Origin of the sequence: Priestia sp. YIM B13486 (assembly GCF_042787865.1) — a bacterium.
Lineage (GTDB): Bacteria > Bacillota > Bacilli > Bacillales > Bacillaceae_H > Priestia > Priestia megaterium.
This window is the reverse complement of record NZ_JBHZOZ010000011.1, coordinates 1-57,671: the sequence shown is the minus strand read 5'-3', so window position 1 is coordinate 57,671 and position 57,671 is coordinate 1. Positions and strand designations below refer to the sequence as shown.

Genomic DNA, 57,671 nt, shown 5'->3' with positions numbered 1-57,671 from the left:
ATGGTCTATTATAACGGAGAGTATCACCTTTTTTATCAGTATTATCCTTACGGTATCACTTGGGGACCTATGCACTGGGGGCATGCAGTTAGTACAGATTTAGTGAAATGGAAACACCTGCCGATTGCTCTTTCTCCAGATGAGAACGGAGAGATTTTTTCCGGAAGTGCCGTTATCGATTGGAATAATACCGCAGGGTTTGGAAAAGAAGCAATGGTAGCTATCTTTACACACTCAGGCAGAAAAGGACAAGTGCAAAGTCTAGCATACAGCAAGGACAGCGGAAGAACGTGGACCAAGTATGAAGGAAATCCTGTTATGCCCAATCCCCGAGTTCCAGACTGGCGCGACCCAAAAGTGTTTTGGCATGACCAAACCAAGCAGTGGGTGATGTCTTTAGCTGCTAAAGATAAAATTATGTTTTATACATCACCTGATTTAAAAAATTGGAAATACGCAAGTGAGTTTGGACCTGATGGAGGCATCCAAGCAAACGGTCAAAGTGGTGCCTACACATATACTTTATCCGAACAAAAAGGTCAATCCTTTACTTTGGAGGGAGAAATTACGCTTGTAGAAAAGAATGGACGCGCAGGCGCAGGCGGTCTTGTTTTTCGTTCTAATAAAGACGCAACAAACGCATATACCGTCAATTTAGATGCAGAAAAGAACCTCTTAACACTTAACAAAGTAGAGAAAGGAAACGTAACGACCGTTGTTTCAAAGTCGATGAGGCTTGATACATCACAAGCATATCATGTAAAAGTAGAAGCAAACAGTCACTACTTTAAGGTACTGTTAAATGGAAAACAAGTTCTAGAAGGCAGTGATGCATCTTTTGAAAATGGTCAGTTTGGATTAACAGCATGGAATTCCACAGCTGTCTTTCGTCATGTTAAATTTACGAATCAATCTAATTTTATAACCAATCTATCTAACTGGAAACCTGTTACGGGAACGTGGAATGATACTGCTGATGGAAAAATCGGTAAATCTGATAGCGACGGATATACCATGAGTGAAGAACAGGGAGATCAGTTCATTTTTAAGTCAAATATGACATTTTTAGATGAAAACCCTGGTTCAGGTGCACTACTCTTTCGGGCAGACGCGGAAGCCAAAAACGGATATATAGCTAGCGTGGATGCTTCTAAGGATACAATCAAACTAGTAAAGCTTCAAAATGGCATTTCAACTGTCCTTGCCGAAACAAACGAAAAAATTGATACGAGCAAATCACATCAAGTAAAAGTAACTGCATCGGGAAATAAACTTGATTTGTATATAGACGATAACTTTACCCTTACTGCAAAAGATGAAACTTTTTCAAAAGGATTGTTTGGATTACATGTTCATCAATCTTCAGTCCGGTTTCAAGATGTTAACATGACCAAGTTTATTGATACTGATGAAAAGGAAATTAAAAATAAAAGTTTTGAAACAGGCGATCTCACCGGCTGGAAAACGATAAAAGGAAATGCATTCACAAACGATCATGTAACGGATGCAACCGCAAATTGGAGCGGTCTCTTTGAACAAAAAGGAAAGTATCATTTATGGGGGTTTTCCGATAAGCAAGATGGGGATAATGCCACTGGAGAATTACATTCATCTTATTTTAAATTGAGCGGCTCAGGTGAAATCAATTTGTTAATGGGAGGCGGAAACGACCCCACAAACCGCTATGTCTCCTTAGTCAGGGCCTCTGACGATAAAGAATTGATTCGTCAAGCGAATACAAAGTTTGCAGATGAAAAGTATCAGCGCTACGTATGGGATGCTTCTAAGTATATAGGAGAAGTATTGTATATTAAAGCCGTTGATCAAGCTGTAGGCGGATGGGGGCATATTAATCTAGATGATGTTAATGTATTTAATACAGAAAAAATGCCGGATAAAGTAGACAGTGTAGCAAAAGAACCGGAGGAAGTTAAACAAAGGGAAAGCGGAGAGCTTTCAGATTGGAATACTGTGTCAGGAGAATGGGTGAAATCAACTCATGGAAGCAACGGAGGGATTTGGGAGTGTCCTACTTTACTCGAACTGCCGGTTGATGGAGACAGCACAAAGAAAAAATGGGTGCTGCAGGTAAGCATCAATGATGGAGCGGCAGCTGGAGGTTCAGGTATGCAGTACTTTGTTGGTGATTTTGACGGAAAAACATTTAAAAATGAAAACCCGCCAGAGGAAGTGCTTTGGACAGATTATGGTGCCGACTTTTATGCTGCTGTAGATTGGAGCGGAGTTGAAGGAGATAACGGAGAAAAGTATTGGCTAGGCTGGATGAGCAACTGGCAATATGCAAACAATACCCCAACTACTACTTGGAGAAGCTCTATGTCGATTCCAAGAAAAATAGAACTCACTAACACAGCAAAAGGACTTCGTTTAAAACAAATACCTGTTTCAATTGATTCAATTCGCAATAAGCAAGAAAAAAAGGTGTTGAAGAATCTGATGGTCGTTGAAAATAAAAATCTTCTTTCGGGCATACAGGAAAACAAATATGAAATTATGGCAGAATTCGATGTTTCTAATACAGATGCACAAGAATTTGGTTTTCAAATTCAAAAAGAAGGCAGTGAAAATACAAAAGTCAGCTATAACGTAAACAAGCAGCGATTATTTGTTGACCGAACAAACTCTGGAAATTTTGATTTTGGTGAAAATGTGAAAGGCAAGCACTCTGCTTCCATGCTTCCAAGAGACGGAAAGGTTAAGCTTCATATGTTTGTAGACCAGTCATCTGTAGAAGTATTTGGTAATAACGGCACGGAAGTAATAACAGATCAGCTCTTTCCAACGCTTTCAAGCAATAAAATAAGGCTTTATAGCAAAGGAGGAGCTGTGAAATTGAATTCCCTGAAGATGTATCCATTAAAATCTATTTGGAATAAAAGTCCTGTTGAGACAAACTTATCAGGGTGGAAAAGCATTAGCGGACTATGGGCCGATACGATTAATGGAAAACAAGGACGAAGCAAAGAAGATGCCTTTGCTTTATCATCAGAAAAAGCAAAGAATTTTATATATGAGGCAAAGATAAAGGTGTTAGACGATCCTGTTTCAAATTCTACAGGAGCAGGAGCGCTAGTATTCCGTTCGGATGAACAGGCAAATAACGCTTACGCTGCGAATGTAGATGTGCTTAATAATCAAGTAAAACTCATTGCGTTTAGAGACGGAATAGGCAAGGATCTCATTATTTACGATGATGGGGGAAAGCTGGATTTAAAGACAAATACGGATTATCGCTTGAAAGTAACGGCTGAAGGAGAACACATTCAAGTTTATCTCGATGATAAGCTTGTGATTGATGCAGTGGACCATACCTTTTCAGAAGGCTATGCGGGGTTGAATGTATGGAATTCTACTAGTTTGTTTAATGAAGTGAAGTTTGAAACAGTGGATTAAGGGATTGTGAAAGCTTCTGCTTGTTTGAGGGAGCTTTTATATAACATAAAAAAGCATGCTGCGGTAAAGTAGCATGCTTTTTTGAATTTCATAGGTTAATGAAGAGGATTTTGACATATGATAAATATCTTACTAGTCTAATTAATCGTACATTTTAGTTCTTAAAAGGTCTTTTGAAAAATCCTCATAAAAATATGATAAAATCGGATAGGATATATATTTCGAGGAAGGAAAGTGTTTTTTATGATTATTGGTAACGAACAAGATTTAGAAAGTTTACGCAAAATTGGACGCATCGTTGCACTTGCGCGCGAAGAGATGAAAAACCAAGCAAAAGCAGGCATGACAACAAAAGAGCTTGATATGATCGGTAAAAAAATATTGGATGAACACGGTGCTATTTCTGCACCTGAAAAAGAATATAATTTCCCAGGTGTAACGTGCATTAGTGTAAACGAAGAAGTGGCTCACGGTATTCCGGGAGATCGAGTATTAAAAGATGGCGATTTAGTAAATGTGGATGTATCTGCCGTACTTGACGGCTATTATTCAGATACCGGTATTTCATTTGTTATTGGGCAAGACGAAGAAAAAGAAAAGCTGTGCCAAGCTGCAGTAGATGCATTTTGGGCAGCCATGAAAAAAGTAAAAGCTGGTTCAAAACAAAACCAAATTGGTCGTGCTGTCTCTAACTTTGCACATCAAAACGGATATGCTGTTATTGAAAACTTGACGGGTCACGGTGTGGGCCGCAGCTTGCATGACGCTCCTAACCATATTTTAAACTATTATGATCCAATGGATAAAGCACTTTTGAAAAAAGGCCTTGTTATTGCTGTAGAGCCGTTTATCTCTATGAAAGCTGATCATATCATTGAACGCGGAGACGACGGCTGGACGTTTGTTACACCTGATAATAGTCTTGTAGCACAATGTGAGCATACAATTGTTGTAACAAACGGTGAACCGATTATTTTAACTGAACTATAATCAAGTTTCGCACGTCTTCTTATTTTTATAGATTCCATTAATTAATAAAAAGCTACTTCACTTAGCAATGTTTTTTTATTGTGTTATAGTGAGGTGGCTTTTTTGATTTATTATGCAATCAATGATGATCATATTGATTTGCTTTGTTCAGATAACGTTTGAAAGATAGTGTAATTGAATATGCTCAAGGGAATGCTAAACATAAATCAAAATGAAAAGGGGTATAAAATGTGGAATATGTAAAAAGAGAAACGGCTATAAGTGAACTGACGCATCATATGGATGACATTTTAAACAAATATAACCTTCAAGGCGTCTCCGTATATGAAGAAGAAGGAGAAGGTAATCACTATTATCTTGGCTACACAGTAAAAAAGAATGATCAGGTGTTTATGCTAAACAGACCTTATCTAAAAGATAAAGACGGGAAACTAGCAGTAGAAAAGCAAGAATGGACTGTTCAAGGTAACGAAGGAGAAACAAATGGACATGCTTCACTTGAAGATGCATTTCAAAAAATTGATGAAATCATACATTAAATAAATTTGATGAATTTCACTGCGGATACTTTTCTTTGAACGCTTGAGTACGAGCAGTAGAAGCGCAAATAGGTGACGGGTGTCTTTTATCTATACTATCTAAATTTTCTTTGCTTTAAAATCTAGAAAATTATATAATAAAAAATTGTTTTTTTAGGTTTTACTATATAAATACGGGGTACACATATAGTACAGCAGCTATCATGCAAATGGTTGTTGTCAAAGGTTAAATACTTAGCGTATGAAGGGACTGATTAGTTTTGAAAGGCTTAACAGCGACTTCAGCAAATGTATTACCGCAAATTGAAAGCAGATATTCGTATCTGACACAAGGCACTTTGGTTATGAACCGATATACGTAACGAAAGGGCCTGAATAGGCAAACAAAGGAAAGACTGAATCAACGAGAAGAAGCCTGCATCTAAAAATGTAGGCTTTTTCTTTTTTACAGATGAAACTAAGATGACGAATGAGTACATAGCGGGTATGAATTCAAAAGATTCACATTCAATCAATTTTCCATGCACGTTTTTCTTGAAAAAAGGTCATAAGTTGAAGATACTGTATATAACTATGTAAAAGAATTTTTGAAGACAAAATAGTAAATCTGCTTGAGGTGAAAATGATGAGAAAAGCAAATAAAAGTGAATTTCTGTGGAATACGTTAGACGGCTGGCTTTTTATCCCTAGGAACATTCCTTTACTATTTCTTTTTGTATTTCTCTTAAGGGTTTCTTACCTAGGTTGGGTTAAGCTGTTTCATAAATTCGTTTAGATACACCAACAAGCTGAAACAAAAACTGTTTCAGCTTGTTGGCGTGCTGATTGATTTATTTTATGGATAGCTGTACCGTAATTTACCTAAATTATTCATTCCACCCTTTGCATACATCAACCCACTTTAAGCATTTCGAAAATTCTTCTAGTTCGGGTATTGTTAATTCGATTGCACTATTTCCACTTCCACAGGCAGGGAAAACGGTGACAAAACGTTTCAGAGATTCATCTAGATACACGTGAACACCTTCATTAACGGCAAACGGGCATACTCCGCCTACAGCATGACCAATCAGCGTTTCTACTTCACTTGCTCCAAGCATTTTTGCTTTGGTTCCGAACTCTTCTTTATATTTTCGGTTATCAATTTTCGCATCTCCTGCTGCCACAATCAATAGAACAGTTCCTTCGGCGTTAAAAGAAAGACTTTTTGCGATCCGTTTCGGCTCGCATTTTAAAGCTTGCGCTGCTAGTTCTACAGTAGCACTGGACTCATCCATTTCGATAATTCGATTCTCCATACCGTATTGTTTAAAATATGCTTTTACTTTTTCAATCGCCATTTTTTATATCCATTCCTTTCGTTAACTCTTGCAAATATGTATGATTGCCTTACAGAGAATGTGCAGTTGTTCTTTACAGTGAAAAAATCTTATTATTTTAATATACAGAAATTATACACAACTTTGAAGTTAAAAGCACATATTCGTTTTAATTAAAAAAGTTACGTAGGTAAAGTATTTTTAACTGATTAAAGCAGGATTACGGAACCCTTTGACGAATGTAACTATGTCGGCTGCGAAAACATAGGCATTAGAACGAAAGATAAATGATGAAATTGAAAAGGCGCAAACGTTCTAGTGAAATGAGGAGAAGTAATGCCAAATTTACACACTGTCGTCAGTTTTTTTAGCAGTACATGTATGACAACGATGAGTATGATTTATTTGTTTTCCCTTGTGCCGCGTGCATGGTCTTTTAAATTTCGATTTGGAGCCATGATTATAGGAATCCCAGTCGGCATTATAATGGGACAGGTTGCTATGCTGATCGGCTGGCACCATCATTAAAACTTTGAACTTTTTAACAAAAAAGGAGACGTGTAAAATGAATATTGTTACATTAAACAACGGTTTAAAAATGCCTCAGCTTGGATTTGGCGTATGGCAAGTAGAAGATAACCAAGCAGCAGCTGCAGTGTCAAAAGCAATTGAGGTTGGGTATACCTCTATTGACACAGCCATGATTTATAAAAATGAAGAAGGAGTAGGTCAGGCGATTAAAGAATCTTCTGTTCCTCGAGAACAGCTGTTTATTACAACAAAAGTTTGGAACAGCGACCAAGGCTATGAAAATGCATTACGTGCATTTGATGAAAGCTTAGAACGATTAGGACTTGATTATGTCGATTTATATTTAATTCACTGGCCTACGCCTCAATATGATGAGTATGTGGAGACGTATAAAGCATTAGAAAAGCTTTATCACGATGGAAAAGTAAAAGCAATTGGCGTCTGCAACTTTGAGATTGAGCATTTAGAGCGCTTGTTAAACGAATGTGATGTAACACCGGTTTTAAACCAAATTGAGTGCCATCCGTATCTTGCTCAAAACGAATTAAAAGAGTTTTGCGCCAAACATAATATTTTTGTGGAAGCATGGAGCCCTCTTGATCAAGGAGGAGAAGTGTTACAAGACGAGGTCATTCAAAAAATTGCTGAAGTACATAGCAAAACTCCGGCTCAAGTTGTATTGCGCTGGCACTTACAAAACAACACAATTGTCATCCCTAAATCAGTTACACCGTCTAGAATAGAAGAAAACTTTAACGTGTTTGATTTTGAACTCACTGCCGATGATATGGCAGAGATTAATGGGTTAAACAGCAACCGCCGCAAAGGTCCGCACCCAAGTGACATGAACGTCCGATAACGTTTAAAGAAATAAGAATGTGCAGCTATGAACCATTGCTGCTATAAGAAATAATGAGTTTATTTCAGATTATTTAAAATTTTCTTAAATAATAATTGACAAATGATTAATTCAGCGTAATACTTAGTGTAGGTACTCTAGTTGCTTTAAGTTGTACAGCTTAAAGTGTATAGTGATTTAGTCATTTAGCGATTGTTTGTATGTATAAGTTGAAATGCCGATTATTAATAAAAGCCCATAGTGTAAGTAGGTTAGTTTATAGGGGGCTATATCAAAAGGAGCTTGTTTCCTCTTTGATATAGCCCCTTTTTGTGTTCAAAAAAAAGGTAGTCCAAGGGAGCGGGTATGATGTTTATTCAAATCGACGGAAATTCACTGACGTTCGACCAAATCTACAAAGTTATTTACCAAGGATACTCCGTAAAAATTAGCGATCAAGCAGTTGAACATATACAAAAAAGCAGAACGTTAGTTGAAGAAAGTATTACGAACAACAACGTAATTTACGGAGTAAATACTGGATTCGGAAAGTTTAGCGATACGGTTATTTCAAAAACGGACTTAGCTGATCTGCAGATTAACTTGATTCGCAGTCATGCCTGTGGACTAGGAGAACCATTCTCTTTAGAGGTAAGCAGAGTGATGCTGCTGTTACGAGCAAATGCATTAGCTAAAGGGTATTCAGGCATACGACTGGAAACCTTGCAGCTGCTTATCGATTGCTTAAACCAAAATGTAGTGCCGGTTATCCCAAGTCAAGGTTCACTTGGAGCTAGCGGTGACTTAGCTCCATTATCACATCTAGCGCTGCTGTTAGTTGGAGAAGGGGAAGCTGTATATAATGGTCAGCGAATGCAGGGAGAAGAAGCTTTAAAGCTAGCGGGGCTTGAGCCTATCCAATTACAAGCAAAAGAAGGGCTAGCTTTAATCAACGGCACTCAGGCAATGACAGCTGTAGGAGTAGTTTCGTACCTTGAAGCTCAAAAACTAGCTGATCTTGCTGACGGGATTGCAGCACTGACGTTAGAAGGTCTGCAAGGCATTTTAGATGCATTTATGCCCGAGTCTCATGCGGTAAGACCTTATCCGGAACAACAGCAGGTAGCTGCCCGAATTCTTTCGTATTTAGAAGGCAGTCAATTAACTACTTCTCAAGGTCAAATAAGAGTGCAAGATGCTTATTCACTGCGCTGCATTCCTCAAGTTCATGGTGCTATTTATCAAGTTTTAAATTATGTAAAAGAAAAGATATTAATTGAAATTAATTCAGCAACCGATAACCCGCTCATCTTTGCCGACAGCGGCAAAGTAATTTCTGGAGGGAACTTTCACGGGCAGCCCATTGCGTTTGCTATGGATTTTCTAGGAATTGCACTGGCGGAGCTTGGGAATATTTCTGAACGGCGCATTGAACGAATAGTAAACCCTCAGCTTAGCGGGCTTCCAGCATTTTTAAGTGCAGATCCTGGTTTAGAGTCTGGACTCATGATTACTCAATACGCTGCTGCTTCATTAGTTTCCGAAAATAAAGTATTGGCGCATCCATCAAGTGTCGATTCTATCCCATCTTCAGCGAATCAAGAAGATCATGTCAGCATGGGAACGACTGCTGCACGTCATGCTTATCAAATTATCCAAAATACACGAAGAGTTCTATCGATTGAAGCAATTTGTGCGGCTCAAACAGCCGATATTCAAGGAGTCGATAAACTTGCTTCGGAAACAAGAAAAATTTATTCAAGAATTAGAAAAACCGTACCAACCATTACTAAAGATCGAATTTTCTCACGTGATATTGAAGCGTTAGCAGCAGATTTCAAAACCTTTGTGCAAGATACTAATTATGAACTAGCGCTGTAATAAAAATGTTCGTTTAACAGTTTTTCATTTTTATAGAGGAGGAAAACAAAATGGAGACAAAACAAAGTGGGATGAAAGCACCTCGTGGGACGGAACTAACGACAAAAGGCTGGGTACAAGAAGCTGCTCTTCGCATGCTTCTAAACAATTTAGATTCTGAAGTAGCGGAGCATCCGGAAAAGTTAGTCGTATACGGAGGAATCGGAAAAGCAGCCCGTAACTGGGAGGCGTTCGATCGTATTGTCGCAGCGTTAAAAGAGTTAGAAGAAGATGAAACGCTTCTCATACAGTCCGGTAAGCCTGTTGCGGTTTTTAAAACCCACAGTGATGCACCGCGTGTTTTATTAGCGAATTCGAATCTTGTTCCTGCTTTTGCAAATTGGGAGACGTTCCATGAGCTTGATAAAAAAGGGTTAATGATGTACGGACAAATGACTGCAGGAAGCTGGATTTATATCGGAAGCCAAGGCATTGTTCAAGGAACGTATGAAACATTTGCTGAGTGTGCCAACCAGCATTTTAACGGAACTTTGAAAGGAACGATTACGGTAACAGCCGGATTAGGAGGAATGGGAGGTGCACAGCCGCTAGCCGTTACGATGGCAGGCGGCGTTGTAATTGGAATTGATGTTGATCGCACGCGTATTGAAAAACGTATCGAAACAAAATATTGCGATACGGTAGTCGAAAGTGTAGCTGATGCAATCACGTTAGCTGAAGATGCAAAAAGATTGGGCAAAGCGCTTTCCATTGGATTAGTTGGAAATGCAGCCGAGATTCTTCCTGAAATGATAGAGCGAGGATTTATCCCAGATATTGTGACGGATCAAACATCGGCACATGATCCACTTAACGGATATTTGCCGATTGGAGTCAGCTTAGCAGAAGGAGAAAGATTGCGGAATACAAATCCAAATGAATATATAAAACAATCAAAAGCAAGTATGGCTATCCACGTTCAAGCCATGTTAGAGATGCAAAGAAAAGGCGCGGTTGCTTTTGACTATGGCAATAATATTCGCCAAGTGGCGCTTGATGAAGGCATCAAGAATGCATTTGATTTCCCAGGATTTGTCCCAGCGTATATCCGTCCGCAGTTCTGTGAAGGAAAAGGACCATTTCGATGGGTTGCTTTGTCAGGAAACCCAGAGGATATTTATAAAACAGATGAAGTCATTTTACGTGAGTTTTCGGATAATACGCATCTTTGCAACTGGATTAAAATGGCGAGAGAAAAAATTGAGTTTCAAGGATTGCCGGCTCGCATTTGCTGGCTAGGATACGGAGAAAGGGCGCGCTTTGGAAAAATTATTAATGATATGGTAGCAAACGGAGAACTGTCAGCACCTATCGTTATTGGCAGAGATCATCTAGATGCCGGTTCTGTGGCGTCGCCAAATCGTGAAACTGAAGCAATGAAAGACGGCAGTGATGCAGTAGCAGACTGGCCGATTTTAAATGCATTAGTTAATACGGCAGCAGGCGCAAGCTGGGTATCTGTTCACCACGGAGGAGGAGTAGGCATGGGGTATTCTCTTCACGCTGGAATGGTTGTAGTAGCAGACGGGACGGAAGAAGCCGCCAAACGTCTAGAACGTGTTTTAACAACAGATCCAGGCATGGGTGTAGTTCGTCATGTAGACGCCGGCTATGATAAGGCCATTCAAACTGCAAAAGAAAAAGGAATACAAATTCCGGGGTTAAATGAATAAAAAAGGAGGGATACGTATGACTATTACGTATATCAAATGCGCTGCACAAGTCATTACGGTTAAAGGAGGAAGTCAGCCTAGGCGATCGGAGGAAATGTCAGATCTAGGAATCATTGAAAATGGCAGCGTACTCGTGAAAAATGGAAGAATTGTATTTGTTGGGCCTGACGTCAAAGCGCAGGAATACCTTGAGCATATTCATGAACCTATTAATATAATTGATGCCGAAGGAAAAATCGTAACGCCTGGGTTAATTGATCCACACACTCACCTTGTGTTTGGCGGCAGTCGTGAAAAAGAATTAGAAATGCGCTTAAACGGGGCAAAGTATATTGATATTTTAAAAGCGGGAGGAGGAATTTTACAAACAACCGTTAGTACACGACAAGCAACAGAAGAGGAGCTAATCAAGCAATCTACAAAACGTTTAAATAAATTTCTGCAGTACGGAGTTACAACTGTCGAAGCCAAAAGCGGGTACGGTTTAAATCTTAAAGATGAAATCAAACAATTAAAAGTAGCGAAGAAACTGAATGAACAGCATCCGGTAGATGTTGTTTCAACCTTTATGGGAGCTCATGCGGTGCCAGTTGAGTACAAAGGAAATGAAGATGAGTTTGTTCGTTTCGTTATCGAAGAAATGATACCAATCGTTGCAAAAGAAGAGCTAGCGGAGTTTTGTGATGTATTTTGTGAAGAAGGCGTGTTTACAGTTGAACAGTCAGATCGTATTTTACAAGCTGGAAAAGCATACGGACTAAAACCTAAAATCCACGCCGATGAAATTGTGTCTTTTGGAGGGGCAGAATTAGCGGCTAAAGTGAGAGCTGTGTCAGCGGATCATTTGTTAAAGGCATCGGATCAAGGAATTAAGCAAATGGCTGAAAGCGGAGTTATAGCCGTCCTATTGCCGGGTACTGCATTCTTTTTAATGGAAGAGCCGGCGCGTGCTAGAAAAATGATCGAAGCAGGAGTGCCTGTTGCTTTGTCTACAGATCGAAACCCAGGGTCTTCTCCTACGGAATCGCTGCCGTTTATTATGAATTTAGCTTGTTTAACGATGAAGATGACGCCAGCAGAAGTTTTAACCGCCTGTACGATTAACGCGGCTCATGCCATTTGCAAAGGGGATCAAATCGGAAGTATCGAAGTAGATAAAAAAGCCGATTTAGTGCTATTTGACGCTCCCAATTACCAAACGCTGCAGTATAACTATGCCGTAAATCTTGTAGACACGGTATTAAAAGATGGAAAAGTTGTGGTTGAAGGCGGTGTTTTACATGAACTATCCGTACCCACAGCTTGATCGACCGCCTTTTTGCTGGCAGCGTCAAAGTACTTCTGACCCAAAAGTAAGTGATTGGATTCAGACAGTTGAAGATGGGAGCAACGTCGACTTTACATCGATAGATATTACGGTTTTAGGCGTGCCTCTTTCAAGATCTTCCATTAGCGCTTCTGGAGCCAGTGAAACGCCAATGGCCATGAGGAAGCTCTGGAAATCCTTTAACCCGTATCATATTGAGTATGATACGGATTTGACTTCCTTGTCAGTGCTGGATTTAGGAGACGTCAAGCAGCACGTCACGGATATAGGGAAGTCTCATCAGTATATAAAAGAAGCGATGATGTCTATGCGGAAATGCCATCCGCATGCGCTTCCTATTATGCTTGGAGGAGATCATTCTATTACAGCTATGTTAGTAAAAGGGTGGAAAGAGTCATATCCCGAACAGAAAATAGGGATTTTACAGTTTGATACGCACTTTGACTTACGCAGCTTAGAAGATAACGGTCCTTCTAACGGAACCCCTATACGTAATTTAATCGAAAGCAACACGATTGATGCAGCTCATGTATGGAATATCGGACTTCACGGGTTTTATAATTCAAAATCGTTAAAGGAATATGCAGATAGCAAAGGCGTCCATTATGTAACATTACTGCAAGCAAGAAAAGCAGGAATAACTCATACGGTGAAAGAAGCATTAAAACAGCTGAGCAAAGAGGTAGACATGATCTATTTAACAGTTGATATGGACGTGTTAGATATCGCTTACGCACCGGGAGTTCCAGCAGGAACGACAGGCGGAATGAGGACAGATGAGTTGTTTGAAGCAGTATACACCGCCGGGAGTCATCCGCTTGTTCAAGCAATGGACATTGTATGTCTAGATCCGCTGCGTGATGTAGGAGAAATTACCGTGAAAGCAGGCGTACACGTGTTTTTGAATTTTTTAACGGGCGTTGCAAACAGAAAGTAAGGAAGTGTGCTTCCTTACTTTTTTTATGGCTCTTTTTATAAGATTAAGAAACGATTGTTGAGATTGGGATAAAATAACTTTAGAAGTATGTATGGATTTTAGTAAATATATTTTTACTAAAATAAACTATTTTTATTGTTTTTATTCAAATTTAGTAATAATATATTTACTAAAGAAGGTGGATATCTCATGAAGGAAAAGCTGGCTAAGGAATATATCGCTTTAATACCGGTTTTATTTGAAAATTTCAAGAACTTAAATAAAAATGAAGTGAAATTAACACATTTACAAAATCACGTAGTTGAATTTATGTATATGCAGAAAAAAGATTTGAATATTAAGGGAATTAGCCAAGGGTTAAATATTGCCAAACAACAGTTAACGAATGTTATCAGTGAATTAGAAAATGAAGGATATTTAACCAAAATGCCTGATCCGCGAGATAAGCGTGCGGTTTTAGTCTCATTAACGTCTAAAGGAAAAAGTATTCAAGAGGAAAAATGGAGAGGGATTTATAGTAACTTTCATGCAAATCTTGCGAAGTTAAATGAAGAAGAGCAATTAGACCTGCACTTCGCTCTTCATAAATTAAATGTTTTATTAAAAAAGATGGAGGGATAAATCATGAATCAAAGAGAGCGAATTTCACTTATTAGTGTAGGCGTTATAGGCGGGACAGTAATGGGAGTAATTTATAAAGATATATCAAACTGTTTAATTACAGGTGTTATTGTTGCTTCAATCATTACTGTAATGCTCAATCAAAAAGCGAAAAAAACAGCTAGATAGTATGAATAAAAGTAAGTCAGCACCAGCAAGTTGCGAACTCGACGTTCTGGTGCTGATCTTATAAAACCTATCTTCTAGATGAACATTACGAAGCCGAATATGTGTTAAGAGCCTCAATCATTAAATCCCAAAAACCATCTACATCAAGGGTTAAACCAAACTTCGCATTTGCTTTCCTTCCTGTAACTCCAAGCAAATCAACTGAAGTCGTTCCAGCCGTGTATTCTCCGCGTGTTTCTACTACAATATTAACTTCTTTGAGCGTAAATAGTTCTGGAGCTATGCAATAAGCAACGGTTAATACATCGTGAACAGGCGGACCATCAAAGCCAAACGTTTCTTTATAGGCAGATTTAAAAAACGCTAATAATTCACCCACCTTTTTTGCTACGTTATTATCAATGTTCATCACTTGGTTAATAACGTTATCTGTTGCAACGGCTTGATGCGTAATATCTAACCCTATTACTACTAGTGGAATACCGCTATCAAACACTTTTTTAGCCGCTTCTGGATCTGCCCAAATGTTAAACTCAGCCGTTGGCGTCCAGTTCCCGAAGGTTCCACCGCCCATAAGGATAATCTCTTCAATGTTTTCTTTAATTTCTGGAGCTTTTATTAAAGCTAAAGCAATGTTCGTTAAAGGACCGGTAGGCAAAAGCGTAACGGGATCTTCTGACTCTTTGACCATTCGTATAATAGTATCTACTCCGTGTTCTTCGCTCCAGCTGCGAGAGAGAGCCGGGAACTCAGGGCCGTCTAATCCTGAATCTCCGTGTATACTAGGCGCGTTTTCACGTCTGCGCATCATTGGTTCGCTTGCTCCTTTTGAAACAATCACGTTATGTAACGATACTAAATCACACACTTTCAAAGCATTCATCGTCGTTTTTTCAATTTCTGCGTTTCCTGAAACAGTTGTAATCGCTAAAATATCTAATTCCGGTCGTGCGGCAGCCAAAATAATAGCAATAGCATCATCATGACCTGGATCACAGTCCATAATAATCTTTCTTTTTTTCATTATGATCACCTCTATAGAATGGATAAATTGCTGTTAATTTTACATGGATTTTATTTTTTCTAAAATAGCTTCTGTAAACTCCGACGTAGAGGCATGTCCGCCTAAATCTTTCGTTTTCACTTCAGCTTGGAGCGTTTGATAAAGTGCGTGTTCTACTGTAGCAGCTACTTCTGTAAGTTTGTGATCCCCATGTTTTTCAGCCAACCATTTCAGTAGCATGGCTGCTGAAGAAATAATACCGGTTGGGTTTGCTATGTTCAAACCTGCGATATCTGGCGCAGAACCATGAGCTGCTTGTGCCATAGCGATATGTTCATTTGCATTAAGAGAAGGGACTAATCCTAAGCTTCCTACAAGCTCGCCGGCTAAATCTGAAAGAATATCACCGTACATGTTTTCTGTCACAATGACATCAAAATCGGCTGCACGACGTACGAGATGAGCAGCCATGGCATCGATATGGTAGTCGTCCACTTTTACTTCAGGATATTGCTCAGCTATTTCTCGACAAACGTTTAGAAATAGTCCGGTACTTAATCTTAAAACATTTGCTTTATGTACGATTGTTACTTTTTTACGACGCTGCATAGCCAATGCAAAAGCTTCACGCGCAATTCTTTCTACGGCTTTTCGCGTAAATACGCCCGATGTCACCACAACGTCTTTTGTAATCTGCCATTCCCCATGTCCAGAATACATATTACGATCGGCATAAAATCCTTCTGTATTTTCTCGGACGATCACTAAATCAGCTTCTTTCACGACGCTTTTAATACCTGGCATTGTTTTAGCAGGGCGAATATTTGCGTAAAGATTTAAACTGTGACGAAGCTCTCCGCTAGGATTACGCTTTTCTTTGTGTTCAAGAGGGTAAGCCGCAGAATCATGCGGGCCAAGTATCCATCCATGCGTATGTTTTAAAGCATCTATCGTTACTTCTGGAAGAGGATCGTTATATTGTTTAATTCCTTCCCATCCCATAGGCAGATAAATCCATTCCATTTTTACTCCTGCTTTGCAAGAAGCATTTTTAACTACCTTAACTGCGGCATCGACAATCTCCGGCCCGATGCCATCACCCCCCAATACCCCGATACGATAAACAGTCATTGTTTTGAACACCCTTTCATTATGCGCAATGCTTTTATAAATAGATTGAAGGTTTATAGTATTAATCTACTTAAAAAAAAGACAATAATAAAATAGTATTTTTTTATGTTTATAGATTAAATTCTTTTATCTTTCTTTTTGCAGCTTTTTAAAAAAAGAACTAGCTAATGCTTCGTGCTCCAGATTTTCTATCAACCAACATCTTAATTGGCGCTGTTAATTTTTTAAAAACACCCAATTAACACCTAAAACACGATTTAATTATATCATAATTCAGAAAATTAAACGGTTCTACGTTGGCACGAAAATTGCTTGTACTGTATATGAGGAATACAAAAGAAAGGAGCAATATGTAGTCGCAGATAAGGAAGCTGCTTTTAAAGAAAGAGATGTTTGTCTAAAGCTATTATTTCACAATGAAGGGGAGAAGAAGAATGAGTGAACCGCAAAAGGAAATGAGTTCATTAAATCAGGTACGGAAAAAAGAGAGGAAAATAAACGTTTTTGCTTTATTGTTAGGCTTTCTTGTGATTGCTACCATTTTAACGTATATCTTGCCAGCTGGAGAATATGCGCGTGTAGAAGTAGACGGGAGAACAACGGTAGATCCTCAATCGTTTAAATGGATTGATTCTACACCTGTTGGATTCTTTGAAATGGTCAAAGCAATACATACAGGAATGGTAGAAGGAGCCGACATTATCTTTTTTGTATTAATTATCGGCGGTTTCTTTGGTGTACTAAGCGCTACGGGGACAGTAGATGTATTAATTACAACGATGGCTAAAAAACTTGCTACCCGAGAAAAATTATTAATTCCTGTTATGATGTTATTTTTTGCAGTAGGCGGTTCTTTAATGGGGATGGCGGAAGAAACGCTAGCCTATATTCCTCTTTTAATTCCCTTGGCACTTGCTCTTGGATTCGATGCATTAACAGGGACTGCTATTGTGTTAATTGGCGCATCGGCTGGTTTTACTACGGCAGTTATGAATCCATTTACAGTTGGTGTTGCGCAAGGAGTAGCAGAGCTTCCTATGTTTTCTGGAATGGGCTTTCGACTCATCTTGTTTGTAGTTGTTTACGCTGTTTCAGTTTGGTTTGTCTACCGATATGCGATGAAAGTGAAAAAAAGTCCTTCTATTGGGACGTACGGAAAATACAGCATAACCAGCGCAAATAAACTTTTAAACTCGGATGCCAAGTTAACTAGAAAGCATAAATGGATTATGGCAGCATTTCTTGTTAACTACGTAATTCTTGCTTTTGGCGTTATTAAGTATAAGTGGTACATTACTGAAATTGCCTCTTTATTTGTCATTTTGACTGTTGTGATTGGGATTATTGGAAGGCTCTCTGTTGAAAATACAGTTAAGTCATTTACAAACGGGGCAGCAGCACTAGTTGGAGGAGCGCTTGTTATCGGAGTTTCTCGTGCTGTTCTTGTTGTTTTAAATGAAGGACATATTGTAGACCCTATGCTTCATCAAGTATCTGGAGCTATTCAGCATATTCCGGGATATTTAAGCGTCATCGGAATCTATAACTTCCAAGCGCTGATTCATCTTATTTTAGCATCTGGAACAGGTCATGCGATGCTGACGATGCCAATCATGACGCCTCTTGCAGATTTACTTGATATTACAAGGCAAACAGCAGTATTATCTTTTTCTTTTGCAGATGGCATTGGAAATATTATCTTCCCGACAGCTGGAACATTAATGGCTGGTTTAGCGATTGCGGGAATTTCATGGACAAAGTGGGCCAAATGGGTGTTGCCGTTAGTCCTTATTCAATATGTGATTGGTTTAATTGCCGTTGTGATTGCTTATTTTATCAATTACGGACCATTTTAAGCATTAAAATTATATAGAAAAATGTTATTCGTAAGTTGAGCTTACTAGTAGGAGGAATAGAAGTTGTTAACCTTAATCAAAAACGCAGAAGTATATGCACCAGAGTATTTAGGAAAAAAAGACGTATTGCTTGCAGACAGCAAAATCATCCTTATAGAGGATTGTATTGATCATGTAAATACGTCCATTCCTATTCATGTTGTAGACGCTGCTAATGATGTTATAGCTCCAGGCTTTATTGACTCACATGTTCATATTATTGGCGGAGGAGGAGAAGGCGGATATAAAACACGCACGCCTGAACTAATGTTAACCGATGCAACGACTGCCGGTGTTACAACTATTGTAGGTGTACTTGGAACAGACGGTACAACAAGAAGAATGGAAAGTCTTCTTGCTAAAGCAAGAGGATTAGAAGAAGAAGGAATTAGCTGCTTTATTCACACAGGTTCTTATCAGATACCAGTAAAAACGTTAACTACCAGCATCGAAGAAGATCTTATTTTAATTGATAAAATTATCGGAGTAGGTGAAATTGCCATTTCTGACCACCGTTCCTCTGAACCGACATTTGAAGAACTGGTAAAGGCGGCTTCTGCTGCCCGCAATGGAGGGATTTTATCAGGGAAAGCCGGAATATTAGAAGTTCATGTAGGGGATGGAAAACGGAAATTATCTTTATTAAATCAAATCGCAGATGAAACAGATCTGCCAATTCGTCAGTTTCATCCTACACATATTAATCGAAATGAAGAACTGTTTAAAGAAGGAATTCAATTTGCAAAACGAGGTGGCTATGTAGATTTTACAACTAGCACCATTCCATATTTTTTAGAAGAAGGCGAAGTTAAGTGCAGCAAAGGGTTACGTATCATGCTTGAAGAAGAAGTTCCAATCTCGAGCATTACGTTCTCATCCGATGGACAAGCGAGCCTGCCGTTTTTTGATGATAACGGAGACTATAAAGGGCTTCAAGTTGGAAAAGTGTCTTCTTTATTTCAAGAAGTACGAGATGCAGTATTAGAAGAATCAGTGCCGTTAGAAACAGCTCTTCAAGTCATTACTTCTAATCCTGCCAAAGTATTAAAACTGGCCAGTAAAGGGCATATTGAACCTGGAAAAGATGCAGATTTAGTCCTTTTAGACAAAGAGACACTAACAATTAAAACAGTTTTTGCTCAAGGTAAAGTAATGGTAAAAGACGGTGTCCCTATTGTGAAAGGAACGTTTGAATAACAGGTTTTAAACATCATTTAACGAAAGTATCGAGGAAGGATACGAGCTAGTCAGAGAAAGATATTAAAATTTGCGTGGAAAGGATCTTTCAAATGAAAAAGAAACTTGTTTCATGTCTTATCAGCTTTACATTACTTTCTTCTTTGAGTACACCGCTGCTTGCAAAAGCACAAGAAAATACTGAAGACATTAAAGGCAGCCTTGTTATTGCAGGCGGAGGTATAGGGACATCTAATCACGAAATCTATGAAAAGTTTCTCTCGCTTGCTGGAGGAAAAGAAAAAGCAAAAGTAGGGATTATTCCAGCTGCTAGCACAACGCTGCAGTCTTCTAAAAAGTTTAAGGAAGACCTCGTAAAATACGGAGCAAACTCAGATTCTATTAAAATTCTTCCCGTTTCAAATCACGATTTTTCTGATACACAAAAGGACGAATCAACCTGGAAGAATCAAGTAAATGATAAGAAGTTATCCCGTACGATTAAAGGACTAACGGCAGTTTGGTTTGTTGGAGGAGATCAAACCAAAATTGTGGATTCTCTTCGTCAAAATAATGGAAGTGATTCTGAAGCGTTAAAAGCTATTTGGGATATATATCGTAAAGGAGCAGTAATCGGAGGCACAAGTGCAGGAGCTGCAATTATGAGTGACGTCATGATTACAGGAGGAGACAGTCTAGGAGCGTTAAAAGACAGTTTAGAAAACAAGGAAAATAAACATGTAAGCAAAAACAAACGCAGTCAAAAAGAGTACGAGCCTCTATCAATTCAAAAAGGGCTGGGGTTTTTCCAACACGGCATAATTGATCAGCACATGGATGAACGAGCACGACTTGGGCGACTTGCAGTAGCTGCATATATTTCTGAACGTGACAAAGAAAAAAACTTTGCATACGGTGTGGACGAAGATACGGCTATGGTCGTTAACAATAAAGATCAAAAGATTGAAGTTGTTGGACGAAGCGGAGTAGCCGTCTTGGATATGAGTAAAGCTAAGCTTGTATCTAAGCAGAAAGCTCGTTCGGGATTAGAGAATATGAAGGTTAGTTACTTATCTTCTGGAGATAAAATTAACTATCATTTAAAGTCATTTGAATTTCCAAAAGAGAAAGTAGAAACGAAGGGATTTGAATATTACTCGTTTAACGCACTGTCTGCTACGGGTGTTTTTACGCCATATGGAAGATTAAAGGCTTATTTATCCTATTCTCTTGTTGACAATGAATCGATGAAATCTGCGAAAAGCTATGTTTATGACAGTAAAGGGTCGGGATATGAAATTGCTTTTCAAAAGGACAATGATACAAACGGCTACTGGAGATATACTGACGGACAAAAAGACGACTATTCCATTGTAAATGTCAGAATGGATATTACGCCTAAAACCTTCAAATTCCAATCGGATAGAAAAACTAGTTTAACGTATAAAAAACCTACTTTTTCTTCATCTGAAAGTCCTGCATACGATTCGATTAAAGGTAATCTCTTAATTGCAGGAGGAGCGCTTGGCAGCAGCAATTCAAGCGTGTATAACAAGTTTATTAATCTTGCAGGAGGAAAACAAGCCAAAATAGGAATTGTGCCTGCAGCGAGTACTAAGTTCGACTCTTCTAATCAGTTTAAAAGTGATTTAATTAAATACGGAGTGAAAGCGGAAAATATAGAGATTTTACCTATTTCGAACCATGACTTTAAAGGGACTTCTGAAAATGAGTCGACTTGGAAAACAAATATGAACAGTGATAAACTAGCGCAAAAAGTTAAAGGGCTAACGGGCATTTGGTTTGTAGGAGGAGATCAAACCTTGATTACGGGCTCCTTGCGTAATGAAAATGGTTCGGACTCAAAAGTTTTACAAGCTATATGGCATACGTATAAAGACGGGGCAGTACTTGGCGGTACGAGCGCCGGCGCTGCAATTATGAGTAATACTATGCTCGCAGGCGGAGATAGCTACGGAGCTCTTTCTTACGGATTTACAAACACATATAATGATATGACTCAGCAAGAAGGCGGGCCTGCTTATTTGGAAAAAGGTCTTGGCTTTTTCCAATACGGTCTTGTTGATCAGCATTTTGACAACAAAGCAAGACTCGGACGTCTTATTGCAACAGCATATGAAAAAGGAAATAAAAATCAGCTTTCATACGGAATTGATGAAGATACTGCTATGGTGGTAAATAATAAAGCAAAACAAATAGAAGTTGTGGGAAGAGGCGGTATTACGCTAGTTGACTTAGCGAAGGTACAGGCAAATGACAAATTTCCGAGTGATTACAAAAATATTCTTATCTCTTGTATCACTCCAGGCGACAAAGTAAATCTCACAACAAAAGAAATCGTCATAAACCCAGCTAAAACATCTACTAGAAAAAATGAATACTACAGTGAAAAAGTTGGACCAAATACAGGTCTTTTCTCTCCGCACGGTGTACTAAGCAAGTTCTTAGCTTACGATCTTGTTGATAACGCTCAGAGTAAAGAAATAAAGAGCTATGCATTTAACCAAAACAAAGGTTTTGAGCTTACCTTCCGAAAAAGTGCTGAAAGCAATGGTTATTGGGCTTATACAGACGGTCAAAAAGACGATTATTCCATTGTGAAAGTTGCGTTAGATATCAAACCAATAAAAGTAGCTATTAAATAAAAAGAGAACAGACAGTAATTCAATGCATCTAGCACTTTAGCATATTGTGCCTCCACCTATTAAAGCGGAGGCACTTTTTTCTACTTATTTTTATTTGCAATAGGGACAAACGTCCGCTAGATGAAATGGAGGGCAACGTATAAAATGATAGGTACAGTATTCCAAGACTAATCTCTGAAGGCAAGCAAATTTAAAGGCCTGTAGAAAGGTGTTCATACGATGAAAAAGAAATTAGTTTTAATAACAGGAAGCAAGCAAACTAGAATCATTTTGCACAATCAATTAAAAGAGCTGCTAGACGATTACATTTTTATTGAATGCTTTGCGATTGACGAAGAATTACCGGGTGAAATTGATGGCGATGTTGTACTCTACTCATCAGAGAGTATAAAGCACGAACTGAAGGACAGATTAGACGTTCAGCATGCACATGAAATTGTAGGAAATAGAACGATTCACCATAAACATATAAATGAATTGCTGCAAATCCCCGCCCATACAAAAGTATTAATTGTAAACGATGACGATAAAGAAACCCTTAAATTAATAGAATCTCTCTATCAAGTAGGTATTAATCATGTTCAGTTTATTCCTTTTAAAAAGCAAAAGACCTATTACGAAGGTGTGGAAGTAGCTGTTTCTCCAGGTGAGATTCACTTATGTCCGCCATATGTAAAACATGTAATTGATATAGGCGTTAGGCTTTTTGATATGGCGACCATTTTTGAACTTATAAAATCATTTGGTTTTAATCAGTCTAATCATTCAATTATTTGGGATCGCTATTTACGAAATATTATTGAGCTGCAAAAAAAGCTAATAGAAGCAGAAGGGCAAATGAAAGAACTTCACCTCCATGTAAAGAGTGTTGTAAATGTAGTAGAAGATGGGATCCTGGCCGTGGATTTCAATAAAAGAATTACGTTATTTAATAAAAGGTTAGAATCATTGTTTCAGCTATCTTCTTCTGATGTTGTAGATCGTGAAATTCAACATGTCATTTCTAACGAAGGCCTTGTGGAGTTTATTACATCGTCCGACGAGAAAAGTCAGTACTTTAACGTAAACGGATACGAAATGGTTATCTATAAGTCTATGATTCAGGAAAGCAATACTACGGTAGCAACGTTTAAAAGTGTGAATCAAGCTGTTGAAATAGAAGGAAAAGCGCAGTCAGAACTTAGAAAAAACGGCTTTTCTGCTAAGTATAATTATCAAGATATTATCGGAGAACACCCAGCTTTGCTTAAAACGATTGAAATTTCCCGGAAAATGGCGGTTACTGAGTACCCTATTTTAATTCAAGGAGAAACCGGTACAGGAAAAGAGCTGTTTGCTCAGGCTATCCATAATCATTCTACACGTAAAAACGGACCGTTTCTTGCCGTGAATTGCAGTGCCATGACCGATACATTGCTAGAAAGTGAGCTGTTTGGGTATGAAGAAGCCAGTTTTACAGGAGCCCAAAAAGGCGGCAAAAAAGGGCTGTTTGAGAGCGCTGATAAAGGTACGATCTTCCTGGATGAAATTGGTGATATCAGTCCGCGTTTACAAACTCAGCTTTTAAGAGTGCTTCAAGAAAAAGAAATTAGACGGGTAGGAGGGACAAGAGTTATTCCGATCAATGTAAGAATAATAGCAGCTACTCACAACAATTTACTACATAAAATGAAAGAAGGGTTGTTTCGAGAAGATTTGTACTATCGTTTACACGTATTATCTTTAACGATTCCTCCTTTAAGATATAGAAGAACCGATATTCCTTTACTGATTCATCATTTTATTTCTAAATCAAAAACGTGGACGCATATCCATCCAGAAGCGATGAAGCTGCTTATCGAATATGAATGGCTAGGAAACATAAGAGAATTAAAAGGAGTCATCGAGTATTTGCTTACTGTCTGCGATGAAAACGAAGTGAAAGCAAAAGACGTAGAGTATAGGCTTAGTAGTCAAAAGGAGGAGCATACTTTACATGAAATTGAAAATAAATCGGTTGACTTGATCGAACTTCAAGAAAATCACGCTCTGTTAGAAACGATAAAGCAGTGTAATGATACAGGAAAAGCAGCAAGCAGAAAGTGGATTACACAGCATTTAAAAGGCTTTACTCTTACAGAACAGCAGGTGAGAAATCGTTTGGATGTACTAGAAGAAAAAGAGTATATTATAAAACGCAGAGGCAGAGCAGGAACGAAAATAACAGAAAAAGGACTGCATTATCTATATCATTTAAAAACAAAACAGCACTTAATCAATCCTTAATATACGGAAGAAAGGGAAACTTCACTAATCAAGTTTCCCTTTTCTATAAAATAGTGTCGTCATAGACTGGGCGTTTACGGCTGATTTCCTCCGTATACTTTTCCTGTAGAGGAAGTAATAACACCGCCGTTTACGTTTAAAGTATAAGCTAACCCTCCAGAACCCGTCCAAGTGGAAAGATTAAAAGTGCTGCCATTAAATAGTTTATAGATAGAAATATTATTAAACGTCAGCGGCTGACCGCTTATACAAGTAGCAGGCGCCTTATTCGTTTTAGCTAGATAAACAGCTGCATTTGTAGAGCCTGGCTGTGTTACTACTTTAGCTGAACCATCTTTTTCTACCAGAAGCGCTGACTGTTCATTAACAGCAATTCCTTTGGCGCTTGTTCCAGTTTCTTCTCCGTCTTGGATATTACGTGCAAGAAATGTTAAAAAGCGTCCCATTCTATCTCGTTGTTCAAAATGAGTGTCTGTTTGAATGTTATTATTATGCGGGGTTTGAATCAAATAATCTGTAAAAGAAATAAGAGAACTATAGGGATTGTTTAGCGCTGTTTTCGAATCTAAAGTTGTAGAGCCTGCTGAGATAGAGTCATAAACGTGATCACCTTGAATCATGGTGCCGGCACTCGTTCCTCCAAAAGGAATGCCTTGATTAATACGATTATTTAAGGCTGTAAGAGCTGGGGATCCTTCTAAGAAATCTACGTAATCAGCTTGATTGCCTCCAGCAAAAAAGATGCCTTCTGCTTTGTTAATTTTGTCAATTAAAGAAGAGTCTGAACCTGCTCTTATTAAATCATCAACAACAATTGTTCTAACAGAGTTAAGGGGCTTACCTATGCTTTTGGCGAGGTCATAGATATATGAATTATAGGCGTCAGTACCCGTCGCTCTTATAACCAAGAAATCTCCGCCGTTTGCCTTTTGAATCATCCATTTGAATGCTTCATCTACATCGATGCTTCCGCCCATATAGACTTGTCCGAAGCTTGTACTAGTAGCTTTGTCTGCAGTACTTCCGACTTGATAAAGCGTATAAGGTGCAGAAGCAGCGGAAGTGGAGATTGGAAGTAAAAGAGATGCCGCGAGAACAGCACAAGTAATGACCTGCTTTTTAATACTTTTCTTACGTTCAGCTTTTTTCATAAAGTTCTCCTCCTTTAATAAGTGTTCATAAATGAACACGCAAGTTTTATACCAACTTATTGAACACCGGCAAAATAGTGAAAGAAGGCTTTTTTTAAAAGCTCTATGTGTAATATAGGTTATTTATGGGTCATTATTAAGGTTTTTTACACCCGAAAAATGGCGAGAACGACTCTAACTTGGATATCTAATAGTGAAAAGAAATTGCAAAAGGTATATTACAAGATTACATCCCTCATTGAAAAATCACCTTTAAAAACTTAAAATTATAATAGAAAGGAAAAACAAGGATAAAAAGAAGAGCTGTCCGCAATAGCGACTTATTTATCAAACAGACCTTCATTCTATCAATATCTTCATCTCTTAAACATTTTCCACCAGCATTTCTACGCAGAAAAACTATACATGAGAGGATCTGTCAAAATGAACAAACAGGAAAGTAGCTACAGATGGGTTGTTTTTGGAACCGCTTTATTAGCGTATTATTTGATTGTCAGTCAACGAACAGCCCCTGGACTTATTACAGAACAGTTAATGAAAGATTTTCACGTTTCAGCGTCTGTTATAGGATTAATGACTAGTATACAATTTTTAGCATATGCAGGTCTTCAGATTCCTATTGGTTTACTTTCTGACCGATACGGTCCCAATCGATTTTTGATTATAGGGTCGCTTTTAACGGGAGTAGGAAGTCTTATCTACAGCACGTCTCCTAACGAATATGTGTTAATTTTCTCTCGTTTACTAGTCGGTACGGGAGACTCCATGATTTTTGTCAATTTAGTGTTAATTTTAAGTCAGTGGTTTAAGGGAAATGAGTTTGTAAAGCTATTAGGTTTAATTGGGCTGGTAGGAAGTGTAGGTTCATTATCAGCTACCGTGCCTTTGTCTATGTGGATTTCATTTTCAGGCTGGAGGGTTCCCTTTCTTAGCATAGGTCTAGTTTTAATCGCGGTATCCTACCTGCTTTATGTCGTTTTAGTGGTAAAACCTAAACGATTATTTCAAGATGATGCTAAAGCAAATAAATCCTCTGTTAAGACTCCGGAAAGTGTATGGGCGATCCTAAGGAGAGTGATGACGACTCGCCAAGCCTGGGCAACATTTCTTTGTCATTTTGGTGTAGTTGGTACATATATCGGTTTTATTGGTTCTTGGGGAGTTCCTTATGGAATGAATGTGTTCCATTTATCTCGCGCTGATGCAAGTCAGCTTATTATGTATGGTCTGTTTGGCGCTATGATTGGCGGACCTTTAATCAGCTGGATATCAAGCAGGTTAAATTCCATTAAAAAAATTTATTCACTTATTCATCTTATTGTGGTGCTTAGCTGGACTGGGTTATTACTTTCCGGCGTGAAACCTTCATTCATGCTAGTCGTTATTTTGCTTTTTATCATCGGCTTTGGAAACGGCGCAAGCGCTTTGACATTTGCCGTAGTACGTCAATCCTTCTCAGTAAAAGAAGTAGGAGTTGTATCAGGTTTTGCCAATATGGGAGGCTTTTTAAGCGCAGTATTATTACCTAGTATTTTCGGAAATGTCCTGGATTTATTCCCCGAGCGTTCGCTGCATGTTGGTTATCATTATGCTTTTATGATTCCCATTTTGTTTTCAATGATGGGGTTGTTAGGTGTCTTACTAATTAAAGAAAAAGGAAAAAAGGAGCAAAAGGTGCTGAATGCTTCTTAATGTCTTATACAATGAGAGACATGCAAGAAAAAACGGGGCTGTCTGCGCCCACTCTGCGATACTACGAAAAGGAAGGCATTTTACCATTTGTGGAACGAAATGAACATGATCACCGTCTATACAATGACCAGAATATCGAGTGGGTCAAGTTTATTTTAGCCTTACGTGCAACAGGGATGCCGCTTGTCGAGATTAAACAGTATGTAGAGTCATATAAAAAAGGAGAAAGTACCATCAGCGAACGTAGAAACATGATGCTTCAGCATAAAAAGAAAGTGGAAGCAGACATGTCGCAAACCTACCTGCATCTAGAACGAATTAATTATAAACTTGCGCTGTACGATACGTTGGAAGCTGGTTTAAACAATAAACAAATAAAAATTTAAATGCTGATAACAGAGAATCCTGTTCATACACAAACTATACAGGTGTTAAAAACTGCGAAACAAACAAAACAAGATAACTGCACAGTTATCTTGTTTTGTTTGTTCTATTCTAGTATGTACTGCTTAAATAAAGAGCTACATCGCGAATTGCTTTATCAGTTGCACTTTCTATTAACTCTCTGTCCTTTGTATACGAATAAAGAGTATCGCCGTGAAGAAGGTGGTCTGATAAATTTAATAAGCCGACAGCCCGCTTGTTGAATTTATGAGCAATGGCCAAAGTGGTAGCTGTCTCCATATCCACACCGAGAAAACCTGCAAGCGACCATTCCTTTACCATGTCAAGTGTCTCGATCAGCATGGCACCCATACTGACCACGTGTCCTTTTATATAGCTGTAGCCTTTTTGTTCACAATATCTACAGGCGGCTTCCACTAACTCTTGGTCAGCTTCTACAAGCGTTTTTTCTGGTAAATACCAGTGTGATACGCCATCTTGCATTTTTGCTGCAGATACGATTAAGATATCTCCATATTGTATAGTAGAAGATAAGCCTCCAAAATATCCCGTTTGAATAAATAAGTCGGTTCCGCTGCCGGCAAATTGATGTACGACGTTTGACGCCATCGGACTGCCGTACACATTCGCAAATCCTATGTTTCTGTTATTTAACTTACCTATTACCGTGTTCCATTTAGGCATATGAACATCAGTGGATAAGATCTCTTTCCATAAATTTATATTATCTTGAAATTCCCACTCACCATGAATAATAAATGCATTAGGTAGCTCTTTTTCTGGTAGCTTTAATACGTTTAGCCAATCTTCTTTTTCAAAATCGCCATACAGCTTCATCTTTTTCTCCTTATTTTCTCATTTAGACTAGTTAGAAAAGAATTCTTCATTACTAGCTTTCATTCCTTTAATTTTTAGAACTAACAAATATAAAAGAAATGACAGTGCTGATTTAAAAATGAAGTTATGGTGCTTTTTTTGCTCATTTCTCGACAAATATTTAGAATTAAAAAGGAATTCAGTAATAATAAAAGAAATTTCTTACTAACGCTTATTTAAATTAGATAAAGCTGTGAGAAAAGCTCCGTTTAGTGAATGGATAAGAGGAGGGAAGGTACAGGTGTCAAATTATTTTCCCATAATTAAAACAAAAAGGCTTACCCTAAGGGAGATTACAGCAGAAGACGCAGGCAGTATTTTAAAATACCTATCCGATAAAGCAGTAATGAAACACTACGGTCTAGAGCCTTTTACAACGGTTGAAGATGCTTCAAATGAGATTGCGTGGTATAAATCGATCTTAAACGAAAAATCTGGAATAAGATGGGGTATTACTCTTAAAGAACAAGACGACATTATTGGCAGCTGCGGGTTTCTTAATAGAGTTCATAACCATTACCGTGCAGAAATTGGATATGAGCTAAGCAAAGATTACTGGGGGAATGGGATTGCTAATGAGGCATTGGGCGCTGTTATAAAATATGGTTTTACACATTTTAATTTGCGAAGAATTGAAGCATTAATAGAGCGTGCTAATACTGCTTCACAAAAATTAATAAAAAAGCATGGCTTTATAAAAGAAGGCTTATTAAGAAGCTATGAATTTACGTGTGGAAAATTTGATGATTTATATATGTATTCTTTATTAAAACAAGATTTTGACAGGCTTCAACCACATGAAGGGAATATCTAGACATCGTTATTAAGAATACGAATAGCATAATGACAGATAAGGGGAAAATGTATGGCCCATTTTAATGTTGATATTGTTCACTATCATCCTCAATTTGCTGAACAAACGGTAAAAATGTGGAGAGATAGTAAAGAAAAAGCGATTGAACAAAAGGAAATGCACAGTTTTGACCGTCATGTCTATTTTTTAAATCATATATTGTCAGCACACTATAAAATTGAATTAGCGTTAATGGATGAACAAATAGTAGGAATGATTGCTTATCATGCTGACGAAATTAGCCAACTGTACGTTCATGTAGATTATCAAGGAGGAGGAATCGGACAGCTTTTACTCGAAAGAGCCAAGACAGAATCAAATAGAAAATTAATATTACGTACATTTGAACGAAATAAAAATGCCCAGAGGTTTTACGAGAAACACGGCTTCAGTATTATAAAAAGAGGATGTGAAAACGAAGAGAAACTACCCGATATTACATATGAATGGACAAACAAATGAAGCATACGTAATTTTAATAAAGGAGCGGTTAGTGTGAATACGTTAGCACATGAAACATAACAACGCTGTCTATATGTCCGTGGTCCGCCTTTTACTAGTTTAAGATAGATGATTAATGCTAGCTATAAAAAGGAGGAGTTTAATATGATAACGGACAAACATTTTTTAAACGCTGTAGACGATACAAATGTTGATTTTACTGGATGGGATTTTTCTATTATTACTCGTACTGGTCGTATGGATAGCGACATGCTTTCGTGGTCGTACGGAAGTGAAGCTTTTCGTCTTATTCAAAACTCTAATGCCGCTTTAGATATGGGAACAGGAGGAGGAGAATTTTTATCTTTGTTACAGCCTTTTCCTCACGTTATGTACGCTACAGAAGGATACAAACCTAACGTTCCAATCGCTAAAAAACGTTTAGAACCGCTTGGTGTCACAGTTGTTGAACGAACTGAAGACGCAAATTTACCGTTTAAAGATGATACATTTGATTTGATTTTGAACCAGCACGAATCTTTTTGTGCTTCAGAAGTAAGCAGGATTTTGTCAAAGGAAGGCACGTTTTTTACGCAACAAGTGGGGGGGTTAGACTGTTCACGAATCAATGAATGTATAGGGGTTCCAATAAATAAAGAGTTTTGTAATTGGAACTTAAAGAAAGCAATAGAAGAGCTTAACCAAAGTTCTTTTAACATCATTTCTTGCAACGAAGAGTTTCCTGTACAGAGATTTTATGATATCGGAGCGCTCGTCTTTTATTTAAAGGCAATTCCTTGGCAAGTTTCTAATTTTGATATCGAAACACATATCGGCGGATTGTATAACATACATCAAATTATAGAGTCTGAAGGTTTTTTCGACGTAGAACAACATCGTTTTATTATTAAAGCTGAGGTAAATAAATAGGTAATCAACCAGAGAAAGCCGATCTCTAACTGGAGACCTGCTTTCTCTGGTTTAATTATGTAATTGTTTGCTAGATAAATCTAGCTCAAAAAGAAGAGAATTTCGATCTGGATAATCATATTGAACTGTCAGATCCTTTTTGGTCACTTGTTTAAACCCAGCTTTTTTATAGAAATTATGTGATCGAGTAGCTTGAGATGGAGTATCTAAAATAATTTTAGAAAACCCGTGCTTCTGCACAAAAAGAAGTAAAGAAGCATAAAGATTTTTTCCTATTCCAAACTCTTTTCCTCTATAGTGCTTGTAGACAAAAAATTTCTTTAATATGCCTATTTCACTGGTTTTCTTTTGCAACCCAATACATCCTACTACTTCTTGCTTATCATTCAAAGCTATCCAAAAGTTACCGCCGGTATGGAGATAGTTTGACTTAATGTCTAAAATATCCGGCTGTTCTTCAACACTAATACCTACACCAGCTTCTACATTTTGTACATGCAATATTAGTTGAATAACTGCTTCTTTATACTTATCTTCATACAATACAATCATTGATTAATAATAACCCCTTTCCTTCATTAAATGTTTCCTCCTCATTGCTCTTATTATATCTAGTACTATGGTGCAAATCTATTACGATAGTTGAGTAATAAAAATGTATCTATATGGAACGCTTGTTGTCTTGAATATGACTTTGTGAGGTATGAGATTTTGGTAATATGCAGTCTACTGCTTTTTTTGTAATGGGCATAAAAAAATTAAGCAGCACGCCGCCTAAAAACACGGTTAATAGCGTTCCGACACCAATTGGTCCGTTTAAAAGCATCGCAGATAGTAAAAATGTGAAGTAAATCAATGTTCTTGCGAGAAATAAATTTGTTTTAGCTAGTTTTTGTATGATTAATGTTAAGCGGTCAATTGGAATGGGTGCAAAATTTGTATGTAAGTAGGTTGAGGTTCCTACACCTATAATGATTAAACCAATTCCAAAACAACATAATTTGCTGTACCACATTTCAAAGGGAGCCCAACTCTCTAATAAAAAAAGCCATACATCAATACCAAGACCCGTTATGAATGCTGTTAACAGTCCCAGTACTTCCGGCTTTTGTTTGCTTAAAAGGGCATTACCACAAATTAATACACATGCAAGTATAATTTCCCAGCTTCCAACGCTAAGGCCTACGTTTAGGGACAGTCCAACTAAAAGTGCATCAAAAGGTGAAGCTCCTAGGTTGGATTGGATCGTTAAAGAAATTCCCAGAGTTAATAGTAAAATTCCTCCTACATAAACAACATATTTCACTGTAATCAGCTCCTTTACTTATTATTTTTTGTTGCAAATGCAACTATTTTAAGGTACATTAAACGTATATTATTTTTATTGTATTTGCAACAAAAATATGTGCAAAGGAGATATTTATGAGTGAAATTCTGCGTGAAATTGGAATGATAGCAAGAGCATTGGATTCGATTAGTAATATAGAATTTAAAGAGTATGACCTGACTAAGGGGCAGTATTTGTATTTAGTGCGAATATGTGAAAATCCGGGAATCATTCAAGAAAAGTTAGCTGAGTTGATAAAAGTAGATCGAACAACAGCGGCTCGGGCTATAAAAAAGCTTGAAATGAATGGTTTTATTGAGAAGAAAGACGATCCCCACAATAAAAAAAATAAAAACCTTTTTCCAACTGAAAAAGGGAAGAGCGTATATCCAGTTATAAAAAGAGAAAATGATTATTCCGATAAAATGGCATTAGAAGGTTTTACCCAGGAAGAAACAGATACCATTCTTAAGCTGGTTCAAAGAGTAAGAAAAAATATAGAAGCAGACTGGGAGTTTGTCAAAAAAGGAAACAAGAGAAATTATTGAGGATATAAAGGAGAGGCGTATGTCAGTGATGATGGATATAAAAAAGTGTACTCTTGAAGATGTAAATCACCTTCAAGATATTAGTTACAAAACATTTAATGAAACATTTAAAGATCAAAATTCACCTGAAAACATGAAAGCTTATTTAGAAAAAGCATTTACAGTAGAACAGCTACAAAAAGAACTATCAAATACGTCCTCGCAATTCTTTTTTATGTATGTTAATCATGAAATTGCAGGTTATTTAAAGGTTAATATGGGTGATGCTCAATCTGAAGAGATGGGGGAAGAAGCGCTTGAAATTGAAAGAATTTATATAGGTAACAGCTTTCAAAAACAAGGGCTTGGTAAACATTTATTTAATAAAGCAGTAGAGATAGCAACGACACTTAATAAAAAGAAAATTTGGTTAGGTGTATGGGAAAAAAATAAAAATGCGATTGCTTTTTATAAGAAACAGGGATTTGTTCAAACCGGATCTCACTCGTTTTACATGGGAGACGAAGAACAAATAGACTTTATTATGGTTAAAACACTTTTATAGTTTTTTAAAAGATAAATAAAGTACGATAAGGATTATTGACTAATTTAGTTGGTAGAGGATAATCCTTATTGCATACAGAGGTTTTATGATTTTTTTCAAAGCAGATGCTTTTAGAGTAAGCAGTAAGCAAACTAATATGGCTGCTGTGCCAGCACATAGGAGAATGAAATTAATATCACATGCTTACCAATTTACTTTAATTCTATTTGAAATAACATAGACTAATTAGATATATATCGAATTAGAAAGCTTAAAAAATGAACGTTTTTACGTCCATTTTAAAAGATAACGGGCCACATCTCTTTCGGATTTAACTCGTATTCTCCATTTTGCCTATACATAAAATGCTGCATAATTAACTCTCTGCGAATCGTTGCATAATCTTCATGATATTTTTTTATATGTTCATTCAGTTCTTTTTCTTGATACATTTTTCCATGCTGTAAATCACGTATTAAATAAGCTAATATCACGTTCTTTTTCTTTCTTTGACTTGGAATGATCTTTAAAGTTCCATCACTATTTATAAAGTTTTTAACAATCGATAATTTGTCTCTATCCTGTAAATGGTTTTCTTGATTTTCCATCGAATCCTCTCCAATATTCAAAATAGCCTTCGAGTTATATTCGAGTCTTTCAAGGTCTAGATAAAAATAAATAATGTTCCCTTGTCTTCTTTGATAAATAATTCCTACATCTCTTAGCTTTGAAATGTGATGAGTAATAGTTGAAGGCTGTAACCCCAGCTTATAAGCAATGGCTTGCCCGTGAAGAGGCCCCTTTTTTAATAGTGAAATAATTCTAATCCTGGTAGGATCACCAATGGCTTTATGATAATTCACCAACTTATCTAATTGCATAGCTTACTACCTTCTTTCCCTGATTCGATATACATCTAATTCGATAATAATCGAATTAGATGTATATGTCAAAAAAGTGAAAATATTTAAAGTGATCACTTTTCACACTGCATATAAAAAATCTGCCCTGTATAGTCTTCAAACTATAAAAAAAGCGTCTATTTTTTCGTATAATTTAACCATTGTTTTTACCTGTTCTTTTTATTATTAAGAAAAAGTTACCATGTTTTCATCAAATAATACCGGGGAACATATTCAAAGAGATAAATGAATTATTAAAGGTACATGTATGTAAATAATAAATAATAAATGAAAAAGGAATGAGTAAATCATGACAGGAAATTCAAAAATTTTAATGGTTGTTACAAATGGACATACAATGGAAAACGGAGAACTTGCTGGCATTTGGCTTACAGAATTCTCTGAAGCATATTTAGCATTTAAGAAAGAAGGATACGAAGTAGTCGTAGCAAGTCCAAAAGGCGGAAAATCACCTGTGGATCCTAACAGCTTAACAGATGATGTGACGGACGAAGACAAAAAAGCAGGAAAACTTTTAGAGAATACAAAATCATTAGCTGAAGTAAGTTCACAAGACTTTGCAGGCATGTTTGTACCTGGAGGGCACGGAACAATGTTTGACTTTCCAGATGATACGCACTTACACCGTTTGTTAACAGAATTTGCTGAAGACGACAAGCTGATTGCAGCAGTATGCCATGGACCGGCAGCTCTTGTAGGCGGAAAGCTTAAAAACGGTGAGCCGATTGTAAAGGGTAAACGTATTACAGCGTTTACTGATTCAGAAGAGAAAGATACAACGTTAGATAAATACATGCCGTTTCTTCTTGAAACAAAGCTTCGTGAGCTAGGCGCTGAGTTTATTGCAAAAGATAATTGGAGCGATCATATTGAAGTAGACGGAAAACTTTTAACCGGGCAAAATCCACAGTCTACAATCAGTCTCGCAAAAGAATTTGTGCGTGCTTTAAACGCGTAAAAGTATGTATGACCTTAATAGGGATGTCTCATGATTGTTTGAGACACCCCTATTTTCTTTAGGGTGAAATAAAATAGGAATTAAGGAAAATAAAAAGGGCAGCTATCTAAATAGCAGCCCTTTTATTTGTTAGAAGGTTTGTTTCTGAAAATATATGTAGTAATTCCTGTCACAATGATAACAGCCACAACACAAATGATCAGACGAACAATCTGTGTCACAAAGATATTATCTGCAATGCTCATGTTTTTGGTTAAAATCAACGTTCCATAAGCAGCTAAGACAGATAAAAACATATTGACGATTCGTTGAGCCATGTTGTTTTTACTCCTTTCGCTTCACTACTTTACACTTTAACACATGTGTTCGCTGTAAAAAATATTGAATTACAAGTATGTCAGAAAATCAGCACTCCAGTAAAAGAATCTACTTGTAAGGAAGTAGCTGATATCCTATTAGTTATGACAACTAGAGCTCAGAGAAGGAAATGAGGTTTCTTTAGTCGAATTTAACATGCTTGTATTATTTTTTTAGATAGGTGGGAAAAGCTTGTTTGATAAATTAAAAAAGCTATTTATGGATAAACAGGATCAGGAAACAGATGACAAATATATTTTAGTCCCTGAGAGTGAAATAAATGAGAATTTAAAAAGAGATATAGTGAAGTTGGAAGAAGTAGGAGAGGCATACTGCAAAAGTCTTCAGCACAAATATAGAAATAAATTTGAACGTGAGGATAAGCAGAACTTAAAAATATGGGTGTGTCGGGATATTGATGGCGACCAACTGCCAAATCTAAGTTCGGAGCAGTGTTTAGAAAAAGAATATCGTTCCCAAGTGGCAATAAACTTTGAAGGGTTTACAGATGAAGAAGATGCATACGTTCATTACATCCAGTTGTGGTATTACTTTAGTGGGTATTTTAAAGGGACAGGCACTTTGTATGATTTGTCAAAAAATCATTTAGAAGCTGATATTGAAGAAAAGTTAGAAGAATTACTCAACCAATTATAGATTTCTACTTAGCACTGAGATTATTTGTTAATACACAGGGGGAAGGAATATGAGGGGGCGGCCAGAGTTAGAAATAGAAAGGGAAAAAGTTTATAAAACGAAAAAAAATCCTAATGGAACATTTATAGCGCGAATTATTCAAGTGCCTAAGGAAGAAAATATGTTAAATTTTATTCTAGAAATCAAAAATTTAAAGAAAAAGGAACTTTTTTATAGAAGTTTATTAGTAAGGACTGAAAACTGGTACTATTCTTTTCGTCTTGCTAGAGGAGATCTGAAATGGGTATCTTTGCATACAGTAGCGGTATGGGACCGGCTAGGACATAAATTAGTTGAGGTAGCGGCCCCAACCGGTAAGGAAAATTATCGTATTTCCGATGAACACTGTTCAGTTTACCGAGAAAAGTAATAGTGACCATATAGTTAAGGAGAAAACGAATGAAAAAGCATTGCTGCGATTATATGAATTATCATGCGAACTTTACGTGTGATATTCACAGTGATCCGTTTAATTGTCCAGATAATCTTATCTTATTTGATAAAACAAATAAGGAATATGGTTTAATTATCCAGGATGGTGGTTCATCCATCATTGGAATTTCATTTTGCCCATGGTGTGGTAAGAAGCTTTAACTTAAGTATGAAGGGGAGATCCTCTTCATTTCTGGAATGGGGGATTGGGCTTGATTTTTCGTTATCTAGCTATGTTATCAGGATTAGGAATCGTTTTATTAAACCTTTTTGATCCTATACATCAAGGGGTTACGCGCTGGTTGATGGTCATCTGCAGTTTATTCATCTTTAGTAGCCATTTAAAATTCATCTTAGATAAGAAATCGAAAACAAAGGATAATCAAAAGAAGACCTACTAATAAGAATTTCTTTTGATGTTGTACCTTTGATAATTATGTAAATGAAAACCTAAAGAATATGTAGTAAAGAAATAAAAAAGAAAATTATATGTTATAATAATCATAAATATCCAAATAAAGGAACATTATGTTGTTATGAATCGTAAATTTAATTCTCTATTTATAGTCTATCCTATCGTTTTCTTTGTAGTGCGTACTGTTTTTTCTTTTGTGAAAAATAGCGCTGCGGAATCTGTCTATGAGACGTTAGCTATACTTGCCATGTATTACTTTGCAGCTAGTATTTTCTATTCGATTGACTTGTATATGCAAAAGAAAAATAGTTAATAGATTAGAAAATGCTGAGAGTCAGAGTAAAAACAAACGATATAAAGGAGTCCAACAGTGCGCATTAAGAGCTATTTTTTGTTTGTTTTCCCACTCATTTTACTATTATTAGCAAGCTGCGATCCATCTTCTACACCTAAAGAAAAATACTATTCAAGCACCAAAACCACAAATCTTGAATTAGAAAACGTTAAGTCAGTATCAATAGGAAGTTCTAAATATGACGTAGCAAGTTGTTTGATGAAGAAACCAAAATTTATAGAGGTTACTGAGCAGCCTCCGTATACTACCTACATTTATGGAAAAAGTACAGAAAAGTATGATGTTGAATTTGAAATAGTAGATAATAAAGTCAGCAGGTATGACTTTATTAGCAGCAAGTATAGTACGGAAAAGGGAATACATACTGGTGACAGCAAAAAAGATGTTATTAGGGCGTATGGAGAAAATTATCACGAAAGAGAAGGTACCGGAGCAACAATAATAGGGTATTTTGATAAAAATCATAAACTCAATATTGAGTTTTCTTTAGATGACAAGGATAAAGTTGGAGGCATTTTGGTTCAAAAAATAAATAATTAAGATGAGTAATAATCATTTTTGCTGCAGCTTTTAATATGTACTTATTTATGTAAATTGAGTATGTTTGAGCTATAAATCTAAAACAAATAATCAGAAAGGGTTTTTTCCTATTGAGTACGTTTACTAAAGTAGTACCGTCAGCTTTTATACTTCTCTATATAGTATTTTTCTTTTTAGATATTTCTTATCATTATGGTGTTCCTTATTCATATAGCTTTTTTCTTTTTTTATTTTTGTCGTTAATACCTCTAGTTTTATGTTTAGTAATATGGTTTAAGGACAGGGAACGTCTTTTTCTATTTTTGGCTGTAGTTTCAACCCTCCAACTTACGTTTACTGTCTTTATTTATCTTTTGCCAGAAGCAGGAACTAAACCATTAATTTATGAAAAAGTAATCACAAAAGAAGATGTTTTACATAAATAAGCTTACACAAAAAAACTTGAAGAATGTGTATCTAGTATAAGGTTATTAAAGAGATCCCCTTCAATAAAGAGGATCTCTTTGGTGTAGGTGTTTGTAATAGTAATTATATTAACTAGCTCTGTATACTTCTTCATTACAAAGCAGTGTTCCATACTTATTAAAAAAAGAAATGTGTACAGTTTAGTGTAAGAAAAGGGATCTAACAAAAACCATTAATTTATATTTTAACCATAATATGTTATAATATTTCGGAAATGGTGGTGTGACGATGAGCGAAGATAAAGAAACACCTGAAAGAAGAAGAGAGAGATTAAAACACGAAGAGGTAAAGAGAAACCCCACAGGGAATATGAACGATGCATTTAACAGAAATGAAGCTGGAAACCTATCTGGTTTAGCAGGCAGCTTAGGATGGAAGGGGCTAGGTATACTTATTACTGTACTGATTATAGGCTTTATCGTTGTGTCCCTATTTTTAAAATAATGTGAGGTTTATAAATTAAGAGTACTGGAGGAGTCATTTTGAAAAATTATGCAGTGTTTATTGGTAGTTTTATAGTGTTACTGTTTGCTTTTCAAATTGTTTCTGGGCTATTTCTTACACTTACATATGTACCTGAGACTTCACAGCATTTGAGTAGCTCAACGGTCAGTATTTTTTCTTTTAATTATCCATTTTTAAGTTCTATTATAGCAGCGACTTTTTCATTTATTATTTCAAGGAAAGTATTTAAAGTTAAAAAGAGCCGGTAAATAAAAATCCTCTTTCAAAAGAGGATTTTTATTTACTTTTGGGTCCTAGAATACTTGCTATGCTAAGAATATTTAAGAATAAAACAGGTAAATGAAAGGATTTTTTTGTCAAGGTAGAAGCTCTTTCTTCTATCTTTAATTGAGAATTCATTTCAATAAACCATTGACGCCACCCTTTTTCTTCCTTATACTTATAGATGATAATAATTATCACTATCAAATTCATTCTAATATAGATACAAGAAATCACAGCACTAATAGCAATAATAGCCATACAAGGGTACTAGGAGGATTTACAGATGAAAGTAAATACATATGCGAAAAAATTAGCTTGTACGACAGCATCCGTTATGTTGATTGGTGCGTTGGCAGCGTGCGGAAATGACAATAGTCAAAGTTCAAGCGATAAAAAAGAGGCACAAACGTTAACTGTTTATAGTGGACAACATAAAGAAGTGACGGATGCCCTAGCAAAAGATTTCACTAAAGAAACGGGCATTAAAGTAGATGTTCGCGAAGGTTCTAGTAACGAGTTAGCACATCAAGTTGCAGAAGAAGGCAGTAAATCTCCTGCCGACATTATTTTCACAGAAGAAACAGCACCACTTGTTATGCTTAGTGAACAAGGACTGTTGGAAAAGACGGATTCAAAAGCACTTGAGCATGTGGACAAGCAATACGAAGATCCAGACGGTAAGTGGGTTGGGTTGCTTGCACGTTCTCGTGTTGTTGCTTACAACCCAGATGTTGTAAAAGAAAAACAACTTCCAAAATCAGTATTTGATTTCGCGAAACCTGAATGGAATAAAAAAGTTGCGTTTGTTCCAACAAGCGGTGCGTTTACAAATCAAATTTCTGCCATGATTAAACTATATGGAAAAGATAAAACAAAGAATTGGCTAGAAGGATTACAGAAATATGGAAAACAGTATAAAAACAATAAAATGGCTTTAGATGCAGTTGAAAAAGGTCAAGTAGGCGTCGCTTTAATTAACAATTACTATTGGGATAATGAAGCGAAGGAAAAAGGAGCAGACAACATGAACTCCAAGCTTTACTACTTTGGTAATGGAGACATCGGTGATATGATTTCATTATCAGGAGCGGCAATTGTAAAAGCTAGTGACAATAAAGAAGAAGCACAAAAATTCATGGAATTCGCTACAGATGTAGAAGGGCAGCAGGCGTTAACGGAAGCTAGTTCACAATATCCATTGAATTCAAAAGCAAAAACAAAAGGGATGAAGCCTTTTTCAGAATTAAATCCACCTAAAGATACTCTGGACTTAGGCAAGTACTCTGATGGTGAACAGGCACTAGAGCTTCTTCAAGAAGTTGGATTGCTGTAATGAAGTTAACCGGGATATTTAAGGGAAAGGAGCCGCAGCGAAAGAGAACTTCGCTGTTGCTCCTTTTACCTGTTTTTTTATTTATTTTTATTGCATGTCTGCCTTTACTGTATATTGTCATTCGTGCACATGAAGCAGGGTGGGAAACTGCCATACATCTTATCTTTCGTGAGCGCGTATATGACCTTTTAAAAAATACGCTGTTACTAGATATTACAGTCACATTTACGTCGATGGTTATTGGGGTAGCGACGGCCTGGTTTATTGAAAGAACAAACTTGTGGGGAAAACGCATGTGGAATGTCCTTATAACTCTTCCATTTGCCGTTCCAGCGTTTGTCTCAAGCTATAGCTGGGTGTCGTTGAGTCCAGTTTTTGAAGGGTTCTTTGGAGCTTTTTTAGTACTAACATTATATAGTTATCCTCTTGTTCATCTGCCGGTAGCAGCGGCATTACGTGGAATGAACCCTTCATTAGAAGAAGTCGCTCACTCATTAGGTTATGGACCATGGAAAACATTTTGGCGCGTAACATTCCCTCAAATGCGTCCTGCGCTATTTGGTGGTGCTCTACTAATTGCTCTGCATACACTGGCCGAATTTGGAGCGTTATCGCTATTGCGTTTTGATACGTTTACGACAGCTATTTTTGATCAATATACAATGACATTTAACGGCGCCTCCGCGGCAATGTTAACGACTGTTCTTTTGTTTTTATGTTTACTATTTATTGGGCTTGAACTATATATTCGAGGCAAAGCAAAATATACTCCGGTAGGAAGCGGAGTTTCCCGCAGGCAAGAACAAATACCACTAGGGGCTTCGGCACCGTTTGTGCTTATAGGTTTTATAGCTCTTACGGTTATTGCCGTTGGTATCCCGCTTGGAAGGCTTGTCTACTGGCTGATACATGGTTCTTCTGCAAGCTTTCCACTTGCAGAGCTGCTAAGTAATTTATTTACGACTCTATCCTATGGACTCGGTGGAGCCATTGCAACTGCATTGATTGCGTTACCACTTGTCATGTTATCACTTCGTCATCGAGGAACTTTATCTGTTATGGCAGAACGTGTGCCATATATTGTTCATAGCTTACCAGGTCTTGTTATTGGACTAACATTAGTCTTTTTTGCCGTAAGATACATGAATTCAATTTATCAAACATCCATTTTGCTGGTGGTTGGTTATGTCTTACTTTATGTACCACTCGCGCAATCATCCATCCGTGCATCTTATGAACAGGCACCAGAGCGTATCGAAGAAGTGGCACGAACATTGGGCAAGCGTCCGATTACAGTGTTTTTTACTGTAACGTTACCTTTAATCATTCCTGGAATTGGCGCAGGTATGGCACTTGTCTTTCTTAAAATTATGAATGAGCTGACCGCAACTTTATTGTTAAGACCAACAGGCGTTGATACGTTAGCAATAAAAGTTTGGCAGCATACAACAAACTCAGAATTTGCAGCTGCAGCACCTTACGCAGCGCTGCTAATTTTGATTTCAAGCCTGCCTGTATATGTATTAACCATGCGATCGTTTTCTAGTAAAAGGAGAGAAAAATTATGACGGCATTGGCATTATCGATTAAAAATCTTTCAAAAAGCTTTGACGGTGTAAATGTTTTAGAAAACGTGGCATTTGATTTACCCAAAGGTAAAATGCTTGCTATTCTTGGCCCATCTGGATGCGGAAAGACAACATTATTACGAAGTATAGCAGGCTTTGAAACTCCTAATTCAGGCTCAATTGAAATTTCCGGAAAAGAAGTGTTTGGCGAAAAAAAGTATTTATCATCTGAAAAACGCCGAATTGGATATGTTCCACAAGAAGGAGCGTTATTTCCGCATTTAACCGTAGCACAGAATATCGCATTTGGTTTGCCTCGGAACTCCAAGCGTACTGACCGGGTGCTAGAAATGCTGGAGCTTGTTGGGATGGAGGGCTTTGAAAAAAGAATGCCACATGAGTTGTCAGGAGGACAGCAACAGCGTATCGCCCTTGCCCGTGCACTGGCACCAGATCCAGCGCTAATATTATTGGACGAACCGTTTAGTGCATTAGACACAGGCTTAAGAGCGAAACTGAGAGAAGATATCAAATATGCATTAGAAAAATCAAACGCAACGTCTATTATGGTAACTCATGACCAAGAAGAAGCATTCTCTATGGCAGAGATAATTGCGGTAATGAGAGATGGAGAACTTATTCAAATTGCGGAACCTGATGATATTTATACAAATCCAAAAGACTTAAACGTGGCGACATTTGTTGGAGAAACCGTCCTTCTAGAGGGATATGTAAAGGGTGAGTATGTGGATTGTCCACTTGGAACTCTTTCCTATCAAGGGAATTCGCCAGATAAAGATAAAGTAACCGTTATGATTCGTCCAGAGCAATTTACCATCGGTGCCGTTGAAACCGGAATTAAGGCACAGGTAGCCAAAACAACTTACTTCGGTCACGATTCGTTGATTCAAATGCACCTTGACCAAGGCACAAATAGTTTTGCATCCATTCGTGTTCTTGGCAAGCCTAAGGTGAAAAAAGGTGACACGGTTGGTCTTCAAGTAAAGGGCGATGTAGTAATCTACTAACTATCTTACCGTACTTTTTCGTTTCCATGTGGAAGTAGTATATTACAAGTGAAAAAACTAGTTATTCTAGGAGAAGACAATTTATATATGAATATCTAGTAAGATTTAAGCGAAATAGCACCTATAAATAAGTAGGTGCTATTTTTGTGCAGAGAACAGCGATTACTGTTTTTAACGAATTTTATTTTTCCTTTTTATGGTATTATATATATAGATACGTATTCAGTACTGTTGAAAGAGGGAGATACTTAATGTTGCAATCACTGATTTTTGATATGGACGGAACGCTGTTTCAAACAGATAAGGTTTTAGAATTATCACTTGATGATACCTTTAACCATTTGCGCACAATCAATCAATGGGACGCTAGTACTCCTATTGATAAGTATCGTGAGATTATGGGTGTACCTTTACCAAAAGTATGGGAAGCTTTATTACCTAATCAATCAGATGAAATAAGAAAATATACAGATGACTATTTTTTAAAGAGCTTAGTGGAGAATATAAGAAAAGGGAAAGGTGCTTTATACCCTAATGTAAAAGAGGTCTTTAGCTATTTAAAAGAAAATAATTGTTCCATTTACATAGCAAGTAACGGTTTAAAAGAATATTTAGAAGCAATTGTAGACCATTACGATTTGAATAATTGGGTGACAGAGACATTTAGTATTCAACAAATCCAAACCCTCGATAAAGGAGAGTTAGTCAAAACAATTATAAAGAAATATGATATCAAACATGCTGCAGTAGTAGGAGACCGCCTATCTGATATAAATGCTGCAAGAGATAATGGTTTAATTGCAGTGGGGTGTAATTTTGATTTTGCTCAAGAAGCTGAGCTTGCGCAGGCTGATGTGGTAATAGATGATTTGAAGGAGTTAAAAAGGATTGTATCTAACATAAATAGTAGCTTGTCAATCTAATAGACTGATCTTTGTACGTAACCGTTATAGATGGTTAATGTCTCAATTTTATTAAGAGAATAAATTTTTTATATGCTATGTAAAAGGATAGGTCTTTAAAGGCCTATCCTTTTGATTTACCTTACAGTATTGGCATCCACTTGATTTTGAATCTTCACTTCAGTTTCTGCTTCGTCAATGAATTCATACATATAGAAATCTCAATCTATTGAAGTTGAAACATAACTAATGAGTGGTTCCCCTACAACTCTCCAATGTTTACATAATCTTTTCTTGTCATTAATAAATGTTTTACAATACTGAGCTATGCTTAGGTTAAGATTTCCAAAATAGTTTTATATTAAAAATAATTCTATGAGATATGAGAAAGGAGATTTTTGATTATGACTTCGCATATGATTCGTAAATCTGATAGCGCTCAGTTATATATTAGAGGATATAAGATAAAATTGACACTCAGCCAGTGGAAGCTTGTAAGCACTCAGAGATAATGGTTAACCCAACTATAAAAAAAGGAAAACCTCCATCTTAATTTAGATGGGGTTTTTTACATTTCTTTTATTGACCTTTTAATTGGTTAACTATTTAGACTTTATAATAAAAAAGACTGAAAAAAGTTAAAAAATGGAATAAAAAAGAGGAATATTATTTAAGCGAAATGAAAAGAAAGCACAACTAAATATGCATTTTTTAAATGTTTTACCACTTTTTATTGACCATAAAAATTTAAAAGAATTAAAATAAATATAAAGTAAGTAGTTACTTACATTTTAAAACTAGTTTGTAGGAGGATGAATATTTTTAATGTATAGTTTAAGTTTTCAAAAGGTGGACGAGGCGAACGAAAAAGTTGGAGCAAAAGCTTTAAACCTTATAAAAATGAAAAAAGAAAATTTACCGATTCCAGATGGCTTTGTTATTCAAACAGAAGCTTTAAAGCGATATATCGAATGGAATGGGATTGATCGTCACACGGATAATATACACGAGAGAATTTTGCAAGGGGAAATTCCTATTGAAATTGAATCGGATCTTATAGAGGCATTTGGAAATCTAAAAAACTCTTATACGTCAGTAGCCGTTCGGTCATCATCCAGTGCTGAAGATTTAGAAGGTGCATCTTTTGCTGGCCAGTATGAAACCTATCTTAATGTGAAAAGCCCTGAGGATTTTTTAAGTAAAGTGAAAGCGTGCTGGGCTTCATTTTTTACTGAAAGAGTCGAACAATATACTCAAAATATGTATGCTGATTTTGATGAAATTTCAATGGCAGTTGTTGTTCAAGGGTTAATTGAGTCCGAAGTATCGGGAGTCATATTCAGCCAAAACCCCGTTACTCATAATACAAAAGAAATGATGATTAATGCCAGCTATGGACTAGGAGAAGCAATCGTATCAGGCTTAGTAACACCTGATGTTTACCTGATTAATAAACAAACCTTTGAGATAGAGAAAGAAAAAGGGCTAAAGGAAGTAAAAATAATTCCACTTGATGAAGGCGTTGAAGAAATCGAAACAACGGAAGATGAGCAGCAAAAGTTTTGTTTAATAGACGAGAAAATCATTGAATTGGGCGAAATAACAAAAGAAGTAGAAGCTCTTTACCAACATCCCGTAGACATAGAGTTTGGTATTCAAGACAATCAAGTATATCTATTACAGGCAAGAGCGATTACCACATTAACAGAGGCCAAAGAATTAACTCCTTTCCAAAAAGATATATCTTTAAGTTTCGAGGATATGGAAGAGTTTTGGATTTTAAATGACACAAGTTTTTCTCATGCTGTTAGTCCTTTGTACGCTTCATTTATTATTCCGGCATTTTCTGAAGGAACAGCTGCTAGTTTTAAAAAGTTAAAGTTTATGTTTAATAGACTTAATTTAAAACTTTATAAAGGTCATATCTATACAAAAACGGAGCCTTTTAAAGGAGATTCTAATAAAAGATTCCAAGCAAATAAAGAATTGATGGAAAGTATTTATCCAATCCTAACAAAACGAATGAATCAAATGATTAAAGAACAATTCCTGCCTTACTATAACAAGTTAGATAGCTTTACCGAGGGAAAGCTCAATCTTCAGAGAGGAAAAGAGATTCTTCAAAGTTTGACTGATTTTTATAAAACGGCATATGACTTGCATTTTGACATTGTTATGCCTCAAATGTCTTTAAATACTAAGGTTGAAGAATACTATAAAAACCTTACAAATAAAAAATCCGGACATGATGTTTATGAGCTATTGACCGGGAAAATGAACAAATCGTTGGAAACGGATCAACAGCTTTCTAGACTTGCTTTAACAGTTAAAGACGATGCGGAACTTACTAAGATCTTTGAAGAAGAATGTACAGAAACTTTATTAAAGAAATTAGAGGAAAATAAAGCAGCAAAAAGCTTTATGGCTGAAGTAGATACTTTTCTAAAACAGTATGGATATCGAAGCGTCGTAAGTCACGATTTTGTAGGGGAAACTTGGCTAGAGAATCCTCTTCACGCGTTATTGATTATTCAAGGGTATGTTAATGACGGTTACAACTTTGATGAGAATTTCAAACAGACGGTCAAAAAACGTGAACAGAACTATAATGAATTTCTGGAACAGATAGCGGATAGCACACACAAAGAAGAGTTTAAAAAATATTATCAGTGGGCATTAGATGCATCTGTTATAAGAGATGACCATCATTTTTATATCGATGCAATGTTGGATGCAAAAGCTCGTTTATTTCTACTCAAGCTAGGTGATTTACTAGTACATCATCATGTTTTTCTAATGAAAGAAGATATTTTCTTCTTATATCTTGATGAGGTAAAGTCTCTTTTAGAAAATCCAGTAGACGTGACAGAATTAGTTGAGAAACGTAAAAAAGAACACGCAGAACATGAACAAATGTCTAATTTGCCTAGATACTTTGGAGTACCTGAGCCAGCTCACCTAAAAGAAGCTGAGAAATATATGGGAGCTATTGAAGAAAATGACGCTAACAGCGAACATTCTATTAAAGGGTTAGCCTCTTCCTCGGGAACATATACCGGAAAAGTAAAGGTCATTTCAAATACGAAGGAATTTTCCAAGCTGGAAAAAGGTGATGTTTTGGTATGTAAGACCACTACCCCACTTTGGACTACTTTATTTCAAACTGCGGGGGCTGTTATTACTGACGCTGGAGGTATTCTTTCTCATTCGGCAATAATTGCACGTGAATATGAAATTCCTGCAGTGGTTGGTACGAAAATAAGTACGGATAAGCTAAAAGATGGCGATATGGTCATGGTCGATGGTACGAATGGAATTGTCACGCTTCTAAATGAATAAATAGTTCTCTTCGCTTCCATTTGACAACAGCTCTTTTTCCTTTATATACTGCCTAATGGAAAGTAAATACTTACATTCAGGAAGCATAAAGGATGATTAACATGAAAAAAGATGAAACAAAAAAGAAGATAACAAAAGCTACAATAGAACTGCTTAAAGAAAAAGGCTACAAAGGTACTACCACTAGAGAAATTGCAGAACAAGCTGGCGTTAATGAATTAACTGTTTTTCGCCACTTTGGCAATAAAGAAGGCATTATTCAAGCTATTGTCAAAACAACAAGCTTTTCGCTTGAAATTTTTGATAAATCAATTGAATGGGAGCTTGAAAAAGATTTGACGAATTTCGGTTACCTGTTACTAAAAGACTTTGATAATAACCGAGACATGATTTCAATTGCTTTAAAAGATCCTTTAATTTTCTCACAGGCGCACGAAGAAATTTTGAAAAAAATTAATGATACGAAAGAAATACTAAAAGAATACTTTGAAGAAATGCAAAGGAAAGGATATATCAAAGAATTAGATTGCTGTACACAAGCGGAGATTTTCCTAAGTACGTATTGGGGATATTTTATGTATAAACTAAATTTTGGAGACAAAGCCTTACATGCAGATTATCAAGATATGATAAAAAACAGTATAAAAACGTTTATAAAAGGAATTTCTCTCCATTAAAAGGAGGCAATAATGTTTGGGTAAACATAAAGAGCTTATCTTGATTATTTCATTACTAATTGGGACATTTCTTGTACCAATAAATTCGACAATGATTGCCGTTGCTCTATCAACCATATCGGCTCATTTTAATGAACCACTTGCAAGTATTTCTTGGGTAGTAACTATTTATTTAATTGTAATGGCTGTCACTCAGCCTATCGCTGGAAAGCTAGGAGATCTATATGGAAACAGAAATATCTATTTATGGGGCGTGGTGTTCTTTCTGATAGCATCTTTAGGCTGTATATTTTCAACTAATCTCATTTCTCTTATTATCTTTCGCTCACTGCAGGCAGTAGGAGGAGCTTTACTTACTCCAAACACTATAGCAATCATTAGATATGTGGTGCCAAAAGAACGGCTTCCTAAAGTTCTGGGTATATTTGGAATGGGGATGGGTTTGGGTGCTGCAATTGGACCTTTATTAGGGTCTGTCCTGCTTGAAAACTTCAATTTGGAAGCTATATTCTGGGTCAACGTTCCTTTTCTTTTCTTAGCTTTAATCAGCGGAATAGTTATGATTCCTAAATTTAATGTTAAAAAGCAAACAAGTACTTTAGATATTCAAGGTTCCATTTATTTAGCAATTAGCATTTCTTTATTGATCTTATTGACACACGGTATGGAATTTACCAAGGCTTTAATAATGGGAATACTATTTATTTTATCTACAATCTTGTTTATCAAAAGAGAAAATACGGCAGAAAACCCGATTATCGATTTTTCTTTATTTAAAAATTCCACCTTTACAAGCGCTAATTTATCTATTATGCTTAGCAACTTTGTTATGTATGTGATTTTATTAATTATGCCTCTGTTAATGAAGTCTCAATTTCATTTATCTACAGCGCAAACAGGGCTTGTTTTATCAGTTTTTTCGATTTCAATGTCTTTAAGCGGCTGGATAGGTGGATTATTAAACAATAAGTTTAGTTCTAAAAAAGTGATTGGTTTTTCTTTTGCTATGATTATTGTCTCTAATATTCTTTTTCTATCTCTAGAGAACATTGGATCTATTCTTTTTCTTATAGTGGCTTTAATTATTGGAGGTTTTTCGACCGGAATAGGTTTAACAAGCATGCAGGTTGCCTCGTTGGACTCCGTAAGCAAAGAACAGTCTGGTACAGCCTCTGGCATTTATTCAACGTTTCGTTATTTTGGAAGTATTATTTCGTCCACGCTTATTGCTCTTGTTACAAGTTATAACTACATCTTCATTATTTTAGGGATATCGGGGATAGTAGGTATACTAGTAGCTAGAAGCATTAAATCTAGTAGCCAAGATGTAATAAGCAGCAATAATTCTAGTGCAAAAGCATAGTTGTTTTTTGATAAAGCTTTTGTTTATATACACAATTTACTAATCAATCAATAAAAAATAAGTACTGCTTCTAAAATAGGAGCAGTACTTATTTTTTGCCTAAAAATCTTAGAGAAAACAACAGATGAATTCATCTGTTCCCTTCAAAAATGATTTGTTTTAAACAGGGAACTATCGTTTGTCAAGTATGTGGGAAAGTTATTGAGAATGTAGACAACTCTGAAGGGGTTAAAACATGGTACGGGAAGTGCTCTGAAGATTGTTCTAGGAAATAATGTATCGGTAAAAAGAGACTCCCAAAATCATTAGAATTTTAATTAAGACTATAGCTGAACAAGGAGAGTAATCTTATGAAAGTTATAATTGCTTCAGATCATGGTGGGATAAACATTCGTAAAGAGATTATAAATCTATTAGATGAAATGTCCATAATATATGAAGATCTAGGCTGTGAATGCAGCAGTTCAGTCGATTATCCGGACTATGCGATTCCAGTTGCCCAACGAGTAGCAAATGAAGAAGCGGATTTTGGAATTTTAATCTGCGGTACGGGAATTGGCATGAGTATTGCCGCTAACAAAGTAAAAGGAATTCGTTGCGCACTTGTTCATGACGTTTTTTCAGCTAAAATGACGCGTGAACACAACGATACGAACATTTTAGCCATGGGGGAACGATTAATTGGGCCAGGTTTAGCCCGCGAAATTGTGAAGACTTGGTTAACAACCCCATTTGTTGGGGGCCGTCATGAAAATCGTATCTGTAAAATTACACAATACGAAAATGTATCGGAACCTTCTCTTGAAAGAAAATAAAGATAAAAAGGCAAGAATCAATTTGATTCTTGCCTTTTCCTATTATTTCATTTACTGATATCATGATTATAGATCCTATCAGAATAGCAAAACTAACCATTCCAATTCCCATACCAGTTAACCTTCCGTAAAAGCAGCTTATTATGACAACACTGAGACTAATTATTTTTGCAATTAAAATAGATGTAATAAAATATGCCTGATTTATGCTTGGGAGTTAAAGAAGTTTGTTTGCTGATGAAAAAATCTGTACGGTTAGTATCTATATATAGGAGGAAGCGAATATGCAGGGTAAAACGATGATAACAAAATTTATGGCTTACATAACTAGGTTTAATGGTCATCATACAGAGTTATTAGTTTACAAACACAAAGATTATCCAGAAGCAGGAATTCAAGTTCCAGCAGGTACTGTAGAACAGGGGGAAACAATTGAAGAAGCTTTATATAGGGAGGTCAAAGAAGAATCTGGATTAATGGAGTTTTTATCGGTAACAAAATTGAAAACATATGTTTATCATCATGAAGGTAAAAGCCAGTATCATGAATGACATGTTTTTCATTTGGAAATTAAAGGAAAAACCGCGGAACGGTGGGAATATAAGGTTAATTCTAAAGGCGAAGATGCAGGATTAATCTTTTCATACTATTGGGCTCCTATTCAAGCTATTCCCAAACTAGCTGTAAATCAAGATGATTGCATTAATCAGTTATTTTTATAGTTCTAAATTTATTAATAAGAGAAATATGTAGGTATCAAAAAGAATAAAAGTAATTTTATATTACATCAAACCGTTCAGATATATAGCAAAGGAGAATAGGAAACATGCTTAATCAATTAAAGCTGTGGGCTAAAAAGTTAAAAAAGCAGCTATTTATCTTATATTTAGCTTATAAAGATGAACGAGTATCTTGGTATATCAAATTATTTACTGCTTGTGTTGTTGCATATGCCTTCAGTCCAATCGATTTAATTCCTGATTTTATACCGGTTTTAGGCTATATTGACGATATAATCATTGTTCCTTTAGGAATTATGCTTGCTTTGAAAATGCTACCTACAAGTGTTATAGAGGACTACACAATAAAAGCAGAAGAGCTCATTCAAAATGAACGACCTAAAAATTGGGTTGCGGGTTCAATTATTATCGTAGTATGGCTACTTATTTTTATGTGGAGCTGTTTTACTGTTTTTAAATTATTAAAAGGAAGCTAAACAATCTCTAGAGAGTTTATTTAGATACCAGGAAAACGTTAATGCGAAAAAAGACAGCCTGTTATTACTGATTTTGACTCTTTATTCCGTAGTAGGTCAAATGCTTGGAATGGGGCTTGTAGTAAATGATTTTATTGGAAGAATCAAATGGAGAAATATACTTGCATACAATCCTGTAGAATATTTTGCATTAATCCTGGCAGCGAGCGGTGTCATAATTTCTCTGATACTAGGTATACAAAGTTTATATCAATGGATAATTGATCAAAGAAATCGAAAAAAATGGGTGAAACAAACTGTATTATCTTCAACAAAGGAATGAGAGCAGTCCTTTATTTCCTTCATATTTATCTTAAAACAGAAACAAAGATCGTACCTTAGCCCATAATTGATACCTATGGTTATCAATTATGGGCTAATTTATCTCTATGCCTTTTTAAAAAATGTTCAGCTATATCGCTTTACAATTAAAGATAAATGTGGAAATTGAGCTAATTATCCGTTTTTTTATTGTGTTTTTTTACTGTCCATTTCTTATAGATGTAGTGTAAGAGGAAGCCTCTGTACTGATTTATAATATAGTAACTAACAATATAAAGTATACTTCCAAATAAGAAGCTATTAAGAACCATTCCTGTTAAAAAACTCTTTCCTACTTTCGCTCCTAGTTCTAGTCGATTATCCAAATCTTCATCTGCATTCTGAAGCAAAGTTTGATTAAGGCCGATTGGAAATATATATCCTCCCACTACTGTATTCAAGTAAAACATCAACGGAAAGGCCCACATAAAAAACGTCCCACCAATAAGGCCTGCTATGCTGTTTCCTTTACATAATTTAGCTAAACCTACGGATATTATAAGACCAAACCCAAAGGTAGGAACAAAGTTCACAACAGAACCTAGACTAAAACCTAGCGCAACTTTATGTGAATGATCTTTTAATCGTAATAGTTTAATAAGTAAGTATTTAAATCGGCGCTTCAAAAACACTAATTTGCTCACATTATTCCTCCTATTTCTTTACGGTTACATTTCTTTTATATTCATAGTCATAGAAAGGTACTTTATTTCATGAAAGGTTTAGCGATATATAAGCAAAAAGAAAAGCGGGGTTAAAGAACAAAAGATTTAACCATTATAAGTATATTTATACTTTATATGACAAAACAAATAATTACCTCCTAATAAATCAAGTGATTTTTGAAAATGTCACAAAAAATTCATAAATAGGTTGTTTCTTTTCTCTTTCTCCCTGCTAAAATTTTATAGTCAAGAACAAGAAAAATATAACATCGGGGGATATACTTAGTGAAAAAGATAATTTCTTCATTAGCTTTATGCTCATCATTGATTGTTTTACCAACAATAAGCCATGCAGCTTTAGGAGACAAGCTATTAAAAGAAGGGATGACAGATCCAGACGTAAAAGAATTACAGGATGTTTTAAGACAGAAGGGCATATTTTCAGCTACTTCGACTGGCTATTTTGGTTCAATTACAAAAGATTCAGTTCTAAGCTTTCAGCGTTCTCATAGTTTAACCGCTGATGGAATTGTGGGATCTAATACATATCAAGCGTTAATAGCTAATTCAACAAGTGCGGTTACAAGCGGTACACTTCTGAAATATGGAATGACCAGTAATGAAGTTGAAAAAGTACAACAGCTGTTAAAGGAAAAAGGTTACTTTAACGCCACACCAACAGGGTATTTTGGTCCAATTACTCAAACTGCCGTTATGAATTTCCAACGGGATCATGGCTTAGCTGTGGATGGAATAGTAGGTCCGGCTACTTTAAATGCCTTAAATAATGCATCTACTAGCACCACTGGTTCTTCAACTGTTAATAGTTCAACTCAAGCGACAGCTAGTGATATTGTTGCTTATTCTAAAAAATTCATAGGGGTGCCATATGTTTGGGGAGGAACCTCTCCTAACGGTTTTGATTGCAGTGGTTTCATTTATTACGTATTTAAAAATGGAGGTGGAGTAACTGTACCGCGAACAGTAGCTACCTTGTATCAGTCAGGAAAAAGTACATCTACTCCGAATATTGGAGATATCGTATTCTTCGATACTACTGGAGGTCCTTCACATGCTGGAATTTATATTGGAAACGGGCAGTTTATTCATGCTGGAAGTTCAACTGGTGTAACTATTGCATCGTTAAGCAATTCTTACTGGGCACCTCGTTATTTAGGAAGTAAATCTATCCTCTAATAGATTACTAGTAAAGAACACAGCAATTGAAACTAAGCAACAGCTTGATTATTATTTATGTAAAAAAAGTAAAAAGTCCTGATATATAGTCAGGACTTTTTACTATAGCCACGAGTTAGCCATTCAAACGTTAAACATTCCTTATATAAGCTTGTTCCATTGACTGGCTTTTATATGTTTGAGTGTATGTGGTGAACATCGAAACATTGGTAAGTATGCCTGCAGCAAGCATTAACAATGTAAGCGAAGAACCTCCAAAGCTTATAAAAGGAAGAGTGACACCGGTAATAGGAAGAAGACCCGTGACAGCTCCAAGGTTTACAAATACTTGAACAGCCATCATAACGGAAATACCGATAGCTAACAGTGCTCCAAAAGGATCACGACACTTAATAGCTGTTTTTAATCCTTTAAAAATAATAAAAAACAGTAGCCCTAATACAAGGAATACACCCCAAAATCCTAGCTCTTCTGCAATAATGACCATAATAAAATCCGTATGTGATTCAGGCAAGTAGCCCGTTTTTTGAATGCCTCGGCCCAACCCCATACCTAATATTCCTCCGTTTCCTATAGCTACATAGGAATTAACAAGCTGATATCCATCGCCTTGTTGATTTTCAAAAGGATGTAAGAATCCAGTGAAACGAGCTAAACGCCCCGGAGAAAACAAAAGGTCCATGTTTCCGGTTACTAATAACACGGCCAACATAATGAGTGTGCCAATTACACCTAATAAACTAATTTTTAAAATGGATTTTTTTGAAATGCCTGAACATAACACAATAGCTGCAACTGTTCCTAAAATAAGCAAGGCTCCGCCATAGTCAGGCTGCAAGATAATTAAGAAACAAATAAAAAGCACAACCACCATAGGTGGAAGAATTGACCTTTTTAAATCATTGATATACTCTTGTTTGTTTGCAAAAACAGCGGCTAAATAGATAATGAGCGTTAATTTTGTTATTTCTAACGGCTGAATAGCAATAGGCCCTGTTTTAAACCAACTTTGTGCATTACCTGCTGTATGTCCAAAAGCTAAAACTAAAATAAGGAGTGAAATAGCGACACCTAATAAAAATTTTAATACTGCTTTTTCTTGATAAATTTTATATGGTACGATAGCTGCTAATGTGAAAAGGATAAAGCCCGCTATAAGAGCAAGCTTTTGTTTTTTATAAAAATAATCCCCAGATACGCCATAACGACTAATTGCTGTTACCATGCTGGCACTATAAACCATAATTAAACCGATCAGGCTTAGAACAATTAACGCAGCAATAAATTTATAATCGTAACACTTTAGAATTTTTTTGAACATAAAAAATTCCTCCTAAAAAAACCACCTAATAACGGCTATATACAAGAGAGAAAATAAAAAAATACACATATATTTCAATACTTTCATACGAATCTTTAGGTCTGAATTTATCTCTTTAGCCATTTTTTTATTAGTCATTGTATTACCTCACATCCTGATCAAACATATAAGCTTTTGATCGAAAGCTTATATTTAATACTAGTCCCATCAAAAACATCGTACTCATTAGCGCACTTCCCCCGTAGCTTATAAACGGCAGTGGTATTCCCGTTATCGGAAGAAGTCCTATACACATGCCCACATTTTCTAAAACATGAAAGAAAACAATTGAAATAACGCCGGTACAAATGTATGTGGAAAATTGATCTTTCGTATGAAATGCGACGGTAATAATTTGGAAAATAAGCACCATAAATAAGAAAAGGATAAGGCTAGTTCCTACGAAGCCGTAACTTTCTCCAATTGCACTAAAAATAAAGTCTGAATGTTTTTCAGGAACATATACTGAAAATTTTGATGTATCTCTTCCTGAAATGGATCCTGCACCTATTGCTTTTAACACTTGCATATAGTTGTAAGACAAGCTGCTTGCATAAGATTCCGGATCAAACCACGCATAGATACGATCAAACTGATAGGATTGAACGTGCAAATATTGTTCCAATATTTTTGGGTGGTTCAAAACCATATATAAAATACCTGAAGCGATTCCTATAATAGAAGTAAAGGTAGGAAGAATGAGCTTAAAACTTACCCCTGAAACGAATATCATGACAAAGAATAAAAAGATCATCACAAGTGCCGTTCCTAAATCGGGCTGCTGCATAATAAGAAGAATAGGGACAGCTAACGTAGCTCCTAGCTTTCCAACGAGTAAAACATCGCTTCTTGTATCTCTTACGCGAAATTTTTCGTTGTGATTTCGTATCACTTTACTAAATGCTAAGATTAAAGAGATTTTTGTGAATTCCGACGGCTGTATCGATCCAATACCAGGAAGGACGAACCAGCTTTTTGCACCATTTTTGACAGGAGCAATACTTTGGGGAGAAACGATGAGTAAAATAAGGATAAAAATATTTAGCCCATAAAAGAACCATGTGAATTGGTCCCATTGTTCCTCATCGGGCCTCATGGTGAGGAAGATAATCCCAATACCTACTGCGTACCATTCGACTTGTTTAATTACAAAGTTTGTAGAATACTGTCCTGTTTTTTGCGCATTATAAATAGCTATACAGCTAATGATAAAAAACAGCAGCAGTGTAAAAGCAAGACCATAATTAAAGCTTTCTGACTTCTTGCGTTCCATCTTTAAAACACCTTTTCTTTATTAAATTTCTATTCCAATCACTGAACATAAGTTTCTCTAATATATGTAGAATTAGAAAAACATCAATAAAATAGATTCCTTCTCATGATTTATCCCAAACTTCCAATCTGTTTTACCTGTATTTTTTATATAAAAGGTCTACCAAGGGATAGCCTGTATAATTAAAAGCGTTTAATAGTCCTAATTTAATGAACAAGATATTTTTTGACTTCAGCTTATTTTTTTTATCGAATACTATAAATTTGCCTAAAGGAAACTTTTTAGGCGTAAAAAACCCTTTAAAAATAAAATTTTAACTTAGAACAGACTGAAATGCCTATATGCGCTAGCAAATTATATAGTTGAATCCTAATTTATTTTTCCTTCGGGAAACAGTTTAACATTAAGGAAAAATATTTGTCTAATAAAAAACTTAGAATCTTACTAAAGATTAAAATGCACTGGCTGAATCAATATAGAAAGCTATGATGTAGTTAATTCTTTTTTAACTCAAAAAGCTGACCATAATGGTCAGCTTTTTAGGTTAATAAATAAATTATTTTGTTTGTTTCTTGTGTCATCGTGATTTTATCATAGGAAAATGAAAAATAAGTGAAAAGATAAATATTAATACAAATAAGTAAAAATATTAATTTAATGTAAATTTAAGGTTATTTATAAAAATATTTGGAAAGAATATTTGTTAAAATTTCACCTTCTAACTTTTATATAAAAGCTGTGATTACTTGCAGCGGACAAATTTTTTTGAAGATTACCTTTTTATTTTTGTGAATATTGAGCTTTATGATACGATATGAAGTGAACTTTTTAAAAGAGGGTCTATATGCAAAAAATTAAAGGTAAAAGAGTAAAGATCAGTATATTCATGCTGGGATTAGGGATGATTTTTTTCCTGTTTGCCGGGAAAGAGCTTGTGGTAAACGAAAAGCCTGTAAAATCTGACGTGATTATTGTGTTAAGTGGTGATAATGATCGACTGGAGAAAGGAATTGAATTATATAAAAAAGGATATGCGTCTCATTTGATCCTTTCGAATGGTCAAGAGAATAATTTTTATCATCAAGCCAAAGACTCTGGAATACCAGAGGATTCAATTATATTAGAAAATCACGCTACAAGTACTACGGAAAATGCTAAATTTACAAAAAAGCTAATGATGAACTATCACTTTCAATCCGCTATCGTTGTTTCTTCAAACTATCATATGAAAAGGGTAGAAAAAAACTTTAATAAAGAATTTAAGGATACCCAAATACAATTAACCTATTGTTCTAGTGGAAGTCGTTATTATAATCCACAGAGATGGTGGGAAACTGCTTTAAATAGAAAAGTTACTTACACAGAATACGTCAAACTGATTGGCAATTATTTTGGTTTTAGCGGAAAGAAATCTAAAGAATTATTAAGAGAATTTATTTAACAAAAATCGTAACAAAAGTCCATAGGGGATGGGACTGACCCCTGATTTCGAGACAGGGATCAAAACACCTTTTAAACAGCCAGTTGTCGGTATTGTACCGGTGAC

At 36.2% G+C, this 57,671-nt stretch carries 54 protein-coding genes and 2 pseudogenes (1 of these 56 running past the window's edge); 44 read left to right on the top strand and 12 right to left on the bottom strand.

Annotation, left to right across the window (positions count from 1 at the left end; genetic code table 11):
- From ACFX4G_RS22465 to ACFX4G_RS22455, 3 genes and pseudogenes are all read left to right on the top strand, one after another.
- Positions 1–3,414: the 3' portion of a glycoside hydrolase family 32 protein gene (locus tag ACFX4G_RS22465; protein WP_377577121.1), read on the top strand. 165 nt of this gene lie to the left of the window's left edge; 3,414 of the gene's 3,579 nt are visible here — the last part of the coding sequence; its start codon lies off the left edge, out of view; the stop codon is at positions 3,412–3,414.
- Between the two features lie 194 nt (positions 3,415–3,608).
- Positions 3,609–4,404: pseudogene (gene map / locus ACFX4G_RS22460) on the top strand (type I methionyl aminopeptidase).
- Positions 4,405–4,634: 230 nt separating this feature from the next.
- Positions 4,635–4,943 carry a DUF5634 family protein gene (locus ACFX4G_RS22455; protein WP_052500311.1) on the top strand — a complete coding sequence of 103 codons (309 nt, stop codon included), beginning with the start codon at positions 4,635–4,637 and terminating at the stop codon, positions 4,941–4,943.
- Positions 4,944–5,809: 866 nt separating this feature from the next.
- Here the strand turns inward: ACFX4G_RS22455 and ACFX4G_RS22450 are convergent.
- Complete coding sequence (locus ACFX4G_RS22450; RefSeq protein ID WP_013082511.1) at positions 5,810–6,283, bottom strand: YbaK/EbsC family protein; 474 nt, start codon at positions 6,281–6,283, stop codon at positions 5,810–5,812.
- 315 nt (positions 6,284–6,598) lie between these two features.
- Here ACFX4G_RS22450 and ACFX4G_RS22445 point away from each other — a divergent pair, with 315 nt between their 5' ends.
- The 8 genes from ACFX4G_RS22445 (at position 6,599) to ACFX4G_RS22410 (ending at position 14,277) form a co-directional block, all read left to right on the top strand.
- On the top strand, positions 6,599–6,790 hold the full coding sequence (locus tag ACFX4G_RS22445) for a hypothetical protein (RefSeq protein WP_097823850.1): 192 nt from the start codon (positions 6,599–6,601) through the stop codon (positions 6,788–6,790).
- 37 nt (positions 6,791–6,827) lie between these two features.
- Positions 6,828–7,652, top strand: coding sequence for an aldo/keto reductase (locus tag ACFX4G_RS22440; protein ID WP_128821010.1), 825 nt, complete (start codon positions 6,828–6,830; stop codon positions 7,650–7,652).
- A gap of 348 nt (positions 7,653–8,000) precedes the next feature.
- Positions 8,001–9,512: a histidine ammonia-lyase gene (gene hutH, locus ACFX4G_RS22435; RefSeq protein WP_377577117.1), complete on the top strand. Its 1,512-nt coding sequence runs from the start codon at positions 8,001–8,003 to the stop codon at positions 9,510–9,512.
- Between the two features lie 50 nt (positions 9,513–9,562).
- Entirely contained in the window at positions 9,563–11,224 is a 1,662-nt protein-coding gene (gene hutU, locus ACFX4G_RS22430; protein ID WP_377577114.1) for a urocanate hydratase, read from the top strand.
- Positions 11,225–11,240: 16 nt separating this feature from the next.
- Positions 11,241–12,530 carry an imidazolonepropionase gene (gene hutI / locus ACFX4G_RS22425; protein ID WP_230184313.1) on the top strand — a complete coding sequence of 430 codons (1,290 nt, stop codon included), beginning with the start codon at positions 11,241–11,243 and terminating at the stop codon, positions 12,528–12,530.
- Complete coding sequence (locus ACFX4G_RS22420) at positions 12,505–13,488, top strand: agmatinase family protein (protein WP_043979095.1); 984 nt, start codon at positions 12,505–12,507, stop codon at positions 13,486–13,488. Before hutI ends, ACFX4G_RS22420 begins: the two co-directional genes overlap by 26 nt.
- Positions 13,489–13,677: 189 nt before the next feature.
- Positions 13,678–14,109, top strand: coding sequence for a MarR family winged helix-turn-helix transcriptional regulator (locus ACFX4G_RS22415; protein ID WP_377577110.1), 432 nt, complete (start codon positions 13,678–13,680; stop codon positions 14,107–14,109).
- A 3-nt stretch (positions 14,110–14,112) separates the two neighbouring features.
- Positions 14,113–14,277: a hypothetical protein gene (locus ACFX4G_RS22410; RefSeq protein ID WP_164797590.1), complete on the top strand. Its 165-nt coding sequence runs from the start codon at positions 14,113–14,115 to the stop codon at positions 14,275–14,277.
- 85 nt (positions 14,278–14,362) lie between these two features.
- Here the strand turns inward: ACFX4G_RS22410 and ACFX4G_RS22405 are convergent, their stop codons facing one another.
- Entirely contained in the window at positions 14,363–15,301 is a 939-nt protein-coding gene (locus tag ACFX4G_RS22405; RefSeq protein ID WP_377577107.1) for a nucleoside hydrolase, read from the bottom strand.
- 39 nt (positions 15,302–15,340) lie between these two features.
- Positions 15,341–16,411: an isocitrate/isopropylmalate dehydrogenase family protein gene (locus tag ACFX4G_RS22400; RefSeq protein ID WP_377577104.1), complete on the bottom strand. Its 1,071-nt coding sequence runs from the start codon at positions 16,409–16,411 to the stop codon at positions 15,341–15,343.
- A 434-nt stretch (positions 16,412–16,845) separates the two neighbouring features.
- On the opposite strand from ACFX4G_RS22400, the gene ACFX4G_RS22395 reads away from it, so the two are divergent.
- From ACFX4G_RS22395 to ACFX4G_RS22380, 4 genes are all read left to right on the top strand, one after another.
- On the top strand, positions 16,846–18,267 hold the full coding sequence (locus ACFX4G_RS22395) for a YfcC family protein (protein ID WP_097823843.1): 1,422 nt from the start codon (positions 16,846–16,848) through the stop codon (positions 18,265–18,267).
- 63 nt (positions 18,268–18,330) lie between these two features.
- On the top strand, positions 18,331–19,503 hold the full coding sequence (iadA, locus tag ACFX4G_RS22390) for a beta-aspartyl-peptidase (RefSeq protein WP_377577101.1): 1,173 nt from the start codon (positions 18,331–18,333) through the stop codon (positions 19,501–19,503).
- A gap of 92 nt (positions 19,504–19,595) precedes the next feature.
- Entirely contained in the window at positions 19,596–22,148 is a 2,553-nt protein-coding gene (locus ACFX4G_RS22385) for a cyanophycinase (protein ID WP_377577098.1), read from the top strand.
- A gap of 219 nt (positions 22,149–22,367) precedes the next feature.
- Entirely contained in the window at positions 22,368–24,413 is a 2,046-nt protein-coding gene (locus tag ACFX4G_RS22380) for a sigma 54-interacting transcriptional regulator (protein WP_377577095.1), read from the top strand.
- A 74-nt stretch (positions 24,414–24,487) separates the two neighbouring features.
- Here the strand turns inward: ACFX4G_RS22380 and ACFX4G_RS22375 are convergent, their stop codons facing one another.
- Positions 24,488–25,564, bottom strand: coding sequence for a cyanophycinase (locus ACFX4G_RS22375; protein WP_377577092.1), 1,077 nt, complete (start codon positions 25,562–25,564; stop codon positions 24,488–24,490).
- Positions 25,565–25,987: 423 nt separating this feature from the next.
- On the opposite strand from ACFX4G_RS22375, the gene ACFX4G_RS22370 reads away from it, so the two are divergent.
- Positions 25,988–27,256: an MFS transporter gene (locus ACFX4G_RS22370; RefSeq protein ID WP_377577089.1), complete on the top strand. Its 1,269-nt coding sequence runs from the start codon at positions 25,988–25,990 to the stop codon at positions 27,254–27,256.
- The gene (locus ACFX4G_RS22365; RefSeq protein ID WP_162213961.1) at positions 27,256–27,642 is read left to right on the top strand and encodes a MerR family transcriptional regulator; all 387 of its coding nucleotides are present in this window, start codon (positions 27,256–27,258) and stop codon (positions 27,640–27,642) included. The genes ACFX4G_RS22370 and ACFX4G_RS22365 overlap by 1 nt, the downstream gene beginning before the upstream one ends.
- A 109-nt stretch (positions 27,643–27,751) precedes the next feature.
- On the opposite strand, the gene ACFX4G_RS22360 is transcribed toward ACFX4G_RS22365, so the two are convergent.
- The gene (locus ACFX4G_RS22360; RefSeq protein ID WP_377577086.1) at positions 27,752–28,498 is read right to left on the bottom strand and encodes a phosphorylase family protein; all 747 of its coding nucleotides are present in this window, start codon (positions 28,496–28,498) and stop codon (positions 27,752–27,754) included.
- A gap of 280 nt (positions 28,499–28,778) precedes the next feature.
- Here ACFX4G_RS22360 and ACFX4G_RS22355 point away from each other — a divergent pair, with 280 nt between their 5' ends.
- From ACFX4G_RS22355 to ACFX4G_RS22345, 3 genes are all read left to right on the top strand, one after another.
- On the top strand, positions 28,779–29,351 hold the full coding sequence (locus ACFX4G_RS22355; RefSeq protein WP_377577083.1) for a GNAT family N-acetyltransferase: 573 nt from the start codon (positions 28,779–28,781) through the stop codon (positions 29,349–29,351).
- A 51-nt stretch (positions 29,352–29,402) separates the two neighbouring features.
- Positions 29,403–29,852, top strand: coding sequence for a GNAT family N-acetyltransferase (locus ACFX4G_RS22350; protein WP_377577080.1), 450 nt, complete (start codon positions 29,403–29,405; stop codon positions 29,850–29,852).
- A 144-nt stretch (positions 29,853–29,996) separates the two neighbouring features.
- Positions 29,997–30,761: a class I SAM-dependent methyltransferase gene (locus ACFX4G_RS22345; RefSeq protein WP_377577077.1), complete on the top strand. Its 765-nt coding sequence runs from the start codon at positions 29,997–29,999 to the stop codon at positions 30,759–30,761.
- A gap of 51 nt (positions 30,762–30,812) precedes the next feature.
- Here the strand turns inward: ACFX4G_RS22345 and ACFX4G_RS22340 are convergent, their stop codons facing one another.
- Both ACFX4G_RS22340 and ACFX4G_RS22335 read right to left on the bottom strand, forming a co-directional pair.
- Positions 30,813–31,313 carry a GNAT family N-acetyltransferase gene (locus ACFX4G_RS22340; protein ID WP_097823833.1) on the bottom strand — a complete coding sequence of 167 codons (501 nt, stop codon included), beginning with the start codon at positions 31,311–31,313 and terminating at the stop codon, positions 30,813–30,815.
- Between the two features lie 109 nt (positions 31,314–31,422).
- Positions 31,423–32,067, bottom strand: a complete 645-nt coding sequence (locus ACFX4G_RS22335) for a YczE/YyaS/YitT family protein (RefSeq protein WP_377577074.1) — start codon at positions 32,065–32,067, stop codon at positions 31,423–31,425.
- A 116-nt stretch (positions 32,068–32,183) separates the two neighbouring features.
- Between ACFX4G_RS22335 and ACFX4G_RS22330 the strand changes: the two genes are divergently transcribed.
- Both ACFX4G_RS22330 and paiA read left to right on the top strand, forming a co-directional pair.
- Complete coding sequence (locus ACFX4G_RS22330; RefSeq protein WP_043980681.1) at positions 32,184–32,636, top strand: MarR family winged helix-turn-helix transcriptional regulator; 453 nt, start codon at positions 32,184–32,186, stop codon at positions 32,634–32,636.
- Between the two features lie 19 nt (positions 32,637–32,655).
- Complete coding sequence (gene paiA / locus ACFX4G_RS22325; RefSeq protein ID WP_377577071.1) at positions 32,656–33,180, top strand: spermidine/spermine N(1)-acetyltransferase; 525 nt, start codon at positions 32,656–32,658, stop codon at positions 33,178–33,180.
- Positions 33,181–33,458: 278 nt separating this feature from the next.
- Here the strand turns inward: paiA and ACFX4G_RS22320 are convergent, their stop codons facing one another.
- On the bottom strand, positions 33,459–34,040 hold the full coding sequence (locus ACFX4G_RS22320) for a DUF2087 domain-containing protein (RefSeq protein ID WP_377577068.1): 582 nt from the start codon (positions 34,038–34,040) through the stop codon (positions 33,459–33,461).
- Between the two features lie 331 nt (positions 34,041–34,371).
- On the opposite strand from ACFX4G_RS22320, the gene ACFX4G_RS22315 reads away from it, so the two are divergent.
- Positions 34,372–35,040: a type 1 glutamine amidotransferase domain-containing protein gene (locus ACFX4G_RS22315; RefSeq protein ID WP_097823828.1), complete on the top strand. Its 669-nt coding sequence runs from the start codon at positions 34,372–34,374 to the stop codon at positions 35,038–35,040.
- 122 nt (positions 35,041–35,162) lie between these two features.
- Here ACFX4G_RS22315 and ACFX4G_RS22310 read toward each other — a convergent pair whose 3' ends face one another.
- Positions 35,163–35,357 (bottom strand): hypothetical protein, encoded by a 195-nt coding sequence (locus ACFX4G_RS22310; RefSeq protein WP_025749210.1) that lies wholly within the window; start codon positions 35,355–35,357, stop codon positions 35,163–35,165.
- Positions 35,358–35,589: 232 nt separating this feature from the next.
- Here ACFX4G_RS22310 and ACFX4G_RS22305 point away from each other — a divergent pair, with 232 nt between their 5' ends.
- The 19 genes and pseudogenes from ACFX4G_RS22305 to ACFX4G_RS22215 form a co-directional block, all read left to right on the top strand.
- Positions 35,590–36,054: a hypothetical protein gene (locus tag ACFX4G_RS22305; RefSeq protein ID WP_280559374.1), complete on the top strand. Its 465-nt coding sequence runs from the start codon at positions 35,590–35,592 to the stop codon at positions 36,052–36,054.
- Between the two features lie 49 nt (positions 36,055–36,103).
- The gene (locus ACFX4G_RS22300) at positions 36,104–36,463 is read left to right on the top strand and encodes a hypothetical protein (RefSeq protein ID WP_377577063.1); all 360 of its coding nucleotides are present in this window, start codon (positions 36,104–36,106) and stop codon (positions 36,461–36,463) included.
- Between the two features lie 29 nt (positions 36,464–36,492).
- A complete protein-coding gene (locus ACFX4G_RS22295) occupies positions 36,493–36,687 on the top strand; it encodes a DUF6980 family protein (RefSeq protein WP_097823826.1) in 195 nt (64 codons plus the stop codon).
- A gap of 50 nt (positions 36,688–36,737) precedes the next feature.
- Complete coding sequence (locus tag ACFX4G_RS22290; RefSeq protein ID WP_377577060.1) at positions 36,738–36,926, top strand: hypothetical protein; 189 nt, start codon at positions 36,738–36,740, stop codon at positions 36,924–36,926.
- Positions 36,927–37,310: 384 nt separating this feature from the next.
- Positions 37,311–37,835 (top strand): hypothetical protein, encoded by a 525-nt coding sequence (locus ACFX4G_RS22285; protein WP_377577057.1) that lies wholly within the window; start codon positions 37,311–37,313, stop codon positions 37,833–37,835.
- A gap of 693 nt (positions 37,836–38,528) precedes the next feature.
- Positions 38,529–38,744, top strand: coding sequence for a DUF6366 family protein (locus ACFX4G_RS22280; RefSeq protein WP_097823823.1), 216 nt, complete (start codon positions 38,529–38,531; stop codon positions 38,742–38,744).
- A gap of 38 nt (positions 38,745–38,782) precedes the next feature.
- Positions 38,783–39,013 (top strand): hypothetical protein, encoded by a 231-nt coding sequence (locus ACFX4G_RS22275; protein WP_377577054.1) that lies wholly within the window; start codon positions 38,783–38,785, stop codon positions 39,011–39,013.
- 299 nt (positions 39,014–39,312) lie between these two features.
- Positions 39,313–40,362: an extracellular solute-binding protein gene (locus ACFX4G_RS22270; RefSeq protein WP_028409957.1), complete on the top strand. Its 1,050-nt coding sequence runs from the start codon at positions 39,313–39,315 to the stop codon at positions 40,360–40,362.
- Complete coding sequence (locus ACFX4G_RS22265) at positions 40,362–41,930, top strand: ABC transporter permease (protein WP_377577050.1); 1,569 nt, start codon at positions 40,362–40,364, stop codon at positions 41,928–41,930. The genes ACFX4G_RS22270 and ACFX4G_RS22265 overlap by 1 nt, the downstream gene beginning before the upstream one ends.
- On the top strand, positions 41,927–42,958 hold the full coding sequence (locus ACFX4G_RS22260) for an ABC transporter ATP-binding protein (protein WP_377577047.1): 1,032 nt from the start codon (positions 41,927–41,929) through the stop codon (positions 42,956–42,958). Before ACFX4G_RS22265 ends, ACFX4G_RS22260 begins: the two co-directional genes overlap by 4 nt.
- 251 nt (positions 42,959–43,209) lie before the next feature.
- Complete coding sequence (locus tag ACFX4G_RS22255; protein ID WP_377577044.1) at positions 43,210–43,881, top strand: HAD family hydrolase; 672 nt, start codon at positions 43,210–43,212, stop codon at positions 43,879–43,881.
- Positions 43,882–44,685: 804 nt separating this feature from the next.
- Complete coding sequence (locus ACFX4G_RS22250) at positions 44,686–47,199, top strand: PEP/pyruvate-binding domain-containing protein (protein ID WP_377577041.1); 2,514 nt, start codon at positions 44,686–44,688, stop codon at positions 47,197–47,199.
- Positions 47,200–47,291: 92 nt separating this feature from the next.
- A complete protein-coding gene (locus tag ACFX4G_RS22245) occupies positions 47,292–47,876 on the top strand; it encodes a TetR/AcrR family transcriptional regulator (RefSeq protein ID WP_043980698.1) in 585 nt (194 codons plus the stop codon).
- 16 nt (positions 47,877–47,892) lie between these two features.
- Complete coding sequence (locus ACFX4G_RS22240) at positions 47,893–49,239, top strand: MFS transporter (protein WP_377577038.1); 1,347 nt, start codon at positions 47,893–47,895, stop codon at positions 49,237–49,239.
- A 149-nt stretch (positions 49,240–49,388) separates the two neighbouring features.
- Complete coding sequence (locus ACFX4G_RS22235; protein WP_141425874.1) at positions 49,389–49,514, top strand: GapA-binding peptide SR1P; 126 nt, start codon at positions 49,389–49,391, stop codon at positions 49,512–49,514.
- A 75-nt stretch (positions 49,515–49,589) separates the two neighbouring features.
- A complete protein-coding gene (gene rpiB / locus ACFX4G_RS22230; RefSeq protein ID WP_097823819.1) occupies positions 49,590–50,054 on the top strand; it encodes a ribose 5-phosphate isomerase B in 465 nt (154 codons plus the stop codon).
- Positions 50,055–50,338: 284 nt separating this feature from the next.
- The gene (locus ACFX4G_RS22225) at positions 50,339–50,605 is read left to right on the top strand and encodes an NUDIX domain-containing protein (protein WP_377577033.1); all 267 of its coding nucleotides are present in this window, start codon (positions 50,339–50,341) and stop codon (positions 50,603–50,605) included.
- Between the two features lie 275 nt (positions 50,606–50,880).
- Positions 50,881–51,270: a YkvA family protein gene (locus ACFX4G_RS22220; protein ID WP_377577030.1), complete on the top strand. Its 390-nt coding sequence runs from the start codon at positions 50,881–50,883 to the stop codon at positions 51,268–51,270.
- Positions 51,266–51,592: pseudogene (locus ACFX4G_RS22215) on the top strand (hypothetical protein); the annotation flags it as partial. The gene ACFX4G_RS22220 and the pseudogene ACFX4G_RS22215, both read left to right, overlap by 5 nt.
- Before the next feature lie 169 nt (positions 51,593–51,761).
- On the opposite strand, the gene ACFX4G_RS22210 reads toward ACFX4G_RS22215, so the two are convergent.
- Positions 51,762–52,274, bottom strand: coding sequence for a DUF2062 domain-containing protein (locus tag ACFX4G_RS22210; protein WP_377577027.1), 513 nt, complete (start codon positions 52,272–52,274; stop codon positions 51,762–51,764).
- Between the two features lie 306 nt (positions 52,275–52,580).
- Here ACFX4G_RS22210 and ACFX4G_RS22205 point away from each other — a divergent pair, with 306 nt between their 5' ends.
- Entirely contained in the window at positions 52,581–53,492 is a 912-nt protein-coding gene (locus tag ACFX4G_RS22205; protein ID WP_377577024.1) for a C40 family peptidase, read from the top strand.
- 130 nt (positions 53,493–53,622) lie between these two features.
- Here the strand turns inward: ACFX4G_RS22205 and ACFX4G_RS22200 are convergent, their stop codons facing one another.
- Together ACFX4G_RS22200 and ACFX4G_RS22195 are read right to left on the bottom strand one after the other, a co-directional pair.
- Positions 53,623–54,813 carry an FtsW/RodA/SpoVE family cell cycle protein gene (locus ACFX4G_RS22200; RefSeq protein ID WP_377577021.1) on the bottom strand — a complete coding sequence of 397 codons (1,191 nt, stop codon included), beginning with the start codon at positions 54,811–54,813 and terminating at the stop codon, positions 53,623–53,625.
- Between the two features lie 142 nt (positions 54,814–54,955).
- Positions 54,956–56,125, bottom strand: a complete 1,170-nt coding sequence (locus tag ACFX4G_RS22195; protein ID WP_377577018.1) for an FtsW/RodA/SpoVE family cell cycle protein — start codon at positions 56,123–56,125, stop codon at positions 54,956–54,958.
- 844 nt (positions 56,126–56,969) lie between these two features.
- On the opposite strand from ACFX4G_RS22195, the gene ACFX4G_RS22190 reads away from it, so the two are divergent.
- The gene (locus ACFX4G_RS22190) at positions 56,970–57,566 is read left to right on the top strand and encodes a YdcF family protein (protein ID WP_377577015.1); all 597 of its coding nucleotides are present in this window, start codon (positions 56,970–56,972) and stop codon (positions 57,564–57,566) included.
- The last annotated feature ends 105 nt before the right edge of the window (positions 57,567–57,671 follow it).

Bases quoted from the DNA above. Each gene is read 5' to 3' on its own strand.
- ACFX4G_RS22450 (WP_013082511.1), bottom strand. From the start codon at position 6,283: ATGGCGATTGAAAAAGTAAAAGCATATTTTAAACAATACGGTATGGAG.
- ACFX4G_RS22445 (WP_097823850.1), top strand. From the start codon at position 6,599: ATGCCAAATTTACACACTGTCGTCAGTTTTTTTAGCAGTACATGTATG.
- ACFX4G_RS22440 (WP_128821010.1), top strand. From the start codon at position 6,828: ATGAATATTGTTACATTAAACAACGGTTTAAAAATGCCTCAGCTTGGA.
- hutH (WP_377577117.1), top strand. From the start codon at position 8,001: ATGTTTATTCAAATCGACGGAAATTCACTGACGTTCGACCAAATCTAC.
- hutU (WP_377577114.1), top strand. From the start codon at position 9,563: ATGGAGACAAAACAAAGTGGGATGAAAGCACCTCGTGGGACGGAACTA.
- hutI (WP_230184313.1), top strand. From the start codon at position 11,241: ATGACTATTACGTATATCAAATGCGCTGCACAAGTCATTACGGTTAAA.
- ACFX4G_RS22420 (WP_043979095.1), top strand. From the start codon at position 12,505: ATGAACTATCCGTACCCACAGCTTGATCGACCGCCTTTTTGCTGGCAG.
- ACFX4G_RS22415 (WP_377577110.1), top strand. From the start codon at position 13,678: ATGAAGGAAAAGCTGGCTAAGGAATATATCGCTTTAATACCGGTTTTA.
- ACFX4G_RS22410 (WP_164797590.1), top strand. From the start codon at position 14,113: ATGAATCAAAGAGAGCGAATTTCACTTATTAGTGTAGGCGTTATAGGC.
- ACFX4G_RS22405 (WP_377577107.1), bottom strand. From the start codon at position 15,301: ATGAAAAAAAGAAAGATTATTATGGACTGTGATCCAGGTCATGATGAT.
- ACFX4G_RS22400 (WP_377577104.1), bottom strand. From the start codon at position 16,411: ATGACTGTTTATCGTATCGGGGTATTGGGGGGTGATGGCATCGGGCCG.
- ACFX4G_RS22395 (WP_097823843.1), top strand. From the start codon at position 16,846: ATGAGTGAACCGCAAAAGGAAATGAGTTCATTAAATCAGGTACGGAAA.
- ACFX4G_RS22385 (WP_377577098.1), top strand. From the start codon at position 19,596: ATGAAAAAGAAACTTGTTTCATGTCTTATCAGCTTTACATTACTTTCT.
- ACFX4G_RS22380 (WP_377577095.1), top strand. From the start codon at position 22,368: ATGAAAAAGAAATTAGTTTTAATAACAGGAAGCAAGCAAACTAGAATC.
- ACFX4G_RS22375 (WP_377577092.1), bottom strand. From the start codon at position 25,564: ATGAAAAAAGCTGAACGTAAGAAAAGTATTAAAAAGCAGGTCATTACT.
- ACFX4G_RS22370 (WP_377577089.1), top strand. From the start codon at position 25,988: ATGAACAAACAGGAAAGTAGCTACAGATGGGTTGTTTTTGGAACCGCT.
- ACFX4G_RS22365 (WP_162213961.1), top strand. From the start codon at position 27,256: ATGTCTTATACAATGAGAGACATGCAAGAAAAAACGGGGCTGTCTGCG.
- ACFX4G_RS22360 (WP_377577086.1), bottom strand. From the start codon at position 28,498: ATGAAGCTGTATGGCGATTTTGAAAAAGAAGATTGGCTAAACGTATTA.
- ACFX4G_RS22350 (WP_377577080.1), top strand. From the start codon at position 29,403: ATGGCCCATTTTAATGTTGATATTGTTCACTATCATCCTCAATTTGCT.
- ACFX4G_RS22345 (WP_377577077.1), top strand. From the start codon at position 29,997: ATGATAACGGACAAACATTTTTTAAACGCTGTAGACGATACAAATGTT.
- ACFX4G_RS22340 (WP_097823833.1), bottom strand. From the start codon at position 31,313: ATGATTGTATTGTATGAAGATAAGTATAAAGAAGCAGTTATTCAACTA.
- ACFX4G_RS22330 (WP_043980681.1), top strand. From the start codon at position 32,184: ATGAGTGAAATTCTGCGTGAAATTGGAATGATAGCAAGAGCATTGGAT.
- paiA (WP_377577071.1), top strand. From the start codon at position 32,656: ATGTCAGTGATGATGGATATAAAAAAGTGTACTCTTGAAGATGTAAAT.
- ACFX4G_RS22320 (WP_377577068.1), bottom strand. From the start codon at position 34,040: ATGCAATTAGATAAGTTGGTGAATTATCATAAAGCCATTGGTGATCCT.
- ACFX4G_RS22315 (WP_097823828.1), top strand. From the start codon at position 34,372: ATGACAGGAAATTCAAAAATTTTAATGGTTGTTACAAATGGACATACA.
- ACFX4G_RS22310 (WP_025749210.1), bottom strand. From the start codon at position 35,357: ATGGCTCAACGAATCGTCAATATGTTTTTATCTGTCTTAGCTGCTTAT.
- ACFX4G_RS22300 (WP_377577063.1), top strand. From the start codon at position 36,104: ATGAGGGGGCGGCCAGAGTTAGAAATAGAAAGGGAAAAAGTTTATAAA.
- ACFX4G_RS22295 (WP_097823826.1), top strand. From the start codon at position 36,493: ATGAAAAAGCATTGCTGCGATTATATGAATTATCATGCGAACTTTACG.
- ACFX4G_RS22280 (WP_097823823.1), top strand. From the start codon at position 38,529: ATGAGCGAAGATAAAGAAACACCTGAAAGAAGAAGAGAGAGATTAAAA.
- ACFX4G_RS22270 (WP_028409957.1), top strand. From the start codon at position 39,313: ATGAAAGTAAATACATATGCGAAAAAATTAGCTTGTACGACAGCATCC.
- ACFX4G_RS22265 (WP_377577050.1), top strand. From the start codon at position 40,362: ATGAAGTTAACCGGGATATTTAAGGGAAAGGAGCCGCAGCGAAAGAGA.
- ACFX4G_RS22260 (WP_377577047.1), top strand. From the start codon at position 41,927: ATGACGGCATTGGCATTATCGATTAAAAATCTTTCAAAAAGCTTTGAC.
- ACFX4G_RS22255 (WP_377577044.1), top strand. From the start codon at position 43,210: ATGTTGCAATCACTGATTTTTGATATGGACGGAACGCTGTTTCAAACA.
- ACFX4G_RS22250 (WP_377577041.1), top strand. From the start codon at position 44,686: ATGTATAGTTTAAGTTTTCAAAAGGTGGACGAGGCGAACGAAAAAGTT.
- ACFX4G_RS22245 (WP_043980698.1), top strand. From the start codon at position 47,292: ATGATTAACATGAAAAAAGATGAAACAAAAAAGAAGATAACAAAAGCT.
- ACFX4G_RS22235 (WP_141425874.1), top strand. From the start codon at position 49,389: ATGATTTGTTTTAAACAGGGAACTATCGTTTGTCAAGTATGTGGGAAA.
- rpiB (WP_097823819.1), top strand. From the start codon at position 49,590: ATGAAAGTTATAATTGCTTCAGATCATGGTGGGATAAACATTCGTAAA.
- ACFX4G_RS22225 (WP_377577033.1), top strand. From the start codon at position 50,339: ATGCAGGGTAAAACGATGATAACAAAATTTATGGCTTACATAACTAGG.
- ACFX4G_RS22220 (WP_377577030.1), top strand. From the start codon at position 50,881: ATGCTTAATCAATTAAAGCTGTGGGCTAAAAAGTTAAAAAAGCAGCTA.
- ACFX4G_RS22200 (WP_377577021.1), bottom strand. From the start codon at position 54,813: ATGTTCAAAAAAATTCTAAAGTGTTACGATTATAAATTTATTGCTGCG.
- ACFX4G_RS22195 (WP_377577018.1), bottom strand. From the start codon at position 56,125: ATGGAACGCAAGAAGTCAGAAAGCTTTAATTATGGTCTTGCTTTTACA.
- ACFX4G_RS22190 (WP_377577015.1), top strand. From the start codon at position 56,970: ATGCAAAAAATTAAAGGTAAAAGAGTAAAGATCAGTATATTCATGCTG.